At 72.3% G+C, this 47197-nt stretch carries 40 protein-coding genes and 1 pseudogene; 15 read left to right on the top strand and 26 right to left on the bottom strand.

Features of this window, described 5'->3' with window-relative positions; genetic code table 11:
- Both ALMP_RS40945 and ALMP_RS40940 read left to right on the top strand, forming a co-directional pair.
- Window positions 1-202: pseudogene (locus tag ALMP_RS40945) on the top strand (cytochrome ubiquinol oxidase subunit I); the annotation flags it as partial.
- Window positions 199-570, top strand: coding sequence for a hypothetical protein (locus tag ALMP_RS40940; RefSeq protein ID WP_264937083.1), 372 nt, complete (start codon window positions 199-201; stop codon window positions 568-570). The pseudogene ALMP_RS40945 and the gene ALMP_RS40940, both read left to right, overlap by 4 nt.
- 35 nt (window positions 571-605) lie before the next feature.
- Here the strand turns inward: ALMP_RS40940 and ALMP_RS40935 are convergent, their stop codons facing one another.
- The 4 genes from ALMP_RS40935 to ALMP_RS40920 form a co-directional block, all read right to left on the bottom strand.
- Window positions 606-2837, bottom strand: a complete 2232-nt coding sequence (locus ALMP_RS40935; RefSeq protein WP_264937082.1) for a prolyl oligopeptidase family serine peptidase — start codon at window positions 2835-2837, stop codon at window positions 606-608.
- Window positions 2834-4615: an N-acetylglutaminylglutamine amidotransferase gene (locus tag ALMP_RS40930; RefSeq protein ID WP_264937081.1), complete on the bottom strand. Its 1782-nt coding sequence runs from the start codon at window positions 4613-4615 to the stop codon at window positions 2834-2836. Before ALMP_RS40930 ends, ALMP_RS40935 begins: the two co-directional genes overlap by 4 nt.
- 193 nt (window positions 4616-4808) lie before the next feature.
- A complete protein-coding gene (locus ALMP_RS40925; RefSeq protein ID WP_264937080.1) occupies window positions 4809-6002 on the bottom strand; it encodes a glutamate--cysteine ligase in 1194 nt (397 codons plus the stop codon).
- Window positions 6003-6242: 240 nt separating this feature from the next.
- Window positions 6243-7220, bottom strand: coding sequence for an SDR family oxidoreductase (locus ALMP_RS40920; protein ID WP_264937079.1), 978 nt, complete (start codon window positions 7218-7220; stop codon window positions 6243-6245).
- A gap of 243 nt (window positions 7221-7463) precedes the next feature.
- Here ALMP_RS40920 and ALMP_RS40915 point away from each other — a divergent pair, with 243 nt between their 5' ends.
- Window positions 7464-8078: a Rho termination factor N-terminal domain-containing protein gene (locus tag ALMP_RS40915; RefSeq protein WP_264937078.1), complete on the top strand. Its 615-nt coding sequence runs from the start codon at window positions 7464-7466 to the stop codon at window positions 8076-8078.
- A gap of 98 nt (window positions 8079-8176) precedes the next feature.
- Here the strand turns inward: ALMP_RS40915 and ALMP_RS40910 are convergent, their stop codons facing one another.
- From ALMP_RS40910 to ALMP_RS40900, 3 genes are all read right to left on the bottom strand, one after another.
- Window positions 8177-8848, bottom strand: a complete 672-nt coding sequence (locus ALMP_RS40910; RefSeq protein ID WP_264937077.1) for a DUF5701 family protein — start codon at window positions 8846-8848, stop codon at window positions 8177-8179.
- A 96-nt stretch (window positions 8849-8944) separates the two neighbouring features.
- Window positions 8945-9928 carry a BtrH N-terminal domain-containing protein gene (locus ALMP_RS40905; protein ID WP_264937179.1) on the bottom strand — a complete coding sequence of 328 codons (984 nt, stop codon included), beginning with the start codon at window positions 9926-9928 and terminating at the stop codon, window positions 8945-8947.
- Window positions 9929-10141: 213 nt separating this feature from the next.
- On the bottom strand, window positions 10142-10486 hold the full coding sequence (locus ALMP_RS40900) for a helix-turn-helix transcriptional regulator (protein ID WP_264937076.1): 345 nt from the start codon (window positions 10484-10486) through the stop codon (window positions 10142-10144).
- 108 nt (window positions 10487-10594) lie between these two features.
- Between ALMP_RS40900 and ALMP_RS40895 the strand changes: the two genes are divergently transcribed.
- Both ALMP_RS40895 and ALMP_RS40890 read left to right on the top strand, forming a co-directional pair.
- Window positions 10595-11572, top strand: coding sequence for a zinc-binding dehydrogenase (locus ALMP_RS40895; protein WP_264937075.1), 978 nt, complete (start codon window positions 10595-10597; stop codon window positions 11570-11572).
- A gap of 195 nt (window positions 11573-11767) precedes the next feature.
- A complete protein-coding gene (locus ALMP_RS40890) occupies window positions 11768-12970 on the top strand; it encodes a MalY/PatB family protein (protein WP_375803616.1) in 1203 nt (400 codons plus the stop codon).
- 251 nt (window positions 12971-13221) lie between these two features.
- Here ALMP_RS40890 and ALMP_RS40885 read toward each other — a convergent pair whose 3' ends face one another.
- Window positions 13222-14475, bottom strand: coding sequence for an MFS transporter (locus ALMP_RS40885; RefSeq protein ID WP_264937074.1), 1254 nt, complete (start codon window positions 14473-14475; stop codon window positions 13222-13224).
- 396 nt (window positions 14476-14871) lie between these two features.
- A complete protein-coding gene (locus ALMP_RS40880) occupies window positions 14872-15549 on the bottom strand; it encodes a metalloregulator ArsR/SmtB family transcription factor (RefSeq protein ID WP_264937073.1) in 678 nt (225 codons plus the stop codon).
- A 32-nt stretch (window positions 15550-15581) separates the two neighbouring features.
- On the opposite strand from ALMP_RS40880, the gene ALMP_RS40875 reads away from it, so the two are divergent.
- Window positions 15582-17015, top strand: a complete 1434-nt coding sequence (locus ALMP_RS40875) for a rhodanese-like domain-containing protein (RefSeq protein WP_264937072.1) — start codon at window positions 15582-15584, stop codon at window positions 17013-17015.
- Window positions 17012-18298 carry an MFS transporter gene (locus tag ALMP_RS40870; protein WP_264937071.1) on the top strand — a complete coding sequence of 429 codons (1287 nt, stop codon included), beginning with the start codon at window positions 17012-17014 and terminating at the stop codon, window positions 18296-18298. The genes ALMP_RS40875 and ALMP_RS40870 overlap by 4 nt, the downstream gene beginning before the upstream one ends.
- Before the next feature lie 322 nt (window positions 18299-18620).
- On the opposite strand, the gene ALMP_RS40865 is transcribed toward ALMP_RS40870, so the two are convergent.
- The 6 genes from ALMP_RS40865 to ALMP_RS40840 are packed head-to-tail and all read right to left on the bottom strand — an operon-like array spanning window position 18621 to window position 23808.
- On the bottom strand, window positions 18621-19529 hold the full coding sequence (locus ALMP_RS40865; protein WP_264937070.1) for an amidohydrolase: 909 nt from the start codon (window positions 19527-19529) through the stop codon (window positions 18621-18623).
- Window positions 19526-19837, bottom strand: coding sequence for an L-rhamnose mutarotase (locus tag ALMP_RS40860; protein ID WP_264937069.1), 312 nt, complete (start codon window positions 19835-19837; stop codon window positions 19526-19528). Before ALMP_RS40860 ends, ALMP_RS40865 begins: the two co-directional genes overlap by 4 nt.
- The gene (locus tag ALMP_RS40855) at window positions 19837-20841 is read right to left on the bottom strand and encodes an aldo/keto reductase (RefSeq protein WP_264937068.1); all 1005 of its coding nucleotides are present in this window, start codon (window positions 20839-20841) and stop codon (window positions 19837-19839) included. Before ALMP_RS40855 ends, ALMP_RS40860 begins: the two co-directional genes overlap by 1 nt.
- Window positions 20838-21611: an SDR family NAD(P)-dependent oxidoreductase gene (locus ALMP_RS40850; protein ID WP_264937067.1), complete on the bottom strand. Its 774-nt coding sequence runs from the start codon at window positions 21609-21611 to the stop codon at window positions 20838-20840. The genes ALMP_RS40855 and ALMP_RS40850 overlap by 4 nt, the downstream gene beginning before the upstream one ends.
- Window positions 21608-22945, bottom strand: coding sequence for an L-fuconate dehydratase (locus tag ALMP_RS40845; RefSeq protein ID WP_264937066.1), 1338 nt, complete (start codon window positions 22943-22945; stop codon window positions 21608-21610). Before ALMP_RS40845 ends, ALMP_RS40850 begins: the two co-directional genes overlap by 4 nt.
- An 11-nt stretch (window positions 22946-22956) precedes the next feature.
- Window positions 22957-23808, bottom strand: coding sequence for a fumarylacetoacetate hydrolase family protein (locus ALMP_RS40840; protein ID WP_264937065.1), 852 nt, complete (start codon window positions 23806-23808; stop codon window positions 22957-22959).
- Between the two features lie 834 nt (window positions 23809-24642).
- On the opposite strand from ALMP_RS40840, the gene ALMP_RS40835 reads away from it, so the two are divergent.
- From ALMP_RS40835 to katG, 5 genes are all read left to right on the top strand, one after another.
- On the top strand, window positions 24643-25692 hold the full coding sequence (locus ALMP_RS40835; RefSeq protein ID WP_264937064.1) for a sugar ABC transporter substrate-binding protein: 1050 nt from the start codon (window positions 24643-24645) through the stop codon (window positions 25690-25692).
- 110 nt (window positions 25693-25802) lie between these two features.
- Window positions 25803-27398, top strand: a complete 1596-nt coding sequence (locus ALMP_RS40830) for a sugar ABC transporter ATP-binding protein (protein WP_264937063.1) — start codon at window positions 25803-25805, stop codon at window positions 27396-27398.
- Between the two features lie 2 nt (window positions 27399-27400).
- Window positions 27401-28444: an ABC transporter permease gene (locus ALMP_RS40825; protein ID WP_264937062.1), complete on the top strand. Its 1044-nt coding sequence runs from the start codon at window positions 27401-27403 to the stop codon at window positions 28442-28444.
- An 88-nt stretch (window positions 28445-28532) separates the two neighbouring features.
- Window positions 28533-29234, top strand: coding sequence for a FadR/GntR family transcriptional regulator (locus tag ALMP_RS40820; RefSeq protein ID WP_264937061.1), 702 nt, complete (start codon window positions 28533-28535; stop codon window positions 29232-29234).
- Window positions 29235-29382: 148 nt separating this feature from the next.
- On the top strand, window positions 29383-31581 hold the full coding sequence (katG, locus tag ALMP_RS40815; RefSeq protein ID WP_264937060.1) for a catalase/peroxidase HPI: 2199 nt from the start codon (window positions 29383-29385) through the stop codon (window positions 31579-31581).
- A gap of 50 nt (window positions 31582-31631) precedes the next feature.
- On the opposite strand, the gene ALMP_RS40810 is transcribed toward katG, so the two are convergent.
- The 3 genes from ALMP_RS40810 to ALMP_RS40800 form a co-directional block, all read right to left on the bottom strand.
- Window positions 31632-32672: a ComEC/Rec2 family competence protein gene (locus ALMP_RS40810; RefSeq protein ID WP_264937059.1), complete on the bottom strand. Its 1041-nt coding sequence runs from the start codon at window positions 32670-32672 to the stop codon at window positions 31632-31634.
- Window positions 32672-33979 (bottom strand): hypothetical protein, encoded by a 1308-nt coding sequence (locus tag ALMP_RS40805; protein WP_264937058.1) that lies wholly within the window; start codon window positions 33977-33979, stop codon window positions 32672-32674. The genes ALMP_RS40810 and ALMP_RS40805 overlap by 1 nt, the downstream gene beginning before the upstream one ends.
- Before the next feature lie 276 nt (window positions 33980-34255).
- The gene (locus ALMP_RS40800) at window positions 34256-35440 is read right to left on the bottom strand and encodes a serine hydrolase (RefSeq protein WP_264937056.1); all 1185 of its coding nucleotides are present in this window, start codon (window positions 35438-35440) and stop codon (window positions 34256-34258) included.
- Between the two features lie 189 nt (window positions 35441-35629).
- Here ALMP_RS40800 and ALMP_RS40795 point away from each other — a divergent pair, with 189 nt between their 5' ends.
- Window positions 35630-38560: a BTAD domain-containing putative transcriptional regulator gene (locus ALMP_RS40795; RefSeq protein WP_264937055.1), complete on the top strand. Its 2931-nt coding sequence runs from the start codon at window positions 35630-35632 to the stop codon at window positions 38558-38560.
- A gap of 96 nt (window positions 38561-38656) precedes the next feature.
- On the opposite strand, the gene ALMP_RS40790 is transcribed toward ALMP_RS40795, so the two are convergent.
- Window positions 38657-39511 carry an NAD(P)-dependent oxidoreductase gene (locus ALMP_RS40790; protein WP_264937177.1) on the bottom strand — a complete coding sequence of 285 codons (855 nt, stop codon included), beginning with the start codon at window positions 39509-39511 and terminating at the stop codon, window positions 38657-38659.
- Window positions 39512-39630: 119 nt separating this feature from the next.
- Here ALMP_RS40790 and ALMP_RS40785 point away from each other — a divergent pair, with 119 nt between their 5' ends.
- Window positions 39631-40479 carry a helix-turn-helix transcriptional regulator gene (locus ALMP_RS40785; protein WP_264937054.1) on the top strand — a complete coding sequence of 283 codons (849 nt, stop codon included), beginning with the start codon at window positions 39631-39633 and terminating at the stop codon, window positions 40477-40479.
- Window positions 40480-40578: 99 nt separating this feature from the next.
- On the opposite strand, the gene ALMP_RS40780 is transcribed toward ALMP_RS40785, so the two are convergent.
- Window positions 40579-41265 (bottom strand): alpha/beta fold hydrolase, encoded by a 687-nt coding sequence (locus tag ALMP_RS40780; RefSeq protein WP_264937176.1) that lies wholly within the window; start codon window positions 41263-41265, stop codon window positions 40579-40581.
- A gap of 130 nt (window positions 41266-41395) precedes the next feature.
- Between ALMP_RS40780 and ALMP_RS40775 the strand changes: the two genes are divergently transcribed.
- Window positions 41396-42358: a YafY family protein gene (locus ALMP_RS40775; RefSeq protein ID WP_264937053.1), complete on the top strand. Its 963-nt coding sequence runs from the start codon at window positions 41396-41398 to the stop codon at window positions 42356-42358.
- A gap of 146 nt (window positions 42359-42504) precedes the next feature.
- Here ALMP_RS40775 and ALMP_RS40770 read toward each other — a convergent pair whose 3' ends face one another.
- From ALMP_RS40770 to ALMP_RS40745, 6 genes are all read right to left on the bottom strand, one after another.
- On the bottom strand, window positions 42505-43371 hold the full coding sequence (locus tag ALMP_RS40770; RefSeq protein ID WP_264937052.1) for an ABC transporter permease: 867 nt from the start codon (window positions 43369-43371) through the stop codon (window positions 42505-42507).
- Window positions 43368-44279, bottom strand: coding sequence for an ABC transporter ATP-binding protein (locus ALMP_RS40765; RefSeq protein ID WP_264937051.1), 912 nt, complete (start codon window positions 44277-44279; stop codon window positions 43368-43370). The genes ALMP_RS40770 and ALMP_RS40765 overlap by 4 nt, the downstream gene beginning before the upstream one ends.
- Window positions 44276-44629 carry a transcriptional regulator gene (locus ALMP_RS40760; protein ID WP_264937050.1) on the bottom strand — a complete coding sequence of 118 codons (354 nt, stop codon included), beginning with the start codon at window positions 44627-44629 and terminating at the stop codon, window positions 44276-44278. The genes ALMP_RS40765 and ALMP_RS40760 overlap by 4 nt, the downstream gene beginning before the upstream one ends.
- Window positions 44626-45147 carry a hypothetical protein gene (locus ALMP_RS40755; protein WP_264937048.1) on the bottom strand — a complete coding sequence of 174 codons (522 nt, stop codon included), beginning with the start codon at window positions 45145-45147 and terminating at the stop codon, window positions 44626-44628. Before ALMP_RS40755 ends, ALMP_RS40760 begins: the two co-directional genes overlap by 4 nt.
- A gap of 126 nt (window positions 45148-45273) precedes the next feature.
- Window positions 45274-46527 (bottom strand): SLC13 family permease, encoded by a 1254-nt coding sequence (locus ALMP_RS40750; RefSeq protein ID WP_264937047.1) that lies wholly within the window; start codon window positions 46525-46527, stop codon window positions 45274-45276.
- Window positions 46528-46633: 106 nt separating this feature from the next.
- A partial coding sequence (locus ALMP_RS40745; RefSeq protein WP_309299614.1) for a PrpF domain-containing protein occupies window positions 46634-47197 on the bottom strand: 564 nt, incomplete at its 5' end.

Genomic DNA, 47197 nt, shown 5'->3' with positions numbered 1-47197 from the left:
CCCCTGGGGTTACGGTCGCTCGCTGGAGTGGGCCACCTCGTGTCCGCCGCCCCGCCACAACTTCGTGACCCTGCCCCGGATCCGCTCCGAGTCCCCCGCCTTCGACCTGCACCATCCGGAGCTGGCGGAGCTGGAGTACCAGGTGCACGGCGGCAGGCGGGACGCTGTGGACGCCGTCAGTCACCGGGGTGAGCCGCTGTGAGGCGCGGCCGGCGGCGCGCCTCGTACGACGAGGGGAACGCGCTGGCCAACACGGTCGAGGGCTACCTCCTCGCCCGCGCCCACCACGACGAGGCGCGCCGGGAGGCCGAGGACCTCTGTGCGCGGATGCCCTGGCTGACCACCGCCCAGGCCGAGGACGTCACACGGCACTACGTCCGACAGCGGATCGCCCTCACCCGTCGGATGCTGCGGACCACCACCGAACGGGCCGCGGAGCTGCGCCGGGAGTACGAGGACCGGTACGCCGTCCTCCGTCGTGAGCTGCTCAGACGCCACACCGTGGGCGCCTGCGCCGTCCTCGCCGCCGCCGCGGGAGTCAGCGCCCTGGGAGGCCTGCTCGTCCGCTAGAGCTCCTCTTCCGCACCTCACCTAGTGGGGGGCGGTCAGCCCGTCAGGTGCCGCTGGAGCCAGTCCGCGGCGGTGCGGCGGAAGAGCCGCCGGTTGTCGGCGCGGAGGAAGTCGTGTCCCTCGTTGTGCAGGGTGAGCAGTTCGGCGGTGTGGCCGCGCTCGCGGGCCGCCCGGAGGAACTGCTCGGACTCGCGCGGCGGGACGTTGGTGTCGTGTTCCCCGTGGACGGCGAGGACCGGGACGCGCAGCTCGTCGATGCGGCTCATGGGTGACAGGGAACGCAGCAGTTCACGGTCGCGCTCGGGATGGCCGTACTTGTGGGCCGCCGACTGCGCGATCCAGGGCTCGGTGCCCTCGAAGAACGTGGCGAAGTCGGACATGCCGCAGACCGCCACCCCGGTGCGGAACAGTTCGGGATGCCAGACCAGGGAGGCGAACGTGAGGTAGCCGCCGTACGAGCGGCCCATCACGGCGAGCCGGGACGGATCGGCCGGACCGGCCACGACCGCGTGGGCGGCGCAGTCGGCCACGTCGTCGAGTGCGGCGAAGCGGCCCGTGCCCAGGTCGGCGTCGACGAAGGACCGTCCGTGGCCGGAGGAGCCGCGGACGTCGGGGGCGAAGATGTCCAGTCCTCGGCCCAGGATTTCGTGGTAGAGCGGGTTGAAGACGGGGCGTTCCTGTTCCTCGGGGCCACCGTGCAGATGGATCACGCAGGGCGCCGGCTCGGCCGGGCCGCGCCCCGGCGCACGGTAGTACCAGCCGTGCAGGGGCAGTCCGTCGCGTGCGGTCAGCCGCAGCGGAACCGGTCGTACGGGCGGGCGGCCCGGGGGAACGGCGTCCTCGTCGCGGGACGACCACGGGGTGCGCAGCAGGGACACGCCCTCGGGGAGCCACCACACGCCGGGGCGGCGTTGTGAGCCGGACAGGGCCAGGGCGAGGCGCCCCGTGCCCGCCGGCACGATCCGGGTGACGACTTCGTGGGGCAGGGGCACGGGCCGTGGTGGTCCGATGAGCGGCCCGTCCGCGCCGGGCCGGAACGTGTCGACGACCTCCAGCTCGCTCGCGCCCCGGACGTTCCAGGCCAGCAGGGCGGTACGGCCGTCGAGGGCGAACTGGAGCAGTTCCAGGCCGCTGCCCTCCCGCTCGGCCGCGACCGACCAGGCGCGCGGCTCCCCCGCGGGGTCGAGGTCGGCGGCGAGGAGCGCGGCGAACTCCCGGTCGGCGTCGCTGCGCAGCCAGAGGGTGTCCGCCCGGGGGGAGAACCTCCCGATCCACGGGTCGCCGTCGGCCACCGGCATGACACAGGTGGTGGTGCGGTCGGTGGTGCGGATCACCACCGCCTCGCGCCGTCCGCGCGGTCCCCGGCGCAGCAGCGCGAGCCGGCCGTCGCGGCCGATGTCGCACACGCGCAGCGTCGCGGCGTCGGTCTCGGTGGCGAGGAGGACCGGGGCGGCCAGTCCGTCGGGGTCGATCAGGTAGGCGGACAGTCCGTCGCCGAAGCCGGCCGTCGGGGCGGTCCGGGGTTCGTGGGGGGCCGTGGCGTCGGCGGTCAGGGAGGGCGGCAGCGTGCCGGTTCCCGGGGCGCTGAGCGGTGCCGCGCCGAGGAGGACGGCGTCGCCGTCCCGGCCGGACCAGCCGGCCGGGATGCCGCCGGGCCGGCCGGCGGGTTCGGCGGGGACGTCGGCCGTGATGTCCGGGGACACGGGGTGGGCCGCGGTCGGCACGGCGACGGTGACCCCGACGGCCGATCCGTCGTGCGCCCAGCAGCCCAGGTAGGCCGTGGTGCCCGGCTCCGCTCCGGCGAGGATGTGGCGGTCGGTGCCGTCGGGGCGCACGCACAGCACCCGCGAGTGCTCACCGCCGCCGGGGGCCGTGGTGTAGGCGATCCAGTGCCCGTCGGGCGACCAGGACACCTCCCGGACGGGGTCCGGTCCGGCGTCGAGCAGACGCACCTCGCCGCCGTCGACGGGCCCCGCCCACAGCTGGGGCACGCCGCCGCGGTCGCAGATGAACGCCACCTGCGCCCCGGAGGGGTCGGCCGAGGGGTACCAGCAGCCGTGGGCGGTGAGCCGGGTCGTGGGATCACGGGGGCCGGAGGCGTCCGGCAGCGGGACCCGGGCGGGGGCGGCGAAGGGGGTGGTACGGCTGTCCGCGCCCGGCGGGGCCTGGCTCGGGCTCCGCGTCGGGTGGGGAACGGTGGGCTGCTCGGCCGCCGTCGTGCGCGTACCGTGCGCCTCCGTCCCGTCCGGGACGTACCGGTCGGTCATATTCCGTGCGTCTGTAGCCATATCTCCAGCAAAGCCGCTTGCCACAGCGCGTTCGCGCCGCGCTTGGTGCGGTGTTCGTCGGGGGCCGCCAGGAGCCGGGCGAGGTAGGAGTCCTGGAAGAGTCCGCGCCGCCTCGCCTCGGGGGCACGGAGCGCTTCGCGCACCCGGTCCAGGACGGGCCCGGCCATATGGGTGATCGCCGGGACCGGGAAGTAGCCCTTGGGGCGGTCGACCACCTCGTGGGGCAGCAGTTTGCGGCCCGCCTCCTTGAGGACTCCCTTGCCGCCCTCGGCCAGCTTCAGCTCCGGCGGACAGGCGGCCGCCAGTTCCACCAGCTCGTGGTCGAGGAACGGGACACGGGCCTCCAGACCCCAGGCCATGGTCATGTTGTCGACCCGTTTCACCGGGTCGTCCACGAGCATGATGTGTGTGTCCAGCCGCAGCGCCGCGTCGAGAGCGGTCTCGGCGCCCGGCTGCGCCATGTGCTCCCGCACGAAGCGGCCGGAGACGTCGTCCGTGGGCAGCATGTGCGGCTGGAGCATCGCGGCGAGGTCGGCGTGCGGCCGGTCGAAGTACGTCTCGGCGTACCGGTCGGCGGCCCGCGCGCGGGCGGCCGAGGCCAGTCGCGGATACCAGTGGTAGCCGGCGAACACCTCGTCGGCCCCCTGCCCGCTCTGGACGACCTTCACCTCCTTCGCCACCTGCTCGGACAGCAGATGGAACGCGACCACGTCGTGGCTGATCATCGGCTCGCTCATCGCGGCGACGGCTCCGTCGAGCGCGGTAGACACCCGCTGGGAGGGAACCAGCAGCCGGTGGTGGTCGGTGGCGAACTCCCGGGCGACGAGGTCGGAGTAGGGGAACTCGTCCCCGTCGGTGCCGCCTTCCGACTCGAAGCCCACGCTGAAGGTCGCCAGGTCCCGCTGTCCCTCGTCGGCCAGCAGCGCCACGATCAGGCTGGAGTCCAGACCACCGGAGAGCAGGACGCCCACGGGCACGTCGGCGACCATCCGCCGGCGTACGGCGGTGCGCAGCGCCTCGAGCACGGCGTCACGCCATTCGCTCGGGCCCATGCCCGCGTACTCGGGGCGGCGCGTGTACGACGGCTGCCAGTAGCGGTGCTCGTGGTGGCTGCCGTCGGGTTCGACGACGCGGACGGTGGCCGGGGGCAGCTTGCGCACTCCGGCCAGGACGGTGCGGGGTGCGGTCACGGTGGCGTGCCAGCTGAGGTACTGGTGGACGGCGACCGGGTCCAGCGAGGTGTCGACGTCGCCGCCCGCGAGGAGGGCCGGCAGCGACGAGGCGAAGCGCAGCCGTCCGGGGGTCTGCGCCAGATAGAGCGGCTTGATGCCGAGGCGGTCGCGGGCCAGGATCAGACGGCCGGTCCGGTGCTCGACGAGGGCGAAGGCGAACATGCCGTAGAAGTGGTCGACGCAGGCGGTGCCCCACTCCTGGTAGGCCTTCAGGATGACCTCGGTGTCGGAGGTCGACCGGAAGCGGTGGCCGAGGGCCCGCAGCTCCTCCCGCAGTTCCTTGTAGTTGTAGACGCAACCGTTGAAGACGGCGGTGATCTCCTGCCGGTCGTCGGTCATCGGCTGAGCGCCCAGCTCGGAGAGGTCGATGATCTTCAGGCGCCGGTGTCCCAGCGCGACCGCGCCCCGCGACCATATGCCCTCGCCGTCCGGGCCCCGGGCGGCAAGCCGGTGACTCATGCGCTCCACCGCCGCGAGGTCGGGCCGCCCGCCGTCGAAGCGCATCTCGCCGCTGAGGCCGCACATCAGGCGTCACCTCCCCGGTGCGCGTCGGCGGTCCGGGCAGGCGCGCCGTGCGCGGAGTTCCCGGTCGGCTCCTGGTCGGGGCTGTTCGACATGGTTGTGGTCCTCCTTCGCAGCGGGGACGGGTACGGAGGGGAGGCGTGGGATCCGTTCGGGATCCGCCGGCGTCGGCCTCCGGGCATGGCGTTCACACGCCTCAGGGGTTGGGGATCTTCGCCGACCGGCCGCCGAGGGCGTCGCCCACACCCAGATCACCGGGTGTGATCCTCCCGGCCGGGGCGGGCGCGGGCCGACGGCGCCTGACGCTGTCGCCGCGCGTCTCGGCGATCAACAGGTCGGTGCAGGCCAGCAGGTCGGCCTCGGCGGCCGTGCGGCGCATGCGATGGGCGGCGCTGCCGTCCGCCAGGGCCTTCTCGGTGAGCGCCTGGACGGTCTGCCAGTCCCCCGCGGCCTCGAGCGCCGGGCGGACCCGCGCCAGCAGGCGGCGCACGACGTGTGCCGCGGACGCCTCATGGTGGGTGTCGGGATCGACCAGGGCTCCTTCGAGGCCGGACCTGGCGGCCCGCCAGGCGGCGGCGCGCAGCCACTCGTGCCGGCCCTCGCAGGCGCGGACGCCGGGGTCCGCCAGCCGTTGCCGGGCTTCGGTGACCAGGGCGCGGAAGAGACCCGCGACGAGCACCACCGTCTCGGCGCGCGGGCAGGCGTCGCAGATGCGCAGTTCCAGGGTCTGCTGGTGCGCGGAGGGCCGGATGTCGTAGTAGATCATCCCGACGTCGCTGATGACGCCCGAGTCGATGAGGTCCCGCACGGCCGCGTCGTACTCGGCGGCGTCGGCGTAGCACCCGATCGGTCCCGCGGTGGGCCAGCGCTGCCAGAGCATGGTCCGCCAGCTCGCGTAGCCGGTGTCGACGCCCAGCCAGTACGGGGAGCTCGCCGACAGGGCGAGCAGGGCGTGCAGCCACGGCGACACCGCGCACATGATCCGTACGGCCGTGTCGCGGTCGGGGACGTCCACGTGGACGTGGGCCCCGCAGATGAGCTGTTCGTCGGCGACCATCCGGTACTCGTCGACCATGTGGCGGTAGCGGAGGCCGGCCGTGGGGTGGATGGCCGCCGTGCGGGCCAGCGGCACCGTCCCCGCGGCGACCACGGCCAGTCCGTGTGCGGAGGCGGCCGCGTCCAGCTGGCGCCTGGTGGCGGTCAGATCGCCGTACAGATCGTCCAGGGACGCGTGCACACCGCTGTTCGATTCCACGGTGGCCTGCTGCAACTCCGTGGTGAAGGTCCGTCTGGGCAGCCCCTCCAGGACCGTGTCCGCTCGTGGCACCAGCAGGCCGGTCTCCATGTCCACGAGGTGGAACTCCTCCTCCACGCCGATACGAACGGTCACGTCCACTCCTAGGGGTGACGGGCGCGCTCGGGCGACCCCGACCCGGACCGACCGCGCCGAAGGCACGGGGCGGCCATCTGTCCACCTCGGAGTTCCCAGATGGCCCGTGAATAAGCACGCCGGACGCTCTTCGGAGGCCATGACGGCTCAAGTGAGCGCAGGTCAGAGGGCTGCGGTCCGCGTCCGCCGCGGCCCGCGCCCGGGTACGCCCGGGCGCGGGCCCGTGCGCGCTCCGGCGGCTCAGTGCGGCCGGGCTTTGCGGGCGGCACCCGCCACCGCGCCTGCCAGCAGCGTGGCGGTGGTCAGCCGGCGCATCGCCGTACGGCGCCGGCCGCCCCAGCCGCCGTGCACGGCGCCCTCGCCGGGCACCGGCACGTGCAGGTTGCCGTGGCCGGCCGGGGCGGATTCGCTGCGGGACAGGTGGGTCCGGTCCACCTGCCGGGCCATCATCCGCTCCACCATGCCGGGCATGACCCTGGACTCGAACACCATGGAGCGGCCCATCGGCCCCACCACGACCTCACGCCGGGGGACGCGCACCAGGTCCACGACGGTCCGGGCCACCCGCTCGGGACTGTAGACCGGGGGCATGGCGACGGGCTTGCGTCCCGTGTAGTTGGCCGCGTGCTCGAACAGCGGCGTGTCGATCGTGGCGGGCAGCACCGTGCACACATGGATGTGTTTGGCCTTGTCGAGCAGCAGTTCCTGGCGCAGGCTCGCGCTCAGCGCCCGCACGGCGTACTTCGACATGCCGTAGGCGTGGGTGTAGGGCTGGCTCACCACGCCGACGACGGAGGAGACGTTCACCAGCGTGCCCTTGTCCTGCTCGCGCATCACCCGCAGGGCGGCGCGGGCGCCGTGCACGTACCCCATGACGTTGACGTCCAGCACCCGGCGGAAGTCCTCCAGCGGCACCTCCTGGAAGGGGCCGAAGACGGTCACGGCCGCCGCGTTGACCCAGACGTCGACGCGGCCGAAGCGTTCCTGCGCACGCCGGGCCAGGTCGTTGACGGCTGCGGCGTCCGTCACGTCCGTCGGCACGACCAGGGCCCGCGCGCCCCGGTGGCGTTCGCACTCCTTCGCGACCGCCTCCAGCGCTTCCTCCCGGCGCGCGGCCAGGACCACGGCGCACCCCTTGCCGGCGAAGGCGAGGGCGGTGGCCCGCCCGATGCCGCTGGACGCCCCGGTGATCACGACTACGGAATCACGCACTCGCATTGACGACCCCTTCTGCACGTTTCACGTGTTTTGTCCGATGAGCCACTTAATCACCGGACAGCCGTCTCCGCCGCCCGAGGACCCGCCGACCCCGCTTACGCGGGCCGTTCATGCATCAGCCCGCCGACTCCGGAAACCCGGGGGACAAAGGAGGGCAAACCGCACAGGCAAGCCGCGCAGGCAATGCGCACAGCGCAACGCACACAGGCACACAGGCACACACGAGAAACCAGGAGCCCTGCCATGACTGACGACCTCATCACCATGGTCACCACCGACCACCGCGAGCTCCGGCGTCTGTTCGACATGATGAAGACGGACAAGAGTTCCCGGCCGCTGGCGCTCCCCCTGGCCGTGGCCATGCTGGAGGCCCACAGCGAGGCGGAGGAGGACCGGGTCTATCCGGCCGTGGCCAGTGAGGCGGGCGAGAAGGAAGAGGCCGAGCACGCCGCCGAGGAGCACCACGAGGCCGAGAGTCTCGGCAAGCACCTGCTGGAGATGGACTGGGAGAGCGAGGAGTTCGACCGCGCCCTGGAGGAGTGGGTCGGCGCGGTGGTGCACCACATCGAGGAGGAGGAGAACGAGATCCTTCCCGCGCTGAGCGAGGCCGTGGACTCCGACCGGCTGCGCGAGCTGGGCATGCAGTTCGCCACCCGGAGGTCCCGGAAGCTGACCGGTCAGCCGCTCAAGGCCGTCGGCGGCGGCCGCGACACCGAGCCCGGGCAGGGCACCGAGGGCGAGACCCGGGCGGAGCTGTACGAGAAGGCCCGGGAGCTCGGCGTCGAGGGCCGGTCCTCGATGAGCAAGGACGAACTGGCGCAGAAGGTCAGCGAGGCGGAGAGCGGCCACACCGACTGACCCGGACCGACTGACCGACCGGCCCGTGTTCCGGCCGACGGCGCGGCGGGTCCGGGGAGACCGGAGGGACCAGAGGGAGCGGAGGGAGCCGCTCCTTCCTACGGCCGCGGGACCCGACGGCCGGTCGCGGAGGCGAAGCCCAGCCAGGTGTGCCGGTTGCCCCACCAGCACCAGCCGACCTTCGGGGCGTTGCGGCGCTCCCGGCCGTCCCGTCCGGTGCCGTTGCTGATCCAGATCGCCGGTGTGCGGGCGTCCAGGGTGCCGTTCGCCTTGCGCAGCCGGGAGCCGATGGTCATGAAGCAGTGGTTGCGCTCGAGGGCGGCCGGCTGCTGGAGCACCCAGTGGATGCCTTCGGTGAGCAGCAGGGGGGTGCGGTCCTCGCCGGTGAGGGCGGGCAGCGCCTCTTCCGGGCTCCAGTTGGCCATGTGGTCACCGCGGTCGACGCCGGTGACGAGGTAGAGGGGGGCGTCCGGCGGTTCGACGGAGCAGGGGGTGAAGTGGTCGACGTCGGGCATGTCGGTGACGACGAAGCCCGGCTTGTCGTCGCGGCGGAGCAGCGGCGCGAGGGCGGAGGCCGGGGCGCGATCCGGGTGGACGGCGAGCAGGGCGCCGTCGCCGCCTGCCAGGGCTTCGGCGGTCGCGGCGAAGGCACGGATCTCGGCCGCGGGTAAGCCGGCGATCTCCTGCACTCCCAGCTCGATGAGCCGCTCGGCCTGGGCGGACAGGGCCGGGAGTGCGGGCGAAAAGGTGGCGGGCGTGGTGTCGGGCACGATGCTCCCAGGGACGGTGACATGGACGGGCGGAGATGGAACGAGCCGGCCCGCCGTGATGTTCCCTCCGCCGCCGATCTTGTTGCGCTTGGTTGCTCACGCCTCCAGACGGCTCAGCGCCCGCATGGCCTCGCGTTCTATGCGCGAGAGATCGCTGAGGATCGTGCCGGCTCGGGTGAGGAACCGCGCCTCGCCCGATTCACCGGCCTTCTTGATCAGTGCCGCCGCTTCCGTCCACAGGGTGGCCGCCTCGGTGTACAGCGTGTGGCCGGTGCGCAGTCGGCTGCTGTCGAACAGAGCGGTGCATTCGCCGAGGAAGTCCCGGTAGAGGTTACGGAACAGGGCACCCCCGGTGCCGGCCTCCTCCATCAGGAGGGCAGCTTGCGGCAGGTCCCGCTGCGGGGCATCGGTGCGCTGGAACCATGTGCGGACCAGCTTGCCGGCTTTCTCGATGCCTCGGTGGCCCAGGTTGGCGATGGGCGGGTCGAGGAAGGCGCCGGCGCAGGCGGTGATGGCGGGGATGATCCGGTCTTGCGGGGAGGGCAGCTGTTCCGGAGTGGTGAAGGTGAAGGATCGGTGCTTGGCCGTCATCGGGCCGCGCGCGGCCCTGGCCTGGGCAAGACTGGTCAGGCTGGTGGACACCGCTCCGCCTTGCCGGTCGGTGTCCACCAGGTAGGCGGAGCGGTCGTCGTAGCCGTACATGGCGACGACGTGGCCGCCGAAATGGATCTTCGATGTGAAGTAGTCCAGGTAGTAGCTGTCGAGTTGCAGCCCGACGGGGCGGCCGGCGTCGATGGGGGCCGTCAGGTTCTCCCATGCCCTGCTGGGCGAAGCGGTCTCCCGGACCACGAGTTCCAGCCCGAGTCCGGTGGCCAGGTTTCTGGTGAGTTCGAAAGGTCTGACCCGTCCTCCGAGGAACGGGAAGTCCATGTTCTTGCTGTCCCAGTAGATGAAGGACAGACCGGAGCCGAGACCGAACAGCATGGGCTCGGACAGGTCGAGCCCCAGGTGCCGCAGGAGCACTCCCAGCGCCGTCGTCTCACAGTGCCGCATACCTCGGGCATCGGTGCCCACAACCATGGTCACGGCGTGTCCCCCTCACGTTCCAGGCCGGACATGTCTTGTCCTCGCAGACTCCGGCAGGCCCACCTCGCAGCAGTGCCCTGACGGTGACGCCGAGCCTTGCACAGACGGGTGGCGCGCCGCCGTGAGCGCGGCTTCCGCCAGGGGCGACGGTGGACGCCAGGCAGCGATCAAGGTCCGGCACCGGTCGGTACCGCCGCGCCGAGGGCGTCAATCGGCGCCGTCGCCGCGCAGGACCAGGTCGAGCAGCCCGGGGAAGCGGGCGTCGAACTCCTCGCGGCGCAGCCGGTTGACCCGCTTGGGCCCCTCGTCGCGCTGTTCGACCAGTCCGGCCCCGCGCAGGACGGAGAAATGGTGACTGAGGGCGGCCTTGCCGACCGGTACGTCGAAACTGCCGCAGCTGCGCGTCCACTCGGGGGAACCCGCCAGCTCACGGATCAGCTGGATGCGCACGGGGTCGGCGACCGCGGACAGCGCGGTCAGGACGGACACGTCCTCGGGATCCGTGTGGACCGGCGCCGCACGATGACTGCCGCCGACGACCTGGTTCGCCATGTCCTCTCCCTGTCCAGTACACCCCGGCACTTGCCGAGTGTTCGATGGATATCTTACAGTCCGAGTGTTCGCTTTCCGTTGAACACTCCAGCGAAGGGTGCGTTCCGCATGCGTGCAGTCGAGTTCCGGGAGTACGGCGATCCCGAGGTGCTGACACTGGTACGGGCCGAGGTGCCCGAGCCCGGGCCGGGTCAGGTGACCATCGACGCGGCGTATGCGGGGGTGAACTTCGCGGATCTCAAGGCGCGCGCCGAGGGCTACCGGGTGGCGTCGCTGCCGTACCGCCCGGGCCTGGAGGTCTCCGGGCGGATCCGGGCGGTAGGCGAGGGCGTCGAGGGTCTGCGTGCGGGGCAGGAGGTCGCCGCGCTCGTCGACAGCGGCGCCTACGCGGAGGTGGTGGTCGCCGAGACCGCGACCGTCTTCCCGCTCCCCGCGGGCCTCGACCTGCGCACCGCCGCCACACTGCCCACCGTGTTGCCGACCGCCCACGCCCTGCTCCACGAGGTGGGGGGACTGCGCGCAGGGGAGAGCGTGCTGGTGCACGGCGCCGCCGGCGGTATCGGCACGGTCGCCGGGCAGCTGGCCCGGGCGGCGGGCGCCGGGGCGGTGTACGGCGTGGTCTCCACCACGGCCAAGGCCGGCCACGCCCTCAAGCACGGCTACGACGAGGTGTTCACCACCGACACCTTCGCCGACGACGTCCGCCGGGCCACCGACGGCAGGGGCGTCGACCTGGTCCTCGACCCGGTGGGCGGCGACACCCTGCGCCGCGGCCTGGACGTGCTGGCCGTCTTCGGACGCCTGGTGTCCTTCGGCAACGCGAGCGGGGCACAGCCGTGGCAGGTCGGGCAGCCGGAGCTGTACGCGCAGGGCCGGGCGGTGGGGGGCTTCTCCGTCCTGGCTCTCGCGCAGACCGCGCCACAGGCGCTGCGTTCGCTCGCCGAGCGCGCCTTCCGCAGGGTCACGGACGGCACGGTGACGCTTCCGGTCACCGCGGAGTTCCCGCTGTCGGAGGCCGCCGAGGCCCATCGGCTGATGGGCGGGCGCACCTCGACGGGCAAGCTGCTGCTGCGGGTGGCCGGCTGAGCGCGACCGCTCCGCACAGCTCACGCCGTGCCCCGCGCCCGGTCGGCCAGATCCCTGAGGGTCCGCCGGCCGTCGCGCGCAATTCGGCAACAATTTCGCGGTCCGCCACACACGAGCGGCGCACCTTTCGAAGACCAGCAGATATTGGCAAAAAAGGCAAACAATTACTGCCACTATTGCTTTACTTTCTTACGCATGGACAATACGACGCCTGACATATCCGCGCCGCACGCACCGGACGCGCCGGACGGCGCCCAGCCGTTGCGTCAGCTCTCCCTGGAGCAGTTGCGGCGGCGCACCAGCATGAAGTGGCGGACCTTCCCCGAGGACGTGCTCCCCCTGTGGGTGGCCGAGATGGACGTCCCGCTGGCCGAGCCGGTCGCGCGGGCGCTCACCGACGCGGTGGTGCTCGGTGACACGGGCTACCCGGCCGGTACCTCGTACGCGGAGGCGCTGGCCGAGTTCGCCCGCGTGCGATGGGGCTGGGACGGGCTCGCCGTGGAGCGCACCGCGATCGTGCCCGACGTGATGCTGGGCGTCGTCGAGATGCTCAAGCTGGTCTCCGGGCCGGGCGACCCGGTCATCGTCAACTGCCCCGTCTACCCGCCGTTCTACCAGTTCGTCGGGAGCCTCGGCCGTCCTGTCGTCGAGGCGCCGCTGGGCGCCGACGGACGGATCGACCTCGCCGTGCTGGAGGAAGCGTTCAAGCGGGCCGCCCGGGACGCGGAGCGCCCGGCGTATCTGCTGTGCAGCCCGCAGAACCCGACCGGGGCCGTGCACACCGCCGCCGAGCTGACCGAGGTCGCACGGCTGGCACGGATGTACGGCGTGCGCGTCGTCGTGGACGAGATCCACGCCCCGATCGTGGCCGCGGGCACGTCGTTCGTGCCGTATCTGAGCGTGCCCGGCGGGGAGAACGGGCTGTCGCTGATGTCGGCGTCCAAGGCCTGGAACCTCGCCGGCCTCAAGGCCGCCGTGGCGACGGCCGGGCCGGAGGCGGCCGACGACCTGGCCCGGCTCCCCGAAGAGGTCAGCCACGGCCCCAGCCATCTGGGCATCATCGCCCACACGGCGGCTCTGCGGCACGGCGTCGGCTGGCTCGACGCCGTCCTGTCCGGTCTCGACGACAACCGCCGACTGCTGAAAGGGCTGCTGGCCGAGCATCTGCCAGGTGTCGGTTACCAGCCCGCGCAGGGCACCTACCTCGCCTGGCTGGACTGCCGGGACCTGGGCCTCGGTGACGACCCCGCGAGCGTGTTCCTCCAGCGGGGCCGCGTCGCCCTGAACTCCGGGACGCCCTTCGGCAGCGGTGGCGCGGGGTTCGTCCGCATGAACCTGGCCACCTCGCCGGACCTGATCACCGAGGCGGTCCGCCGGATGGCCGCGGCCATCGCCTGATCCGGCTGCGACGGACTGTCAGCCGGTCCGGCCGATGGTGACGGTGCGGGTCCCGGGCGCGAAGCCGGCGAAGCACTGTCCCCAGGGCCCCAGGGTCGGCGCCGGGGCCCGTGGTGTCGTCGACGAGCGGGCCCCTGTTCGACGCGGCCGATGTTCCGTTGCCCGTCAGCGGGCGTCATGACGGGTGGCGCGTGCGCCCACGGTCAGCCGCAGGACGTACACCGGCCGGTCGCCGGGGCCGGGGCACAAGGTCATCGGCTGCTCGCGGAGGCGGCGACGGCGGGCAGGACGGCCAGGGCGAGGATGCCTCCGGTGAGGGCCAGGGCGGGGTAGCTCGCGGCGGCGACGACGATGCCGGAGGCCAGGCCGCCGGTCGCGCCCGCGATGGCGATGGAGACGTCGACCAGGCCCTGCGTCTTGGCGCGGGTGGCCAGCGGCACGGCGTCGGTGATGATCGCTGTACCGGAGACGAGGCCGAGGTTCCAGCCCAGTCCGAGCAGGGCGAGCGCGAGCGACAGCAGGACGACGGAGTCGCCGGGTGCGACGGCGGCGAGGACGCCCGCGGCCAGGAGGGTGAGGCCGGACGCGGCGGCGACGGCGATGCGGCCGTATCGGTCGACGAGCCATCCGGTGGCGGGCGAGGGCAGGTACATCGCACCGACGTGGATGGCGATGACCAGGCCGGAAGCGGCGGTGCCGTGGCCGTGGTCGTGCATATGGACGGGGGTCATCGTCATGATCGCCACCATGACCAGCTGGGTGAGGATCATGATCAGGGCGCCGAGCACGACTCCCGGGCCGCGTCGCTTGGCCGCCGCGTCCGGCTGCGGCGCCGTGTCGGCCGCCGCCGTCCGCCGGTGGTCGAGGGTGCGGGCGAGCAGCAGCGGGTCGGGACGCAGCCAGACGGCGAGGACGACGGCCGCGAGCGCGTAGGCGACGCCGGCGAGGAGGAAGGGACCGGCCAGCCGGGGGATGCCGAGGGCGGCGGCGAGGTCGCCGGTCGGTGCGGCGAGGTTGGGGCCGACGACACCGCCGAGGGTGGTGGCGACCAGGACGGTGGAGACGGCCCGGGCGCGGTGGGCGGGGGCGGCGAGGTCGGCTCCGGCGTAGCGGGCCTGGAGGTTGGTGGCGGTGCCGGCGCCGTAGACGAACAGCGCGGCGAAGAGCAAGCCGGGGTTGTCCACGACGGCGGCGGCGATGACGGCCGCGGCGCCGACGGCCCCGGTGAGATATCCCGCGGCGAGCCCCGGTCGGCGTCCGCGGGCCTGGGAGACGCGGCCGACGGCGACGGCGGCGAGCGCGGAACCGGCGGTGAAGAGGGCGCTCGGCAGGCCGGCGAGGCCGGTCGAGCCGAGCATGTCCTGCGCGAGCAGGGCCCCGACGGTGATGCCGGCGGCCAGTCCGGCGCCGCTGAGGACCTGGGAGGTGACCAGGACGGTCAGGACGCGGCGCTGGATCCGGGGGTCCGGGGATATGCCGGCTTCGGCGGGAACGGTACTCGTCACGGGGTCTTCCTCCAGGTGGCGGTCTCCGCTGCCGGCCTCGGGCGGCGGACTCGGGTGCCGGCCCGCCGGTCTCGGGCGGCGGTCTCGGATGGCGATCTCGGGCGGCGATCTCGGATGCCGGCCCGGGTGCCGGTCCCGGATGTCGGCCCCGGGCGGCGGTCCCGGACATCGGCCTCGGGTGCCGGCCCCGGGTGCCGGCCCCGGGCGGCGGTCCCGGGAGGCGGTCCCGGGCGGCGGCCCCGGGAGGCGGTCCCGGAGATCGCCCTCGGGCGCCGGTCCCGGCGCCGGCCTCGGGTGGTGGGGCAAGGGCCCGCCACCCCCGCACGGGTCAGGCTTCGGCGTGGCGCTGTTCGGGCGGGCCGGCCCGCGGGCCGGCTCCGGAAGACGCGCGACCGGTCATGCCGGGGCCTCGGCGTGTACGGGGAGTTCGGCCAGGCGCCACTCCAGCATCCCGTCGTTGAGGCGGATCGCCCGGCGCCCGAGGTCGGTCAGCAGCCGTACCGCGTCGTGGGCGAGCACGCAGTACTCGCCCCGGCAGTACACGACGATCTCGGTGTCCTCGGGCAACTCGCCGATCCGGTCGGCCAGTTCCGCGATCGGGATGGAGAGCGCGCCCGGGATGTGCCCGGCCCGGTACTCCTCGGCAGGGCGTACGTCCAGCACCACCACGCCCCCGGCCGCCACGCGGGCGAGCAGTTCCTCCCGCGTGACCTCCGCCGCGCCGTCCGTGCCGAGGTACGCGTCCCGGGCGGCGGACACGGCGGCCTGGTGGCGCTCGGCGACCTTGCGCAGCAGCGCGAAGAGCCGGGCCACGTCCTCCCCGGCGAGCCGGTAGTGGATGCGGACGCCCTCACGGCGGGTGGCGACGAATCCGGCCTGCTTCAGGATCTGCAGATGCGCCGAGGCCGTGGTCAGGTTCAGGCCCGCCGCCTTCGCCAGCGCGTCGACGGTGCGTTCGCCCTGGGCCAGCAGATCGAGCAGTTCCAGGCGCTTTCCGCTGGCCAGCGCCTTCCCGCCGGCCGCGAACGCGTCGTACAGCTGGGTCTTGGCGCGGGCGGTGGGACTCTCCGGCATGCGTTCCTCCAAATATCCATGGAATATCGTAGATGAAGCCGCGTGCCGCGACCGCGACCGGGTACATCCCGTTCGCCGGATTCCGGAGGACTGTCATGGGCTTCACCGACGACCACCTGATCCCGCTCGTCGACGAAGGGCTGGGCAACAGCGCGTACCTGACCGACCTGGGCGACGGCCGTGCGCTGGCCGTGGACGCCGCCCGCGACCTGCGCGGTCTGTACGCCGCCGCCGAGCGGCGCGCACTGACCGTCGCGTACGCGGCGGACACGCACCTGCACGCCGACTTCCTGTCCGGCGCCGTCCAGCTCGGCCACGACCAGGGCGCCACCATGCTGGCCTCCGCCGCCGGACACCGCGCCTTCGCCCATCACGCCCTGGCCGACGGAGACGAGGTCGACCTGGGCGGGCTGACCCTGCGGGCGCTGGCCACGCCCGGCCACACCGACGAACACCTCGCCTTCCTCCTGCTGGACGGCGGCCGGGAGCTGGGCGTGTTCACCGGCGGCTCGCTGATCGTGAACTCCGCCGCCCGTACCGACCTCCTCGGCGCCGACCGCACCGAGGAGCTGGCCCGCGCCCAGTACCACTCGCTCCGGCGCCTGACCGCCCTGCCGGACGAGACCGCGGTGTGGCCCACGCACGGCGCGGGCTCCTTCTGCTCGGCGCCGCCCGGCACCGAGCGCACCTCCACGATCGGCGCCGAGAAGCGGGCCAACACGCTGCTGGCCGCGCCCGACGAGGACACCTTCGTCCAGCGGCTGACGGCGGGTCTGGGAACGTACCCCGCCTACTTCGACCGTCTCGCCGAACGCAACCGGCGCGGTCCCGCCGTCCTGACCACCGCGCCGGTGCTGCCCCCGCTGGACGTGGGGCAGGTGGAGTCCCTGCTGTCCGACGGCGGTCACGTCATCGACACCCGCCCGGCGGCCGACTTCGCGGCCGGCCACATCCCCGGCGCGGTCTCCATCCCGCTGCGCGGCCAGTTCGCCACCTGGCTGGGCTGGCTGCTGCCCGACACGGCGCCCCTCGCCTTCGTCACCGACGAGGACCAGGATCTCGACGAGATCGTCTGGCAGGCGTACAAGATCGGCTACGAGCGGCTCACCGGGCGCCTCGCGGGCGGTATGCCCGCCTGGCTCGCGGCCGGCAAGCCCCGCAGGACGACCGTCTTCGTCACCGCCGACCGCACCGGGAGCCGCGCTTACGTCGATGTGCGTCAGGACGCCGAGTTCACGGCCGGGCATGTCCCCGGAGCCGTGCACATCGAGCTCGGTGACCTCGTCGAGCATGCCGCCGAAGCCCCCGAGGGCGCCGTCGTGGGCTGCGGTCACGGCGAGCGCGCCATGACCGCGGCGAGCCTGCTCGAACGCGCCGGACACAGCGACATCACCGTGCTGCGCGGCGGACCGGCCGACTACGCCGCCGCGCACGGGGAACAGCTCGCCGAGGGCCACGCCCGGTGAGTCCCACGGCCGCCGCGGGCAGACCCGTGCGGCTCGGGCTGCGGGAGAACTGGCCGCAGTTCACCCTGCTCGTCGCCGTCAACGTCTGCGTCGGCGCCCTGGTCGGCCTGGAACGCACCACCGTCCCGCTGATCGGCACCGACGTCTTCGGCCTGACCAGCGACCTGGCCGTCTTCTCCTTCATCGTCGCCTTCGGCGTCACCAAGGCCCTGACCAACCTCGCGGCCGGCGCCCTGACCACCCGTTTCCGCCGCAAGCGACTCCTCGTCACCGGCTGGCTCGTCGGGATCCCCGTGCCGTTCGCACTGGCCTGGGCGCCGTCCTGGGGCTGGATCGTCGCCGCCAACGTGCTGCTCGGCGTGAACCAGGGGCTGACCTGGTCGATGACGGTCAACATGAAGATCGACCTGGTCGGCCCGGCCCGCCGTGGCCTGGCCACCGGTCTCAACGAGGCCGCCGGATACGTCGCCGTCGGCGCCACCGCCCTGCTCACCGGCTGGCTCGCCACCGCCCACGGCCTGCGTCCGGCACCGGAGTTGATCGGTGTCGTCTTCGTCGCCGCGGGACTCGGCCTGTCCCTCGTCGTCCGCGACACCGCCGCCCACGTCGCCCTGGAACTCACCCGGCACGCCACGCCGGCCGGGCGGTCCCCGCGGCTCGCGCAGGTCTTCGCCCAAACCTCCTGGCACGACCGGTCCCTGCGCGGCGCCGGCCAGGCCGGTCTGGTCAACAACCTCAACGACGGCCTGACCTGGGGTGTCTTCCCGCTGCTGTTCACCCATCACGGCCTCGGCCTCACCGCCGTGGGGCTGATCAAGGGCCTGTACCCGCTGCTGTGGGGCATCGGCCAGATCCCCAGCGGCCACCTCGCCGACCGTATCGGCCGCAAACCGCTCATCGTCACCGGCATGCTCGTCCAGGCCGCCGCCTTCGTCCTCGCCCTGGCCCTCATCGACCGCCCCCTGCTGGCCGGCGTCCTCTCCGCCGTCGTCCTGGGCCTCGGCACCGCCCTGGTCTACCCGGCGCTGATCGCCTCCGTCTCCGACCACGCCCACCCGGCCTGGCGCGCCGGCGCACTGGGCGTCTACCGCTTCTGGCGTGACATCGGCTACGCGGCCGGCGCTCTGGTGGCCGGCGTCCTGGCCGACACCCTCGGCCTGAACGCCACCGTCATCGCCGCCGCCGCCCTCACGGCGGGCTCCGGCCTCCTCGCGGCCCGCTGGATCACCGAACACCCGCGGCGACCGCCCGAGCAGGCCGACGCCCCCGGCGGGATCAGCTGACGCGTACGGGCAGGCGGTCACCGAAGTGGCGCTCGTCGCGGTTGGCGGCGCCGTAACGTGCGGGACACGGGCGCCGGCGGGGATCACGGCGCCCTCGCCGAGGCGCACCTCGCGGGTGGTGACGCGGGAGAAGACCTGGATGGGGCTCTCGACACGGACCCCGGGCGGCGTCGCACGGGATCGGCCGACGCCGCCTCCCTGTGGGGCGGCCGTCAAGGGCCGTCTGCGGCCGTCAGCCGCGGTGTTCCGCGGCCGGAGCGGTGCCGCGCGCTGCCGGCGGCTCGAAGCCCCGCGGCGCCGCGTCGAGGCGGCGGACGTGGGGCTACGCGCGGGCTGCTTCCCGAGGTGGGCCCGGGGATCCGGTGACGGTCAGGCCGTAGGCGCGCACGGCGGTGCCGGTGAAGACCTCGTGGCGTTCGGCGGGATCGAGGCTGGCTGTCAACTCGCGGGCGGCAGAGAGGACTTCGGCGTAGGAGGCGGCGAGCCGGCAGACCGGCCAGTCGGAACCGAACATCAGCCGCCCCGGACCGAAGGCGTCCAGCGCGGTGTCGGCGTACGGCCTGAGGTCCTCGACGGTCCAGGAGCCCCAGTCGGCCTCGGTGACCATGCCGGAGAGTTTGCAGACGGTGTTCGGGAGGGAGGCGAGCCGTCGGATCAGCGCGGCCCAGGAGGTGCGTTCGCCGGACGCGATGGGCGGTTTGCCGAGGTGGTCGAGGACGAAGGTGAGACCGGGGAGGCGCTGGGCGGCCTCGACGGCGGCGGGCAGCTGGTGCGGCTTCACCACGAGGTCGTAGGCGAGTCCGGCCTCGGCGACCGCGGTCAGGCCGCGCAGCGCGTCGGGGCGCACCAGCCACCGGGGATCCGCCTCTCCCTGCACCTGGTGCCGGATGCCCACCAGGTACTCGCCGCCCGGGCCCGCGCGCAGTCCGGCGAGCGTCTCGGCGACGTCGGGTGCGGTCAGGTCGGTCCAGCCGACGACCCCCGCGACCAGGTCGCTGCGCGCGGCGAGGGCCAGGAACTCCGGGGTCTCCTCCGGCACGGTGATCGTCTGCACCAGCACGGTCGCCGAGACCCCGGCGGCACGGGCCTCCGGCTCCAGGTCGGTGAGGGTGAAGTCGCGGCGCAGCGGGGCGAGTTCGGGGCCGGTGATCCAGTCCTGGTCGCGTACGGAGAGCTGCCAGACATGGTGGTGGGCGTCGACGACGCCGGGTTCGGTCTCCTCGTGGCTCACAGCTGCCACACCACCGGCAGCGAGGCGTCCGCGCCCTCGGCGGAGTAGTCGTGCACGACGTCCAGCAGCTCGGCCATCCGCGCCTGCCAGGCGATGTTGACCGGCAGCTTCTCGAGTTCGGCGATCATCGCCGGGTAGTCGTCGACCTCCAGGACGTGGAACAGGTCGGTGCCGCTGCGCCAGATCGTCCACTCGGTCACGCCGGCGGCGCGAATGGCGGCGGTCAGCTCCTCGGGCACCTCGCGGTGCGCGGCCTCGTACTCCTCGACGCGGTCGGCGCGGACCCTGGTGTGCAGGGCGACTCTCATCACGGCTCCTTCGACGGCGCTACGGGGACAGGGGTGCCCTCGGCCAGCAGCCCCTCGGCGCGCAGCTCGTCCCACAGCGCGTCGGGGACGGGGCGGCCCAGCTGCTCGACGGTGTCGCGGACCTCCTCGGGGGACCGCGCGCCGGTCAGGACGCTCGCGACCGCGGGATGCCCGAACGGGAAGCGCAGGGCGGCGGCGCGCAGCGGGACGCCGTGCCGTTCGGTGACCTCCAGCAGGCGCAGCGCCCTGTCGAGCACGGGCCGCGGGGCGGGCGCGTAGTCGTAGGTGGCGCCGGGCTTCGGGGCGGTGAGCAGCCCGGAGTTGAAGACGCCGCCGACGATCACGCTCCGGCCACGGGCGGCGGCCTCGGGCAGCAGCTCGGCGAGCCCGTCCTGTTCCAGAAGGGTGTAGCGGCCGGCCAGCAGCACCACGTCGATGTCGGTCTCGCGCAGGAAGCGGGCGGGCAGCGCGGACTGGTTCATCCCCACGCCGATCGCCCCGACCACGCCTTCGGCGCGCAGCCGCTCCAGCGCCGGGTACGCCTCGCGCAGCGCCTGCTCGGCGTGGTCGTCCGGGTCGTGCAGCAGGGCGATGTCGACCCGGTCGAGGCCGAGACGGTCCAGGCTCGCTTCCAGGGAGCGCAGCACCCCGTCCGCGGTGAAGTCCCAGACGCGGCGGTGGGTGGCGGGGACGGCGAAGCCGTCGGCGAGGTCGTCGCCGTGGCCGTCCTGCGGATTCGGCTCGAGGAGGCGGCCGACCTTGGTGGAGACGGTGTAGGTGTCGCGGGGGCGGCCGCGCAGGGCCGCGCCGAGCCGCCGCTCGGACAGGCCCAGCCCGTAGTGGGGCGCGGTGTCGAAGGTGCGGATGCCGGCGTCCCAGGCCGCGTCGACCGTGGCGTGGGCGTCCTCGTCGGTGACCGGGCGGTAGAGGTTGCCGATGCCCGCGCAGCCGAGGGCGAGTCGTGTCGCTTCGACGGCTCCGCCGCCCAGCGTCGTCGTCCTCACGGCTTGGCCTCGGGGCGCAGCCGCAGCCCCTGCATTCCGCCGTCCACCGCGAGTGCGGTGCCGGTGACGCTGGCCGCGGCGGGACTCGCGAGGTAGACGACGGCGGCCGCCACCTCGTCTGCGGTGACCAGACGGCCCATGGGCTGGCGGGCGTCGAGGGCGGCGCGTTCGGCCTCGGGGTCCTCGGCGGCGTCCAGCAGCCGGGCCACCCAGGGGGTGTCGGCGGTGCCGGGATTGACGCAGTTGACGCGGATGCCCTCCCGAACGTGATCGGCGGCCATGGCGAGGGTGAGGGACAGCACGGCGCCCTTGCTGGCGGAGTACAGGGCGCGCTGCGGAAGTCCGGCGGTGGCCGCGATGGAGCAGATGTTGACGACGGACGCGGCGCCCGGACGGGCGGTGGCGGCGCGGCGCAGATGGGGCAGGGCCGCCCGCGTGGTGCGGACCATGCCGACGACGTTGACGTCCAGGACACGGTGCCACTGCTCGTCGGCGTTGTCCTCGACGGTCCCGATGGCGCCGATGCCGGCGTTGTTGACGACGATGTCGAGGCCGCCGAACCGGGTTGCTGCGGCCTCCACGGCGGCGCGCACCGAGGCGTCGTCGCCGACGTCAGCCTGGAGGGCGAGCAGCGGCTGCGGCACACCGTTCGGGGCGAGGTCGAGCACGGCCACCTCGGCGCCCTGGGCGGCCAGTGCGCGGGCGGTGGCCAGTCCGATCCCGGACGCACCACCTGTGACGACGGCCTTGAGGCCTGACAGACCGGTCACGCCACATCCTCCTGTCCGGCGCGGTCGGCGACCCAGAACCTTCCGTCCGGGTAGCGGTATTCGGTGATGGACTCCTCCCGCATGGTGGCGGAGAAGCCGGCGGCGAGCGGCGCGGTGTAGTGGCCCTCCCGCATCACCACGGGGTCGACGAAGTGCTCGTGGAGGTGGTCGACGTACTCGATCACGCGGTTCTCCGTGGTGCCGGACAGGGCCAGGTAGTCGAACATCGACAGGTGCTGCACCAGCTCGCACAGCCCCACTCCGCCCGCGTGCGGGCACACCGGCATGCCGAACTTGGCGGCCAGCAGCAGGATGGCGAGGTTCTCGTTGACGCCGCCGACCCGGGCCGCGTCGATCTGGAGGACGTCGAGGGCGCCCGCCTGGAGGAGCTGCTTGAAGACGACGCGGTTCTGCACGTGCTCGCCCGTGGCGACCTTCACCGGCGCCACCGCCCGGCGGACGGTCGCGTGGCCGAGGACGTCGTCGGGGCTGGTGGGCTCCTCGATCCAGTACGGCCGGAACGCGGCGAGGGCGTTGGTCCACTCGATCGCCTCGTCCACGTTCCACCGCTGGTTGGCGTCGATGGCGATGCGGATGCCGTCGCCGACGGCGGCCCGGGCGGTGCGCAGTCGTCGGATGTCGTCGTCGAGGTCGGCGCCGACCTTCAGCTTGATCTGGGTGAAGCCGTCGGCGACGGCCTGCTTGGCGAGCCGGGTGAGCTTCTCGTCGGAGTAGCCGAGCCAGCCGGGCGAGGTGGTGTAGCCGGGGTAGCCGCGCTCCAGCAGTTTCGTCTCCCGCTCGGCGAGCCCGGCACGGCCCTCGCGCAGCAGCCGCAGGGCGTCCTCGGGGGTGAGGGCGTCGGCGATGTAGCGGAAGTCGACCTGGGAGACCAGCCACTCCGGCGAGGCGTGGGCGAGCAGCTGCCACAGCGGTTTGCCCTCCCGCTTGGCGGCCAGGTCCCACACGGCGTTGACGACGGCGCCGATCGCCATGTGCATCACGCCCTTCTCGGGGCCGAGCCAGCGCAGCTGGCTGTCCCCGATCAGGTCGCGGCTGAGCGAGCCCGGGTCGGCACACAGTTGCGCCACGTCCCGTCCCACCACGTGGGGCCGCAGCGCGTCGATCGCGGCGACCTGGACGTCGTTGCCGCGTCCGATGGTGAAGGTGAAGCCATGGCCTTCGAGCCCGTCGTCGGTGTCGGTGCGCAGCACGACATAGGCGGCCGAGTAGTCGGGGTCCGGGTTCATCGCGTCCGACCCGTCCAGCTCCCGTGAGGTGGGGAAGCGGATGTCGTAGGTGTCGACCGCGGTGATCCGGGCGGAGGTTGCAGTCAAGGGGGTGCCTTTCACGCTTGGCCGAAGGTCTGGCGCTGGCTGCCGAGCCCGTCCACGGACAGCTCGACGGTGTCACCGGAACGCAGGAACGGCGTGCCGGGAAGGCCCAGGGCCACGCCCGCGGGTGTACCGGTGTTGATCACGTCGCCCGGCTCCAGGACCATGTACTGGCTCAGGTACGACACGATGTGGTCCACCGGGAAGATCATGTCGCTGGTGTGACCGTCCTGCCGCTTGACGCCGTTGACGCTCAGGTGCAGTCCGAGGTTCTGGGGGTCGCCGGCCTCGTCGGCGGTGACCAGCCAGGGACCGAGGGGATTGAAGGTCTCGCAGGACTTGCCCAGGTCCCACTGCGGCGAGTATTCCAGCTGGAACTCGCGCTCCGAGACGTCGTGGCTGATCGCGTACCCCGCGATCACGTCCCGGGCGGCGGCCGGTCCGTCGAGGTAGCGCGCCCGGCGGCCGATGACGACCGCCAGTTCGACCTCCCAGTCGGTCTTCACCGAGCCACGGGGGATCAGAACCTCGTCGTACGGGCCCACGACCGTGCCGGGGTCCTTCATGAACACCACGGGACGCGGGGGGATCGGCGCGCCGGTCTCGGCGGCGTGGTCCCGGTAGTTCAGGCCGACGCAGACGATCTTGCCGGGGCGGGCGACGGGTGCGCCGATCCGCAGGCCTTCCGTGTCCAGTGCGGGCAGCGCGCCCTCCGCGACCGCCGCGCGGGCCCGGTCGACACCGTCCGAGGCGAGGAAGGCGCCGTCGATGTCGGAGGTGACGGAGGACAGGTCCAGCAGCCGGCCGTCGTCGGTGCGGACAGCGGGCCGCTCCGTGCCGGGGGCGCCGACGCGTAGCAGTTTCACTGGGCAACTCCCTTGCCATGGTGATTCGTCGTGTGGGGATGGCCGCAAGGGGGCCTCGATGGCCTGCACCCTCAGCCGTCGATGGAGTCATCGGATGTATGGCGGCATCGCGACTGTAGACGCAGGCGACGCGACTTGCAATGGATACGTCGGATGTATCCGCCCGGAGGCGAGGGGTATCGCCACCGGGGCGCCGATCACACGATCGATGTCCGCAGGTGCAGGGGCGTGGCGCACGGCTCACCCTCCGATGAATCGAGTGAGAGGTCGCGACGTCGTGCCCCATGGAGAGCGCGGTGAGGCGTGGAACCGCGCACCGGTGCCGCCGGGCGGGAGCGCCGCGAGCGGAACCCCCTGCGCGGGGCCCGGACAGGGACGCGCGTGCGCCGTTGCCGAATCGTGAACTGCGGACGAGCGCTCTCCACTTGCCCATGGAACCGCGAAAAGCGCAGGCCGGCGGCTATTGCGGGAGGGAATGGAGGCCGCGCCGGCGACTCTTCGGCCGCCCGCGACCCGGCGTTTCGGAATTCCGTGGGAGCGGAGTCTTGTCAACCTCGGTGACGCCGACGTAACGTCCTCGACGTCCGAGATACATCGGAGGAATAGTTCGGAAATATCCGGCGTCCGCTCGCATCTGCGCGACGCGGTCGCTCGCCTCCGTCCCCTCGGCCGGCTGACCCTCACTTTCCGATCCCGTCGGGCCAGGTCCGCACGCCCGGTGCCGGACCGTCACCCGCCCGGCCGGCGTGCCCGCCCCTCCCCCGGCAGGCGGACACGCCACCTCCCACTATCGCCCTGCGGCTCCCGCCCCTGGCTAAGGAGAGAACAACGGCCATGAAGCTCGCTCGCACCCGCTCCACCGCCGCGGCAGCCACCGCTGTCCTCGCGGTGCTGTCCCTCGCCACCGCGTGCAACCGCGACAGCTCGGCCTCGGCCGCGTCGGGCGGCGGCAAGGCCGCCATCGGCATCGACCTGCCGCGTTCCGACTCCGACTTCTGGAACTCCTACGCGCAGTACCTGAAGCAGGACATCAAGACCGACGGCGTCGACACCCTGCCGCTGAGCAACTCGCAGAACGACATCACCAAGCTGGTCGCCAACGTCCAGGTGTTCCAGAACACCGGGGCCAAGGCCATCGTCATGGCACCGCAGGACACCGGCGCCATCGCCTCGACGCTGGAAACCCTGTCGGCGGCGAAGATCCCGGTGGTCAGCGTCGACACCCGCCCCGACAAGGGTGACGTCTACATGGTCGTCCGCGCCGACAACCGGGCGTACGGCACCAAGGCCTGCGAGTTCCTCGGCAAGCAGCTGAACGGCGTGGGCAAGGTCGCCGAGCTCCAGGGCGCCCTGGACTCCATCAACGGGCGCGACCGCTCCGAGGCGTTCGCGCAGTGCATGAAGACCAAGTTCCCGAAGATCAAGGTCTTCGAGCTGCCGACCGACTGGAAGGGCGACGTGGCCTCCGCCAAGCTCCAGTCGCTGCTCGCCCAGCACCCCGACCTGAACGGCATCTACATGCAGGCCGGCGGTGTCTTCCTCCAGCCCACCCTGGCGCTGCTGGAGCAGAAGGGCCTGCTCAAGCCGGCCGGCCAGAAGGGCCACATCTCGATCATCTCCAACGACGGCATCCCGCAGGAGTTCGACGCGATCCGCAAGGGCCACATCGACGCCACCGTCTCGCAGCCCGCCGACCTCTACGCCAAGTACGCCCTCTCCTACGCCCAGGCCGCGGTGGAGGGCAAGACCTTCAAGCCGGGTCCGACCGACCACGGCTCCACCATCGTCAAGATCCCGAACGGCCTGGAGGACCAGCTGCCCGCCCCGCTGGTGACCAAGGAGAACGTGGACGACAAGGCGCTGTGGGGCAACAACGTCGGCTGACCGCCGGCAGCTCACCGCGGCGGGGAGAGACGGGCGGCCCCCTCTCTCCGCGCCGCGCCACACCCGCGTTCCCCGGCCCCCGCATCCCCACACGAAGGACGGAATCCACCATGGCGGACACCGCGACCGCCCCGCCGACCGGCCCCGGGCATCCGGCCCCGGTGGCCGAGGCGACCGGCATCAGCAAACGGTTCGGCGCGACCGTCGCCCTGCGCGACGCACGGATCAGCATCGCCGCGGGCGAGTCGCACGCCCTGGTCGGCCGCAACGGCGCCGGCAAGTCGACGCTGGTGTCCATCCTCACCGGTCTCCAGCAGCCCGACACCGGTTCCCTGCGCTTCTCGGGCGAGCCCGCACCGGCCGTCGGGGACATCGACGCCTGGCGCTCCCGTGTCGCCTGCGTCTACCAGCGCTCCACGATCATCGGTGAGCTGACCGTCGCCGAGAACCTCTTCCTGAACCGGCAGAGCCCCGGCGCGGTACAGCCCATCCGCTGGAAGCAGCTGCGGCTGCGCGCCGAGGAACTGCTCGGCGAGTACGGAGTCGCCGTCGACCCCGCCGCACGGGCCAAGGACCTCACCGTCGAGCAGCGCCAGTTCGTCGAGATCGCCCGGGCCCTGTCCTTCGGAGCCCGCTTCATCATCCTCGACGAGCCGACCGCCAAGCTCGACGCGCGCGGCATCGGCCGCCTCTTCGGCAAACTCCGCGACCTCCAGGACCAGGGCGTCGCCTTCCTGTTCATCTCGCACCACCTGCAAGAGGTGTACGACCTCTGCGCCACGGTCACGGTCTACCGCGACGCGGCGCACATCCTCACCGCGCCCGTGGCCGAGCTCGGTCACCAGGCGCTGGTGGAGGCCATGACCGGCGAGTCCGCCTCCCTCGCGGCCGTGGCCGAGGCCCCCGCCCCCACCACCCGGGCCGACTCCGCCGAGCTGCTGTCGATCGACGGTCTGACACTCCCCGGCGCCTGCGAGGACCTGTCCCTCTCGGTCCGCTCGGGCGAGGTGGTCGGGCTCGCCGGTGCCGCGGCCAGCGGCAATGTGCAGGTGGGCGAGGCCGTCGCCGGGCTGCACCGCGCCGGCGCCGGCGGCATCTCGGTCGGCGGCCGGGCCGTACGCACTGGAAGCGTGCCGTCCGCCCTGGCCTCAGGGGTCGGTCTGGTCCCCGAGGACCGACACCTCCAGGGCCTGGTCAACAACCGGAGCGTGGCGGAGAACGCCACCCTGACCGTCACCGACCAGCTCGGACCGTTCGGCATGGTGCTGCCCTCCCGGACCAGGCTCTTCGCCCGGCGCATGATCCGGGATCTCGACATCAAGACCCCGAGCGCCGCCACCCCGGTCTCCGCCCTCTCCGGCGGCAACCAGCAGAAGGTCGTCGTCGCCCGCGCCCTGGCCACCGACCCGCATGTGCTGGTCGCGATCCGGCCCACCAACGGCGTCGACGTCAAGTCCAAGGAGTTCCTGCTCGGCAGGATCCGGCAGGTCGCCGACGGCGGCAAGGCCGCACTGATCGTCTCCGACGAACTCGACGACCTCAGGGTGTGCGACCGGGTCGTCGTCATGTTCCACGGCCGGGTGGTCGCCCAGTTCCAGCGCGGCTGGAGGGACGAGGACGTCGTCGCCGCGATCGAAGGCATCGCCGACTCCGGCACCGCGTCCCCGCACTCCCCCGCATCCGGCACCGACGAGCACGGAAGGTAGTCATGTCCGCCACCACAGATCTCACCGAGCCCGCAGCGAGCGCGGCGGAGCCGGCCGCCGCGGACAGCACCCCCCGCCGGATCGACCTCGGCCGCTTCCGTGAACTGTCCCTGGTCCCCGCCATCCTCGTCCTGATGCTGATCGGGTTCATCGTCTCGCCGGCCTTCCTCACCGCCGACAACCTCATCGGTGTCCTGCAGCAGTCCACCGAGCTGAGCCTGCTCGTCCTCGCGACGACGTTCATCCTGATCTGCGGGCGGATGGACCTGTCCCTGGAATCCACCATCGGCGTGGCTCCCGTCATCGCCGTCTGGCTGGTCCTGCCCGCCGGCGGCGGCCGGTTCAACGGGCTCGGGCTCCTGCCCGAATGGACGGCCGTCCCGCTGTGCCTGCTGGTCGGCGCGCTGATCGGCGCCGTCAACGGCTTCCTGATCCTCAAGCTGCGTCTGAACGGCTTCATCGTCACGCTCGGCGCCCTGACCATGCTCCGCGGCCTTCAGGTCGCGCTGTCCGAGGGCCAGTCCATCGTCGAGCTGCCGTCGTCGTTCACCTACCTGGGCAAGGCGTCCTGGCTGGGCGTGCCCGCCGCCATCTGGGTGTGCGCGGTGCTCTTCGCGCTCGGCGGCTGCGCGCTCGCCTGGCTGCGGCACGGCCGCGCGCTGTACGCGATCGGAGGCAACGCGGAGGCGGCCCGCACCGCCGGCATCCGGGTCGACCGGATCGTGTGGATCGTCCTCATCATCGGCAGCCTGCTCGCCGCGTTCGCCGGCATCCTCTACAGCGGCCACTACGGGTCCATCTCCGCGACCCAGGGCAGCGGCTGGATCTTCCAGGTCTTCGCCGCGACGGTGATCGGCGGGGTGAGCCTCAACGGCGGCAAGGGTTCGGTGTTCGGCGCCCTCACGGGCGTACTCACCCTCCAGCTCGTCGTCAACGTCATGACCCTGGCGGGTGTGCCGCCGCTGTGGAACCAGTTCCTCAACGGCGCCATCATCATCGTCGCGCTGATCATCTCCCGCTTCGCCTCCGGCGAGAAGCAGGAGTAGCGGCGGCCGACGACCGGCTCCGCCCGGCGCCCACCGCGGCCCGGCGGAGCCGACGCCCCGCACCCACCCGGCACGGAGAGGCACGCTCGTGGCACTGACCGACGAGGCCATCGACAAGATCAAGGCGATGATCGTCGCCGGTGAGCTGGCACCCGGCTCCCGCCTGCCCAAGGAGGAGGTCCTCGCCGGACAGCTCGGTCTGTCGCGCAGTTCGCTGCGCGAGGCCGTACGGGCCCTGACCGCCATGCGCATCCTGATCACCCGGCAGGGCGACGGCACGTACGTCTCCAGCCTGGAGCCCCATCTGCTGCTGGAGAGCCTGTCCTTCGCCGCCGATGTCTCCCAGGGCCAGACCGCCCTGCAACTGCTCCAGGTGCGCCGGCTGCTCGAACCGCAGGCCACCGGACTGGCCACCGCGCTGCTGACAGCCGAGGACCTCCACGAGCTGGACGGCATCCTCGGCCGGTGCCGGTCCGCCACCACCGTCGAGGAGTTCGTCGCCCACGACATCGCCTTCCACCTGCGGATCGTCCAAGCCGTCGGCAACCCGGTGCTGTCCATGCTGCTGAGCGTGCTGTCCACCCGCACCCAACGGGTCCGCATCGTCCGCGGCAGCCGGACCCATCGGGCCGTGGACCGCGCGCACCGGGAGCACGAGGAGATCCTCCGGGCGCTCAGGGCACGCGACGCCCAGCTCGCGGTCTCCGCCGCGTCGGTCCATGTCGCCGCCGTCGAGCAATGGCTGGCGGCGAGCCTCGCCGACGGTCCTCTGGACGCGGCCGAGAACTGATCCCGTAAAAAAGAGCCGGCCTTTCTCGCACGGTGTCACGCGAGGGTGCTCTGCGTGTTTCGTAGCGGTGCGGTCCGCGGTGCGCGACCATATAAACACCGACACGGAGCAATCAGCAGGGAAACACCGAGACACCATAAGGACGGGCATGTCCGGCAGCGAAAGCGAGAACCCAGCAATCCCCTCCCCGACCCCCACACCGACTCGTCCCAGGACGAACCGGGACTGGTGGCCGAATCAGCTGGACCTTCAGGTTCTCCACCAGCACTCGCCCCGCTCCAATCCGATGGAAGAGGACTTCGACTACGCAAAAGAGTTCGCGACCCTCGACGTCGACGCGCTGAAGCGGGACGTCTTCGAGGTGATGACGGCGTCCCAGGAGTGGTGGCCCGCCGACTACGGTCACTACGGGCCGCTCTTCATCCGGATGAGCTGGCACGCCGCGGGGACGTACCGCATCGCGGACGGCCGGGGCGGGGGCGGCACCGGCGCGCAGCGCTTCGCCCCCCTCAACAGCTGGCCGGACAACGCGAGTCTCGACAAGGCACGCCGTCTGCTCTGGCCGGTGAAGCAGAAGTACGGCCGGAAAATCTCCTGGGCCGATCTTCTGGTCTTCGCCGGTAACTGTGCCATGGAATCGATGGGGTTCAAGACGTTCGGATTCGGCTTCGGGCGAGCGGACATCTGGGAACCGGAGGAAATCTTCTGGGGTCCTGAGGACACCTGGCTCGGAGATGAGCGCTACAGCGGCGACAGGGAACTCACCGGTCCTTTCGGTGCCGTGCAGATGGGACTGATCTACGTCAATCCGGAGGGGCCGAACGGCAATCCGGATCCGATGGCCGCCGCCCGGGACATTCGCGAGACGTTCGGGCGCATGGCGATGAACGACGAGGAGACGGTCGCGCTCATCGTCGGCGGCCACACCTTCGGCAAGTGTCATGGCGCGGTCGACCCCGGCTACATCGGGGCGGAACCGGAGGCCGCGCCCATCGAGCAGCAGGGGCTCGGCTGGAGGAACACCTACGGCAGCGGCAAGGGTCCCGACGCGCTCACCAGCGGGCTGGAGGGCGCGTGGACCAACGAGCCGACCAGGTGGGACAACGGCTACCTGGACAACCTGTTCGGGTACGACTGGGAGCTGACGACGAGCCCCGCCGGCGCGAAGCAGTGGACTCCGAAGGATCCCGCGGCCAAGGGCACCGTGCCCGACGCCCATGATCCGTCGAAGAGGCATGCTCCGATGATGCTGACGACGGATCTCGCGCTGAAGGTGGATCCGATCTACGGGCCGATCGCCAAGAGCTTCCACGAGAACCCGGACCAGCTCGCGGTGGCGTTCGCCAAGGCGTGGTTCAAGCTGTTGCACCGCGACATGGGACCACTGTCGCGGTACCTCGGCCCGTGGATCCCCGAGCCGCAGCTGTGGCAGGACCCCGTCCCGGAGGTCGACCACGAGCTGGTGTCGGACCAGGACATCGCCGCCCTCAAGGACAGGATCCTCGCCTCGGGCCTGTCCGTCCCGCAGCTGGTGACCACGGCCTGGGCGGCGGCGGCGAGCTTCCGCGGCACCGACAAGCGCGGCGGAGCGAACGGGGCCCGGATCCGGCTCGCTCCGCAGAAGGACTGGGAGGTCAACGCCCTCCCCGAGGTGGCCGAGGTGGTGCGGACGCTGGAGCAGCTCCAGCAGGACTTCAACCTGTCCCAGGCCGACGGGAAGAGGATCTCACTCGCCGACCTGATCGTCCTGGGCGGGTGCGCGGCCGTCGAGCGGGCCGCGAGGAACGCCGGGCACGACATCACCGTCCCGTTCGCGCCGGGGCGGACGGACGCCTCGCAGGAGCAGACGGACGTGGAGTCGTTCGCCGTGCTCGAACCGAGGGCGGACGGGTTCCGCAACTATCTGCGGGCGGGAGAGAAGCTGTCGCCGGAGACGCTCCTGCTGGACCGCGCCAACCTGTTGACGCTGACCGCTCCCGAGATGACGGTTCTGATCGGCGGCATGCGGGCCCTGAACGCCGGCTTCGACGGTTCACGGCACGGCGTCTTCACCCACCGGCCGGAGACGTTGACCACCGACTTCTTCGTGAACCTGCTCGACATGGGCACGGAGTGGAAGGTGTCGGCCTCGGACGAGAACGTCTTCGAAGGCCGCGATCGTGCCACGGGCGAGCTCAAGTGGACCGCCACCGCCGTCGACCTGATCTTCGGTTCGCACTCCCAGCTCCGAGCCGTCTCGGAGGTCTACGCGTCCGCGGACGCCGGGGAGAAGTTCGTGCGGGACTTCGTCGCCGCGTGGGACAAGGTGATGAACCTCGACCGGTTCGACCTCGCCCGAGCCCGATAGACCGAAAGATGGTGCAGACCGTGCAGACCGACGGCCGTCCGGGCCGTCGGTCAGAATTCCACGGTGAAAAAGCCGTTCTCGTCGGCCGACCCGGGTGCCATTACGCGGTAGCCGAACTGTTCCTCGAGGCTGCCGAGGTTCCAGGGCTCGGCCCGCTCGCGGTAGTTGAAGACGAGGTCCTTCGTCGCCCCGCCGTGCTTGAGGATCCGGGCGACGGCGATGTCGTCCGGGTGGCCGTGGACCTTCCCGTCGGTGGAGATCAGGTAGCGGCCGCAGTCCAGGAGACCGAGGAGCTCGTTGGAGAGGTTCTTGGCGCTGCCGTGGTGGGCGACCTTCAGGGCGTCGATCCGCAGCCGCCCGCCCTCGGCCTGGGCACGTGGCCGGATCGACGTCACCAGGCGCGGGTCGTCGGCGTCACCCGTGAGGACGATCCGGGTGCCCTCGAACTCGAACAGCAGGGCGATGCTGGTCGGATTGGTCGGGGAGGCGTCCCGCTTGAACGGCGTGGCGGCCAGCTTGTCGACGTCGATCGTCCCGAAGCGGTCGATTCCCGGCACAGGCTCTCTCTCCACCGCGTCCGCTCCCGGGATGAGTCCGGCCTCCTCGCACTTCGTCTTCCACGTCTCGATCAGCGACTCCAGCAGACGGCGGTCCGGTGCCAGTACCTCCATGGACGACCCGTCGTCGAACCAGGTCAGCGGATGGCCCACCTCGACACTGCGGCCGTCAAAGGCCTGGTTCCAGGGAAAGTGCCGGGTCATGAGCGCGGTGCTGAGCCGTTCCCCCTCCACCGCGCCGAAGCTCTCGCGGTCGTGGAGCTGGTCGAAGCCGTTGAACCATACGTCCCCGATCTCCACCGGCCGGTCGTCGTCCTCGATGAGCGCCAGCACACCGAGGATGTGGTCCTGGTCGACATGGGTCACCACGAGGACGTCGACCGGGCCGCCGAGCCCCGCGAGCAGCGGTCTGATCCGCCGGTAGGTGCCGTGGCGTCCGCCGTCGATCAGGATCCGCCGGGTGAACGCGTCATTCCCGTATTCCAGGAGCAGGCAGTCGCCGTCCTGCGCCGGGAGCATCCTGAGCCGGATCATCACGCCCTCCCCTGCCTCAGGTCGAGGATCAGGAACGGCTCGCGCAGGTCGACCAGCCAGGCCAGCTGTCTCGCCAGGTCGAGGCGGCGTGCGCAGTCGGGGTCGCCAGGGAAGGCGGAGGGCCCCTCGATGAGCCAGACGAGCCCGAGCGTGTAGAAGGGGATGCCGCGGTCGAAGGCCTCGATCAGTCCGTCCCGGGCCCACCCAAGGTCCCTCGGTCTCCTGCGCAGCAGCCGCACCGACCTCAGGATCGCCCCGTCGCTGAGCCAGGGGAAACGCTCGGCGAGCCGGACCAGCCACGGGTCCCAGCGCGTCTCGCTCTCGGAGTGGTCGGTGCCGATGAGGACGTACGACCCGGCCGCCGCCGCGAGCGGGTTCTCGACCTTGGAGTAGAGCATCGACTCGACGTCGGTGAAGAGCCTGGCCGCCATGTCCAGGGCGCCCTGAGCCATGTACGCGAGCCCCGCGCCGACCTCCGGGTCGCGGACGGCCACCGAGACGGCACTGCCGGTCGGGCTCTGCCGCAGGTTGACGAGGACCTCGACGTCGGCGTCGCCCCAGGGCCGTGGAAGGGTGACCAGCCGTACGGAGTCGGCGGCCTCCACGACGAGGAACTGCCGCTCGCCGACAGGTCCGGAACCGACCTCGAGAGGTTTGCCCCGGGCCCCGACCGGGCCGTTCGGGCGGAACCGGTAGAGCGGCGTGACCTCATCGCCGCAGTCATAGGGAGCGGGCAGGACGACGGGCTCGCCCGAGGCGATCAGCCGGGCGACCGGGCTTTCGGGCGGCGTCTTCGCCAGCTCCAGCATCGACGCGAAGGACCAGCTCGCGGGCGTGGAGTCGCCGATCCAGGTGGCGAGGGCGGTCAGGTCGACGGCTCCCCGAGGGACGGCACCGTCCGGCCCGGCGAGGGTGGCGACCATGGACCGCGAGGCCACCGACTCGGTGAAGGGCGCCTGACGGGGGCTGTGGTAGACCATGTCGGGCTCGATGTTGCCCATCAGGTACTGCCAGGAGTGGGTCTCGTACGGCGAGTCCGTCATGTTGAAGTCCACCTGGGTCTCCCGGCCTTCCACCGCCACGGCGTTCTCCGTGAGCACCAGGCCGGACGGCAGCCACGCCGACACGAGGTAGCGCCCGGGCATCACGTCGTACGACAGGGGCTGGGGCGCGACCCCGCAGGGGATCCGGATGTCACGCAGGGTCGCTCCGGTGAGGTCGGCCGAGTGGATGTCACCGAGGATCACGGCGTCGTTGGACTCCCCCGGGGACGACAGGAGGAGGCGGACGGCGAGTGAGGTGCTCATGGCCTGACCAACTTGACCAATCGGAGGCGGAACTGGGGTGGGCGGGCGTCGAGTTCGTCCCTCCGTATGTCGTCCGGGCCGAGAACGGCCTCGACCTCGTAGTGCCCGAGCGGCAGGAAGACGGGCCAGTCGCGGTCGTCGGGTTCGTCGCCGGGTGCGGGGGCCGGGCGTCGTCTGTCCTCGTGCCCGTCACGCCGGCAGACGAACGCGGCGCGCGTATTGGCAGGCGTCGACGAAGAAGACCTGCTGACTCGCGGTCCGGCGTTCCGGCCGGCGTCAGCCCGTCGTGGCCGCCGGCGGACAGAACTCGGCCGAGACGACGTTCTTGCCGCCGCCGACCCAGTCGCCGTTGAAGTTCAGGGCGATCATGTGACGGCCGTCCTTGGTGCCGAAGGCCTGCGTCGAGGAACCGTGGATGCCGCCGGAGTGGCCCCAGACCTTGATCCCGCAGCTCGTCTCGTACTCGATGAGGCCCAGGCCGTAGCGCTGGCGCGGCAGGTTGCCCTCGGTGGAGACCGTGGTCGTCATCTGCTCCAGCTGGGCGGGGCGCAGCAGCCGGCCCGTGAAGAGGGCGGTGTAGAAGCGGTTCAGGTCGGAGGAGTTGGTGACCATCTCCCCCGCCGCCCAGGCCCAGGAGGGGTTGAGTTCGGTCACGTCGTAGGTCTTCCCCGGGTCCTCCGTGAAGGTGGAGTAGTGCCGGGTGGGCGCGGGCACGTGCGGATCCGTGCCGGGGAAGTACGTGGCACGCATCCCGAGCGGTCCGGTGACACGCCGCTCGATCTCCTCGGCGTAGGGCCTGCCGGTCAGCTTCTCGATGATCAGCCCCAGCAGGAGGTAGTTGGTGTTGGAGTACTTCCAGGAGGTGCCGGGCTCGAACTGGGGCGGGTTCTGGAGGGCGAGGGCGATGACCTGTTGCGGAGTCCAGTCGTCGTACCGGGATCGGAGGAACTCGATACCCAGCACCTTCTTCGAGAACGTGGCGTCCTCGGTGTAGTTGAAGATGCCGCTGGTGTGGTTCATCAGCTGACGGACCGTTATCTTCGTGCCGTCGTGGCCGTTGCCCCGCACCAGACCGGGCAGGTAGTGGTCGACCGTGGCGTCGAGATCGGCCTTTCCCTCCGCCTGGAGCTGGAGCAGGACGGTCGCCACCAGCGTCTTGGTGACACTTCCCACGCGGAACCGATCACCGTGACCGCGGGGCTGCCGTGTGGAGAGGTCGGCGACCCCCGAGGTGCCCTTCCATACGCCGCGGGTGTCGCGTACCTCGGCCACGACGCCCGGCACGCCCGCGGCGACGGCCGCGTCCATGGCGGCCCGAGTGGCGGCGTGCCGGGACTCCCGCGTCTCCGTGGCGGTCATCGTGCCGCCGGCGGCGGCCGCGGGCGTCGTCAGCAGCAGTGTCCCTGCGGCGGCGAGCGCTGTCGCGCCCACCAGGGTCGTCCGTGTCCGGCGAGTCGACATGTGCGCCAGCCCCTCTCTCGTGTGCGGGACACGCATCCTGTCGACCGCGCCTAACGGGTGGCCAACGGCGCGCCAACGGCGCGGAGCCGACCTCCTTTGAACCCGGCTCGGCGCTGAACGAAAATGATGTTCTTCGATCGACGCGGGACGTTCGGTGTTCGGCATCCGACTCTGGGGGAAGGGACGGCGGTGAGGTTCGCGGTACTGGGATCACTCACGGCGGTCGACGACGACGGCGCGGCTGTCGCCCTCGGGGGCCCGAAGTCCCGCGCGTTGCTGGCCGCACTGCTGCTGGAGCCGAACCGCACGGTGCCGCTGGACACGGTGATGACGGTGTTGTGGGGCGAGGAGCCACCGCCGACGGCCACCGCCTCGCTGCACAACCACGTCGCCCGGCTGCGGCGAAACCTCCGCGACGTCGGCGGCACCCGGCTGCGCACCATGGCCCACGGACTCGAAATGCGGGTGGGCGAGGGCGAGTTGGACCGCGACGTGTTCGAGGGGCGAGTACGACGAGCGCAGGAAGCCCGGAGCCGGGAGGACTGGGAGGCGGTGGAGCGGGACGCCGGTGCCGCTCTGGCCCTGTGGCACGGCACACCGTTCGCCGACGTGCCCGCCCTCGCCGGCCACCCTGTCGTGTCGTTCCTCCAGGAGCAGCGGTTACAGGCGCTCGAATGCCGCTTCGAGGCGCTCCTGTGCCTCGACCGCCTCGACGGGCTGGCCGCCGAACTGGGTGTCCTGGTCAAGGAGCATCCGTTCCGGGAGGCGCTGCACCGCCAGCTGATACTCGTCCTCGGCCGCACGGACCGCCGGGCCGAAGCGCTGGCGCTCTTCCGGTCGCTGCGCCGGACCCTGGTCGAAGAACTCGGGGTGGAACCCGGCCCCGCCGTCCAGGAGGCCCACCAGGAGGTGCTCCGCGGCGCGGCCGCCCCGCACCGCGAATCGCCCGTCGCCACGACCACCGCCGCGACGGCCCCCGCGGCGGGGACGCCCCCGAGGCTGGCGCAGCTTCCGGCGCCGCCCGGTGGGTTCGTCGGCCGCGCCGAGCACATCGCCGAGATCCGCGAGGAGCTCCGGTCCGCCCGCGACCGCACCGCCCTCGCCGTGATCAGCGGAATGCCGGGCGTCGGCAAGACGGGGCTCGCCCTGCACATCGCCGAACAGCTCCGGCACGCGTTCCCCGACGGCCAGCTCTATCTGAACCTCCACGGGGCCACACCCGGCGTGGCCCCCCTGGCACCCGCCGAAGCCCTCGCCGCTCTCCTGCACGGCCTCGGGGTGGACACCCGGCGGATCCCGGGCGACGTGGGGGCCGCCTCCGCCCTGCTGCGCTCCGCGCTCGCCCCCACCCGAACACTGCTCGTCCTGGACGACGCGGCCTCGGTGAGCCAGGTACGTCCACTGCTGCCGGCCGGCGCCGGCTGCGCCGTACTGCTGACCAGCAGACGGCCGCTGGCCACCCTGGGAGCCTCCACGCACGTCCGGCTCGAGCCGCTCTCACCGCGGGACAGCGCCCTGCTGCTGGAGCGGACCTCGGGCCGCTCCTGGGCCGCGTCCGACGCCGAACCGGTCGCCCGGCTCGTGACCCTGTGCGGCCGGCTGCCCCTGGCGCTGCGGATCTCCGCGGCCCGGCTGCGGAGCCGGCGGACCCTGCCGGTGGAGAAGCTGGTGGAACGCCTGGCCCGGCAGGAGGACCGCCTGGACCACCTCGAACTGGAGGACCTCAGCGTGCGCCGCTCCCTGATGGCGGCCCATGAGGCGCTCCTGGGCTCGGGCGACCCGCACGACGCTGACGCCGCCGCGGCCCTGGTCCTCATCGGTGCGCTGGACCTGCCCGAGTACGGGGCGCCGCTGATGGCCACCGCCCTCGGCCGTACCGAGCGGATCGCCGAGCAGGCCCTGGACCGCCTGGCGGAAGTGGCCCTGCTCCAGGAGGTGTGCTGGGGCCGCTACACCCCGCACGACCTGGTCCGCGACTTCGCCCGGGAACTCGCCGGCCGGCCGGGTGAGCGGGCCCGGAACGCGGAAGCCGTCGAACGGTCCCTGCGCTGGTACCAGGAGCGGCTCGGGCACTGCGCCGCGGCCCTGCGGCCGAACCCCGGGCGAGCGCCCGAGCACCCCGGGGGCCGGCCCGGCACGGTCTTCGCCGACACCGCGGCGGCCCTCGCGTGGGGTGACGCGGAAGCGGCGAACCTGCTCTTCCTGGCCGGCTCCGGAGCGCGGGGACGCCTGGGCCCGGCCCGCACCCTCGACCTGATCAACGCCCTGTTCCCCTATCTGCACGACCGCGGCCGGGTGCGGGATCTCGAACGCCTGACGCGGCACGCGATCGCCCTCGCCCGGTCCAGCGGCAACACCGCGGCCGAAGGACGGGCGCTGGGGCAGCTCGCCACCGCGCACTACTCGGCCGGGCGCGTCGGGCAGGCGCTGCTGATCCTGGACGAGGCGGTGGAGCTCAGCGAGCACCTCCGCGACGACGTCACCCGGATGCGTCACCTCGGCAACCGGGCCGCGCTGCTGCGTGAACTCGGCCGGGACGCCGACGCCCGGGCGACGTTGGCACGGTGTCTCGCCCTGCGCCCCGACCATGTCACCGCCGGCGAGGAGGCGTTGCTGCTCGGGCACCAGGGGTACGTGGCCGAACTCAGCGACCTGCGCTCCGCCGTCTCCTACCACCTGCGCAGCAGGGAACTCGCCCGGAAGGCCGGCAGCGCCGTGATCGAGCAGGTCGCCCTGTGCAACACCGGCCGTGCTCTGCTGGCCCTCGGCGAGCCCGCCCCGGCCCTGCACAGCTTCGAGGAGGCGCTGCGGGTCATGGCCTCCGGCACGGCCCACTGGAACGCGGAGCGGGAGACGCGACTGGGCCAGGCCCAGGCACTGCGCGCGCTGGGCCGCCTCCGGGAGGCCCGGGAGGCCTGCACGGCGCTGCTCCAGGAGGCCGCCGCGCGCGGCGACTCCTACGGTCGGGGCCTGGCCGAGCACGAGTTGGGACATGTCCTGAGAGCGCTCGGAGACGAACGGGCGGCCCTGGGCCGATGGAGCAGCGCGCTGTCCGCCCTGGAGGGGACGGACGCGCAGGTACTCACCGACCTGCGTGCCCTCCTGACCACGGCTCCGTAGCGGTCACCTGCAGCCTTCGGGAACGCGTTGGAAGAACAGTCGCGGGCCCGGACGTCCCGGGCAGCGATCATGATCTGGCCGGCTCGGAGGGCTCCCTCAGAGCGCTCCCGCGTCCCTGGCCGCGTAGACCGACGGATACACCGGCCGATAGCCCAGCTCCCGGCGGATCCGGTCCGTGGAGGTGATCCCGAACCACGGGTCGGGGTCGGCCCGGGTGTACAGCTCCTCCGGGATCTCCACCCCGTTCAGCTGGTGCAACTCGACCGCCGTCACAGGCGCGTCGTCCGCGATGTTGTAGATCCGGCCGGCTGTTCCCGGCGCGTGCAGGACGCGCAGCAGGCCCTGAGCCACGTCCATGTGATGGCCCATGTGGAGGCGCTGGGTCGCGGCCCAGTCCCGGGCCCAGATCAACGACTGGGCGAGGTGCGGATCGCCCTCGCCGTAGACGAACGGGAGCCGGCCCACGCGCACGTCCAGCCCCTCCAGTGCGAGCAGTTCCCGCTCGGCCCGCGCCTTGGACTCGGTGTACGCGCCCCACATCGGCCCGCCGGGGCGGCTCTCGTCGTCCTCGGTCAACGGGCGGCCCCGTCCGACGCCGTACACCAGCGCGGTGCTGACCTGTAGGAACGTCCGCACACCGGCGGCCAGCGCGGCACGGCCCAGTTCCACGGCCGCGTCGTGGTTGACCGCCCACGCCTCGTCGTCCGGGACCCCCCGGAAGGAGGCCGCGACGTTCACGACCGCGTCCACCCCGGCCACCGCCTTGCCGAGCGCCTCCGCGTCCCGCAGATCGCCGACCACGACCTCGGCGCCCAGCTCCGCGAAGGGCTCGCCGCGCGCCGCGTCACGCACCAGCACCCGTACCCGCTCCTCCGGCCGGGTCTGCGCCAGCAGCCTCGGTACGAAACGCCGGCCGACCTGACCGGTCACACCCGTCACCAACGTCAGCATCATGTGCTCCTCTCGTCGGTGCTCAGCCTCCGCCGCAGCCGCGAGCGGCGGCAGAGACCCGTCGATCATGGGATCGGCGGTCCCTGGATAAGCCGGGCGCGCTGCGGCAGGCTTGAGGGGTGAACCGACCTGAACTCGCCGACTTCCTGCGCCGTGGCCGCGCCCGGCTGGCCCCGTCGGACGTGGGCCTGACAGCGGGCAGCCGGCGCCGCACGCCCGGCCTGCGCCGCGAGGAGGTGGCACAGCTGGCCGGCATGTCGGTGGACTACTACACGCGCCTGGAACAGTCCCGTGGACCGCGCCCGTCCCGCCAGATGCTGACGGCACTGGCCCGTGCGCTGCGCCTGACGGCCGTGGAGCAGGACCATCTGTTCCACCTGGCCGGTGAGGAGCCCCCGCGGCGCGAGACGGCGTCGGCGCACGTCCGCCCCGGGCTGCTGCTGATCCTGGACCGGCTGCACGACACACCGGCGCAGGTGGTGAACGACTGCGGCGAGGTGCTGGCCCAGAACGCGATGGCCAGGGCGCTGGTCGGCGACGTGATGTCCCGCCCTCGGCGCGAGCGCAATCTGACCCGTCTCTTCTTCCTGGACCCGGCCGCGCGCACGCTCTTCCCGGAGGAGGACCTGGCGGGACACGCGCGCACCCACGTGGCCACCCTGCGCTCGGTGGCAGCCGCCCGCCCCGACGACCCGGAACCGGCCGCGCTGGTCGCCGAACTGCGGTCTTCCAGCGAGGAGTTCGCCCGACTGTGGGACGAACACGAGGTGTCGCAGCGGGCCAGGGCGACGAAACGCTTCCTGCATCCCCTGGTCGGTCTCCTGGAACTGGACTGCGAGGTGATGGTCAGCCACGAACACCACCATCTCCTGGTCGTGCACACGCCCCGCCCGGGCACCGAGTCCTACGAACGCCTGCGGCTCCTGCGCGTGGTGGGCCTTCAGGACATGTCACCCAGCACGACCTGAACGGGCCGCGGTCGCCGCCCACTCCGGCTCCTCATCCGCCGCGGCGACGAAGTCGCCGAGCATGCCGACGATCCCCGCGCAGGGCGACCCGTTCGCTTGTCAGGCCGTGTCGGCCGCCCCAGCCAGGATCCGGGCGAGCTGGGCGGGCCTGGTGACCATGGGCCAGTGGCCCGAGTCGATGTCGGCCAAGTCGACATGCTTGGCTCGGGCGAGTTCCGGGACGTCGCCGGCGTCGATCCATTCTCGCGCCTGCGCGGGCGTGAACTCCGGGCATACGACGACGACCGGGACGTCGAACCGACGTTCGTCCCTCAGCCGCACCACGCCGTTGACCACGCCCGAGGGCACGGGAATCGCAGCAGCCGCCAGCTCTCGTCTGGCCTCGTCGTCGAGGTCGGCGGCGTCCGGCCCCTCGAAGGGGCCCCAGCCCGGGAAGGGCATGACGCCCTCCCGCACCTCGAAGAAGTCGGCGTACGGCTGTCCGTCGGCTTGCGGGAAGCCGCCTACGAGGGCGAGTTTGGCCAGCCGCTCCGGCCGCTGGTCGGCGGCCAGCCAGGCCAGCGTGCAGGCGGCGGAATGCCCCACCACCATGGGCTTGCCGGGTGCCGCGTCCACCGCGGCGAGCACCGCCGCGACCTGGTCGTCGAGTGTGGCGGTCACCGAGCCGTCCCCCTGGCCCGGGAGAGTGAGCGGCACGGGGCGGTGACCGAGCGCCTCCAGCTCGGACGCCACACGACCCCACGCCGACCCGTCCAGCCACAGGCCGCCGATGAGCAGGATGTCCATGGTGCAGTTCCCCTTCCTCTGCTTCACGGACGTCACCGTAGGCGCGGATCCGGACAATCCACTGCCGGTTCCTCCGGCGGCCACCCGAGCGCGGTGCGTGCGGTGGCGGCCCTGGAATTAGCCTGCTTCCGTGCCGAACGATCTCAGCCCCACCGCGCGAGCCCTGCGCGCCCTGGAAGTCCTTCAGGCCCGCCCCGGTACGACGGCCGGTGAACTCGCCGGGCGGCTCGGCGTCACGGAGCGGGCAGCGCGCCGATATGTCGGGATCCTCCGAGAAGCCGGCATTCCGGTGGAGTCGGTCCGGGGGCCGCACGGCGGATACCGGCTGGGGCGCGGCACAAGGCTGCCGCCTGTGCATTTCACGCAGTCCGAGGCCCTCGGCCTGGTGATGGCGGTACTCAGCGGCCAGCCGGCCGCGGCCGACCCCGACGACCTGATCGGTACCGCGCTGGGCAAGGTCGTCAAGGCGCTGCCGGAGAGCGTCGGCCAACAGGCGGCCATGCTGCGGCGGTACGCGTCGGCCGCACCGGATCCGCTCTCGGCCCGCCCCGATCCGGCCATCACCAGCGAGCTCGTCGACGCCGTCGCGGCCCGGCTGCGCGTGCTGGTCACCTACCGCAGCGAGGCGGGCAACGAGTGGGAGACGGAGGTGGATCCCTGGTCCATCGTCGTCCGCTACGGGCGCTGGTACCTGCTGTGCCACTCTCGTCGTGCGGACGCGATCCGCACCTACCGAGTCGACCGAATCGTCGCGGTCCGGCCGACGGGGCACGGGTTCGAGCCGCCCAGGGGCCTCGATCCGGTGGCGGTGCTGGAGGAGAACCTGGGCGTGGGATGGGAGTTCGCCACCCGGGTGGTGTTCGACGCGCCCCTGAGCGAGGTGGCCCCGTGGATCCGCCCGCCCATGGGGCGCCTTGAGCCCTTGGGGGATGGATGCCTGCTGGTCGGCAGCACCCGCAACCCGCACATGTACGCGCAGGAATGGCTGGCGAGGATTCCGTTCGCTTTCCGTATCGAGGGCGGGGAGGAACTGCGTGCCGCGGCCGAGGCACTCGCGGCCCGCCTCACCGCCGCCGTGACGGACCCGCCCTGACGGGGCCTTCGCCCCGGCCCGTCTACGCCGCTCTCGGTATACCGCTGCGGAGCACCGCCGACCCCTCCCAAGCGCCCCCTCATGTGGACGACAGTGGACGACAGGACCTCTGGGCCGTGCCGTCGCCCGGCGGTCACGAGGCCCGCCTACGCGGGCGGCGTGCCGCTCTGTTCCGCCTTGCGGTGGCGTGCGGCGAGGCGGGAGCCGGATTCGCGGCGGGCGGCGCGCCGCAGCAGGGGTACCGCGAGGAGGAAGCCGATGACCGCCCAGGCGGTCAGGACCAGGGCGACCATGGGCAGTTCCCAGGCGCCGGCCGCCTCGGCGGTGCGTGCGGAGTCCGGGAGCAGCGCCGAACGCAGGCCCTGCGCCATCCACTTGAGCGGGAAGACCGCCGCCACCTGCTGGACCGGCACGGGCAGCGAGGTGATCGGGAACACCGCCCCTGAGGTGATCAGCAGACCCATCGTCGGCAGCATGATCAACGCCAGTGCCTCGCGGGGGTTGGGCAGTACGGCGCCTATGGCCGCGCCGAGCGGTACGACGGCGAGCAGCCCGAGCGTGGTGACCCACACGAGCGTCAGCCAATCGCCCGGCCCGTGCGGCAGTGGCCCGTCCACCAGCAGCGCCGCGGCCGCCAGGAGCAGCGCCAGGGTGCCGACCGCCACGGCGACGATCAGCAGGCACTTGGCGACGAGGTAGGCCGGTATCCCGCCGGGCGTGGCGCGCAGCCGCAGCAGGGCGCCCTCCTCCCGCTCGGTCACGAGGATCTGCGGGAGGTTGATCAGCCCGATCTGGAACAACAGGTAGGCGGCGAAGCCCGCCAGGATCAGATGGGCCATCGGGGTCCGGGTGCCGGGCACGTCGTCGCTGACGTAGGCGGCGACGAGCAGCGCGACGGCCACGTTGGTCAGATGGCCGGACATCTCCTTGCCGTTGCGCAGGAGGTGCCGCAGCTCGATGCCGCCGCGCTGGATCCCGGCACGCCAGCTGTTCGTCATGGGTGTCCCTCTCATGCGGCCGGTTCCTCCTCGTCCGCGGCCCCGTCCGTGCGGTCGGCCTCCCGGTGCACCATGTGCAGGTAGGTGTCCTCCAGCGTCGGGCGGCGGACCTCCAGGTCGGCGATCGGGCCGTCCGCGTGCCGGTGGAGTTCCCAGACCAGCCGTGAGGGGTCGTCGGTGCGTTCGCGGCGGGGCGTGCCGTCGTCGGCGGTCCAGCGGACCTCGGCCTGTGCGGCGGCCCGCCGGGCCAGTTCCGCGGGCGTGCCACAGGCTCGGATCCGGCCGCCGACCAGCATGGCGATCCGGTCGGCGAGCCGCTCGGCCTCCGCCAGGTCGTGGGTGGTGAGCAGGACGGTGACGCCGTCGTCGCGGGCCAGCCGTTCGACCAGGACGTGGAACTCGTGCCGCGCCTGCGGGTCGAAGCCGGTGGTCGGCTCGTCCAGGAAGAGCAGTTCGGGGCGGCCGACGATGCCGAGCGCGACGTCCAGCCGCCGGCGCTGGCCGCCGGACAGCCGGTCCACCTGCCGGCCGGCCTGGTCGGTGAGGCCGACCAGGGCCAGCAGTTCGGCCGGGTCGCGGGGGTCGGGGTAGTACGTCGCGAAGTGCCTCAGTAACTCGGCGACCCGCCAGCGGCGGTGGTCGCGCCAGGACTGCAGGACCAGGCCGATCCGGGCCCGCCACGCGTCGTCGCCCCGCTCCGGGTCCATGCCGAGGACGCTCACCTCCCCGCCGGAACGCCGCCGGAAGCCCTCCAGGATCTCGACGGTGGTGGTCTTCCCGGCGCCGTTGGGCCCGAGCAGCGCGAAGACCTCGCCGCGGTGGATGTCCAGGTCGACGCCGTGCAGGACGTCGATGTCGCCGTACGTCATCCTCACGTCGCGCGCGTGGACGACGGGGCGGTCGGGTGTGTGCCGCGGCGTCATCGTCCTGCCCCCGAGTGGTGTCGCCGTCCTGGTGATGTGTCGGCCGCCGCCCGGGGAGCAGCGCCCTCGACGATCGCGCGGAGCGCCGCGACATGCCCCTCGAAGGCGGCACGGCCACGGCCCGTCAGCCGCACCCTGGTGCGCCGCTTGCGGCCGCCGCCCTCCTTGTGGAGCTCCAGGTATCCGGCCTCCTCCAGGGTGTGCAGCTGCTTGGAGAGCGCGGAGTCGCTGAGCGAGAGGCTGTCACGGACGAACGCGAAGTCCGCCCATTCCGTCGCCGCGAGCAGCGCGACCACCGACAGCCGGGTCGCGGGATGGATCAGCTCGTCGAAGCCGCTGGGAGTGCTCATCGGCCCGCCCCCGCGCCCGCTGCCCCCGAGCCCGCCGTCCGTGCGCCACGGTCCCGCGCCGACCGGGCCGCCCAGCGGCTCGTCGGCCCCACGCACACCACGAACACCGCCGCCGAGACGGTGGCCTGGATCAGACTGGCGTACATCGGCTCCAGGGAGTCGGCAAGACGGCCGGACAGCACGGTCGTCCCGCCGGTCACCACCGCCCCCGCGACGAAGGCGCCCACCATCCGTGGGGTGCAGCGGGTGTGGTGCAGGCGCACCCGGCTGCGGCGGTTGTGGAGCACGCCCAGCACGCTCAGCAGCGCGATGTACACCGCGACAGCCAGCCCCACGCCCCACCCGGGCAGGTCCAGGCCCAGACCGGCCAGGAAGACCCACATCAGCGCGGCCGTGGCCCAGGTGGTGCCCGAGCCGCCCGCGGCGGACCGCTCGACCTCGTCGTACACCCGCTCCTGCGGCACCCGGATGCGCTGGAGATCCCTCCATGCCTGTTCGGCATCCACTGACGTGCTCACGGCCTCGCCCTCCCCGTCCGGCTTTACTTTCCTACGAGGAAAGTTATCTTTGACTTTCCTCGCAGGCAAGTCGACCGGTGGTCGGCGCCGGCCCCCTCCCCCAGCGGCCGGTCGACGTACGTCGCACTATGACCAGGGCAGGACCAGGGCGCCCCAGGCGACGACGGGGCCGAGCGCGACGATTCCGCCGGTGTAGCCGATGACCTGGCGATAGAAGCGGCGGGAGTCCACCCCACGGGCGTTGCTGAGGACGAGTGCTCCGTTGGTCGAGAAGGGAGAGGTGTCGACGATCGTCGTGGAGACGGCGAGCGCGGCGATCAGTCCGGCGCCGTTGAGGTGACTGGAGAGCAGCAGCGGTACGGCGATGGGGATGATCGCTGTGAGAATCGCCGTGGAGGACGCGAAGGCGGAGGTGATGGCCACGGTGAAGCACAGCAGCAGGGCGACGAGGAGCGGGGCGCCCAGGTTGGCGGCATGTTCGGAGATCTCCTCGATGATGCCGGCCTTCTCCAGCATCGCGATGTACGTCATCATGCCCGCGACCAGCAGCAGGGTGGACCAGCTGACGCCGTCCACGGCCTTCTCCTGCCGCTTCATGTCCACCAGGGCCAGGAGGGCGCCGGCAGCCAGCGCGAGGAATCCGATCTCCAACTGGAAGCCGAGCGCGCCGACGACGAGGGCCACCAGGCAGGCGAGGGTGAGCCACTGCCGCCAGTCGGGCCTGCCGGAGACGGCGAGGTCCTCGTCGCCGGCCGCCTCCGCGGCGCCCTCGGCCAGCGGGGCGGGACGCTTGGCGAGCAGGGCGTAGGTGAGGATCGAGAGCACCAGGTTGATCACGAAGCTGGCGCTGAACAGTGCCACGGCGGAGACCTGCAGATCGGTCTTGTCGACGAGGCCGAGCACCAGCGCACCGGAGACGGCCAGCGGGGAGAACGCGCCCGCGTGCCCGCCGCTGATCACCATCATGCCGACGACCAGCGGGTTGAGCTTGTAGCGGTAGGCGAAGTTCATGCCGATCGGCGCGAGGATCGCGACCGCGGCCGGGGTGAACGTGCCGAACGCCGTCAGCAGGGCGGCCACGAGGAACAGCACCCAGGGGATGAGCTCTACCTTGCCGCGTACCAGCCGCCCCCCGGCCGCGACGAGCCAGTCGATGGTGCCGTTGCGGCGGGCGACGGAGAACAGGTAGGTGACTCCGACGATGGTGACGAAGAGCTTCGCCGGGAACCCCTCGAAGATCTCGTCCTCGGTGAGGCCGAGCGAGGCGGTCCCGACCCCGAAGGTGGCGACGAAGGCGAGGATGCCCAGGTTGATCGGCAGTACGGTGCCGACCACGAACATCACCAGCAGGGCGCCTATGGAGATCCCTTCAGCAGACATCTTTGTCCTTGGTGCGGTGGGGACGGGGTGGCGCGCCCCGAGGGCGCGAGGGTATCCGGGGGCAGACGGCTGGGAGCCGGCCTGACGAGGTGATGTTCGTCGCGGCTCAGGCGGCTTGCGGGCTGCCTGCTTCCGGTACGTAGATGCGGGCGTCGGCGAGCAGACGGGCCGCGCGCTGCACGGTGACCCGGTGCGGCAGACCGTCCCTTACATCGGTGCAGCGGACCGCGACGACGCCGGCGGGCGTGCCGAGGCGCAACCACTCGTCGGTCGGGCCGCCCGTGGTCCGGGAGACCACGGACTCCTCCAGCAGCCCGGCCGCCGCGACGGCGACGGCGGAGGTCAGGCCGATCGCGGGGTGCGGTGCGTTCATGGTGAGCATGCGCACCGACACGTCGTAGTCCTCGGCACCGACCGGTTCACCGAGGGTGGTGGTGTACGGCACCGGCGGGCCGACCAGGCCCACCTTGGGCACCGCGTCGCCCGGTTCCTCTCCCGGCTGGAGCAGCCCCATCAGGGGTGCGGCGGCATGACGGACGGTGCGCAGCCAGGGGACGTCCGCGCTCATCCGCTCCAGTGACTCGGCACCGGTACGCCCGGCACTGGCGGCGTCGACGAGGACGATCGGAGCTCCCGCGGTCACCATGCTCACGCGTACCGGCTCGGCGGC

The organism is Streptomyces sp. A012304 (assembly GCF_026008495.1).
Taxonomy (GTDB): Bacteria; Actinomycetota; Actinomycetes; order Streptomycetales; family Streptomycetaceae; genus Streptomyces.
This window is presented reverse-complemented; position numbering and strand designations above follow the sequence as displayed.

Excerpts from the sequence above, each read along its gene's own strand:
- ALMP_RS40790 (WP_264937177.1), bottom strand. The coding sequence starts at position 39,511 with ATGCTGACGTTGGTGACGGGTGTGACCGGTCAGGTCGGCCGGCGTTTC.
- ALMP_RS40770 (WP_264937052.1), bottom strand. The coding sequence starts at position 43,371 with ATGAGAGGGACACCCATGACGAACAGCTGGCGTGCCGGGATCCAGCGC.
- ALMP_RS40875 (WP_264937072.1), top strand. The coding sequence starts at position 15,582 with ATGAAGCCGCGTGCCGCGACCGCGACCGGGTACATCCCGTTCGCCGGA.
- ALMP_RS40810 (WP_264937059.1), bottom strand. The coding sequence starts at position 32,672 with ATGATCCGGCTCAGGATGCTCCCGGCGCAGGACGGCGACTGCCTGCTC.
- ALMP_RS40905 (WP_264937179.1), bottom strand. The coding sequence starts at position 9,928 with ATGGTTGTGGGCACCGATGCCCGAGGTATGCGGCACTGTGAGACGACG.
- ALMP_RS40825 (WP_264937062.1), top strand. The coding sequence starts at position 27,401 with ATGTCCGCCACCACAGATCTCACCGAGCCCGCAGCGAGCGCGGCGGAG.
- ALMP_RS40780 (WP_264937176.1), bottom strand. The coding sequence starts at position 41,265 with ATGGACATCCTGCTCATCGGCGGCCTGTGGCTGGACGGGTCGGCGTGG.
- ALMP_RS40760 (WP_264937050.1), bottom strand. The coding sequence starts at position 44,629 with ATGAGCACTCCCAGCGGCTTCGACGAGCTGATCCATCCCGCGACCCGG.
- ALMP_RS40860 (WP_264937069.1), bottom strand. The coding sequence starts at position 19,837 with ATGAGAGTCGCCCTGCACACCAGGGTCCGCGCCGACCGCGTCGAGGAG.
- ALMP_RS40895 (WP_264937075.1), top strand. The coding sequence starts at position 10,595 with ATGCGTGCAGTCGAGTTCCGGGAGTACGGCGATCCCGAGGTGCTGACA.
- ALMP_RS40830 (WP_264937063.1), top strand. The coding sequence starts at position 25,803 with ATGGCGGACACCGCGACCGCCCCGCCGACCGGCCCCGGGCATCCGGCC.
- ALMP_RS40915 (WP_264937078.1), top strand. The coding sequence starts at position 7,464 with ATGACTGACGACCTCATCACCATGGTCACCACCGACCACCGCGAGCTC.
- ALMP_RS40930 (WP_264937081.1), bottom strand. The coding sequence starts at position 4,615 with ATGTGCGGCCTCAGCGGCGAGATGCGCTTCGACGGCGGGCGGCCCGAC.
- ALMP_RS40890 (WP_375803616.1), top strand. The coding sequence starts at position 11,768 with ATGGACAATACGACGCCTGACATATCCGCGCCGCACGCACCGGACGCG.
- ALMP_RS40920 (WP_264937079.1), bottom strand. The coding sequence starts at position 7,220 with ATGCGAGTGCGTGATTCCGTAGTCGTGATCACCGGGGCGTCCAGCGGC.
- ALMP_RS40765 (WP_264937051.1), bottom strand. The coding sequence starts at position 44,279 with ATGACGCCGCGGCACACACCCGACCGCCCCGTCGTCCACGCGCGCGAC.
- ALMP_RS40750 (WP_264937047.1), bottom strand. The coding sequence starts at position 46,527 with ATGTCTGCTGAAGGGATCTCCATAGGCGCCCTGCTGGTGATGTTCGTG.
- ALMP_RS40935 (WP_264937082.1), bottom strand. The coding sequence starts at position 2,837 with ATGACCGACCGGTACGTCCCGGACGGGACGGAGGCGCACGGTACGCGC.
- katG (WP_264937060.1), top strand. The coding sequence starts at position 29,383 with ATGTCCGGCAGCGAAAGCGAGAACCCAGCAATCCCCTCCCCGACCCCC.
- ALMP_RS40880 (WP_264937073.1), bottom strand. The coding sequence starts at position 15,549 with ATGCCGGAGAGTCCCACCGCCCGCGCCAAGACCCAGCTGTACGACGCG.
- ALMP_RS40835 (WP_264937064.1), top strand. The coding sequence starts at position 24,643 with ATGAAGCTCGCTCGCACCCGCTCCACCGCCGCGGCAGCCACCGCTGTC.
- ALMP_RS40800 (WP_264937056.1), bottom strand. The coding sequence starts at position 35,440 with ATGTCGACTCGCCGGACACGGACGACCCTGGTGGGCGCGACAGCGCTC.
- ALMP_RS40805 (WP_264937058.1), bottom strand. The coding sequence starts at position 33,979 with ATGAGCACCTCACTCGCCGTCCGCCTCCTCCTGTCGTCCCCGGGGGAG.
- ALMP_RS40900 (WP_264937076.1), bottom strand. The coding sequence starts at position 10,486 with ATGGCGAACCAGGTCGTCGGCGGCAGTCATCGTGCGGCGCCGGTCCAC.